51 protein-coding genes, 1 tRNA gene and 1 pseudogene (1 of these 53 only partly in view) are annotated in these 43429 nt (G+C 65.0%); 33 read left to right on the top strand and 20 right to left on the bottom strand.

The genetic code is table 11. The annotated features are described in order from the left end of the window. Positions 1-253 precede the first annotated feature (253 nt). From C0V78_RS14640 to C0V78_RS14600, 9 genes are read right to left on the bottom strand one after another with little or no spacing between them, the layout of a single operon-like run. The gene (locus C0V78_RS14640; protein WP_101798638.1) at positions 254-994 is read right to left on the bottom strand and encodes an SDR family NAD(P)-dependent oxidoreductase; all 741 of its coding nucleotides are present in this window, start codon (positions 992-994) and stop codon (positions 254-256) included. Positions 995-998: 4 nt separating this feature from the next. Then, positions 999-2168 carry a thiolase family protein gene (locus C0V78_RS14635; RefSeq protein ID WP_101798637.1) on the bottom strand — a complete coding sequence of 390 codons (1170 nt, stop codon included), beginning with the start codon at positions 2166-2168 and terminating at the stop codon, positions 999-1001. 1 nt (position 2169) lies between these two features. After that, positions 2170-2598 (bottom strand): Zn-ribbon domain-containing OB-fold protein, encoded by a 429-nt coding sequence (locus C0V78_RS14630; protein ID WP_101798636.1) that lies wholly within the window; start codon positions 2596-2598, stop codon positions 2170-2172. Between the two features lie 16 nt (positions 2599-2614). Next, positions 2615-3472: an SDR family oxidoreductase gene (locus tag C0V78_RS14625; protein WP_101798635.1), complete on the bottom strand. Its 858-nt coding sequence runs from the start codon at positions 3470-3472 to the stop codon at positions 2615-2617. Continuing rightward, positions 3469-3867 (bottom strand): carboxymuconolactone decarboxylase family protein, encoded by a 399-nt coding sequence (locus tag C0V78_RS14620; RefSeq protein WP_101798634.1) that lies wholly within the window; start codon positions 3865-3867, stop codon positions 3469-3471. The genes C0V78_RS14625 and C0V78_RS14620 overlap by 4 nt, the downstream gene beginning before the upstream one ends. A 13-nt stretch (positions 3868-3880) precedes the next feature. Then, complete coding sequence (locus C0V78_RS14615) at positions 3881-4879, bottom strand: alcohol dehydrogenase catalytic domain-containing protein (protein ID WP_101798633.1); 999 nt, start codon at positions 4877-4879, stop codon at positions 3881-3883. Beyond that, a complete protein-coding gene (locus C0V78_RS14610) occupies positions 4876-6069 on the bottom strand; it encodes a sulfotransferase (protein ID WP_101798632.1) in 1194 nt (397 codons plus the stop codon). The genes C0V78_RS14615 and C0V78_RS14610 overlap by 4 nt, the downstream gene beginning before the upstream one ends. Then, positions 6062-6862 carry an SDR family NAD(P)-dependent oxidoreductase gene (locus C0V78_RS14605; protein WP_101798631.1) on the bottom strand — a complete coding sequence of 267 codons (801 nt, stop codon included), beginning with the start codon at positions 6860-6862 and terminating at the stop codon, positions 6062-6064. The genes C0V78_RS14610 and C0V78_RS14605 overlap by 8 nt, the downstream gene beginning before the upstream one ends. Positions 6863-6864: 2 nt before the next feature. Further along, positions 6865-7389 carry a VOC family protein gene (locus C0V78_RS14600; protein ID WP_101798630.1) on the bottom strand — a complete coding sequence of 175 codons (525 nt, stop codon included), beginning with the start codon at positions 7387-7389 and terminating at the stop codon, positions 6865-6867. Between the two features lie 153 nt (positions 7390-7542). Here C0V78_RS14600 and C0V78_RS14595 point away from each other — a divergent pair, with 153 nt between their 5' ends. The 4 genes from C0V78_RS14595 to C0V78_RS14580 all read left to right on the top strand — a co-directional run bounded on the left by C0V78_RS14595 (position 7543) and on the right by C0V78_RS14580 (position 11787). Next, the gene (locus C0V78_RS14595; protein WP_254049968.1) at positions 7543-8352 is read left to right on the top strand and encodes an SDR family NAD(P)-dependent oxidoreductase; all 810 of its coding nucleotides are present in this window, start codon (positions 7543-7545) and stop codon (positions 8350-8352) included. 9 nt (positions 8353-8361) lie between these two features. Next, complete coding sequence (locus C0V78_RS14590) at positions 8362-9507, top strand: sulfotransferase (protein WP_101798629.1); 1146 nt, start codon at positions 8362-8364, stop codon at positions 9505-9507. Next, a complete protein-coding gene (locus C0V78_RS14585; RefSeq protein WP_101798628.1) occupies positions 9507-10292 on the top strand; it encodes an SDR family oxidoreductase in 786 nt (261 codons plus the stop codon). The genes C0V78_RS14590 and C0V78_RS14585 overlap by 1 nt, the downstream gene beginning before the upstream one ends. Before the next feature lie 109 nt (positions 10293-10401). Beyond that, complete coding sequence (locus C0V78_RS14580; protein WP_101798627.1) at positions 10402-11787, top strand: SRPBCC family protein; 1386 nt, start codon at positions 10402-10404, stop codon at positions 11785-11787. 21 nt (positions 11788-11808) lie between these two features. On the opposite strand, the gene C0V78_RS14575 is transcribed toward C0V78_RS14580, so the two are convergent. Both C0V78_RS14575 and C0V78_RS14570 read right to left on the bottom strand, forming a co-directional pair. Continuing rightward, positions 11809-12552, bottom strand: a complete 744-nt coding sequence (locus C0V78_RS14575) for a hypothetical protein (protein WP_101798626.1) — start codon at positions 12550-12552, stop codon at positions 11809-11811. Positions 12553-12556: 4 nt separating this feature from the next. Next, positions 12557-13762 carry a toxic anion resistance protein gene (locus tag C0V78_RS14570; protein WP_101798680.1) on the bottom strand — a complete coding sequence of 402 codons (1206 nt, stop codon included), beginning with the start codon at positions 13760-13762 and terminating at the stop codon, positions 12557-12559. A 389-nt stretch (positions 13763-14151) separates the two neighbouring features. On the opposite strand from C0V78_RS14570, the gene C0V78_RS14565 reads away from it, so the two are divergent. Continuing rightward, positions 14152-15429 carry an MFS transporter gene (locus tag C0V78_RS14565; RefSeq protein WP_101798625.1) on the top strand — a complete coding sequence of 426 codons (1278 nt, stop codon included), beginning with the start codon at positions 14152-14154 and terminating at the stop codon, positions 15427-15429. 9 nt (positions 15430-15438) lie between these two features. On the opposite strand, the gene C0V78_RS14560 is transcribed toward C0V78_RS14565, so the two are convergent. After that, positions 15439-17178, bottom strand: a complete 1740-nt coding sequence (locus C0V78_RS14560; RefSeq protein WP_101798624.1) for a fatty acyl-AMP ligase — start codon at positions 17176-17178, stop codon at positions 15439-15441. 147 nt (positions 17179-17325) lie between these two features. On the opposite strand from C0V78_RS14560, the gene C0V78_RS14555 reads away from it, so the two are divergent. The 4 genes and pseudogenes from C0V78_RS14555 to C0V78_RS14540 form a co-directional block, all read left to right on the top strand. After that, positions 17326-17874: a regulatory protein RecX gene (locus C0V78_RS14555; RefSeq protein ID WP_101798679.1), complete on the top strand. Its 549-nt coding sequence runs from the start codon at positions 17326-17328 to the stop codon at positions 17872-17874. Between the two features lie 2 nt (positions 17875-17876). Next, on the top strand, positions 17877-18371 hold the full coding sequence (locus C0V78_RS14550) for a DUF192 domain-containing protein (RefSeq protein ID WP_173843464.1): 495 nt from the start codon (positions 17877-17879) through the stop codon (positions 18369-18371). Positions 18372-18425: 54 nt separating this feature from the next. Continuing rightward, positions 18426-18845, top strand: coding sequence for an NADH:ubiquinone oxidoreductase subunit NDUFA12 (locus tag C0V78_RS14545; protein WP_101798622.1), 420 nt, complete (start codon positions 18426-18428; stop codon positions 18843-18845). Continuing rightward, positions 18814-19275, top strand: a pseudogene (locus C0V78_RS14540) (DUF2155 domain-containing protein); the annotation flags it as partial. The gene C0V78_RS14545 and the pseudogene C0V78_RS14540, both read left to right, overlap by 32 nt. Positions 19276-19310: 35 nt before the next feature. On the opposite strand, the gene aat reads toward C0V78_RS14540, so the two are convergent. Further along, the gene (gene aat, locus C0V78_RS14535; protein WP_173843456.1) at positions 19311-20072 is read right to left on the bottom strand and encodes a leucyl/phenylalanyl-tRNA--protein transferase; all 762 of its coding nucleotides are present in this window, start codon (positions 20070-20072) and stop codon (positions 19311-19313) included. Between the two features lie 107 nt (positions 20073-20179). On the opposite strand from aat, the gene C0V78_RS14530 reads away from it, so the two are divergent. The 10 genes from C0V78_RS14530 (at position 20180) to C0V78_RS14485 (ending at position 28652) form a co-directional block, all read left to right on the top strand. After that, positions 20180-20255 (top strand) — tRNA-Trp (locus tag C0V78_RS14530). 58 nt (positions 20256-20313) lie between these two features. Next, on the top strand, positions 20314-21807 hold the full coding sequence (locus C0V78_RS14525) for a hypothetical protein (RefSeq protein ID WP_144039929.1): 1494 nt from the start codon (positions 20314-20316) through the stop codon (positions 21805-21807). Next, positions 21804-23240 (top strand): hypothetical protein, encoded by a 1437-nt coding sequence (locus tag C0V78_RS14520; protein WP_101798620.1) that lies wholly within the window; start codon positions 21804-21806, stop codon positions 23238-23240. Before C0V78_RS14525 ends, C0V78_RS14520 begins: the two co-directional genes overlap by 4 nt. A gap of 122 nt (positions 23241-23362) precedes the next feature. Then, positions 23363-23557: a preprotein translocase subunit SecE gene (gene secE, locus C0V78_RS14515; protein WP_101798619.1), complete on the top strand. Its 195-nt coding sequence runs from the start codon at positions 23363-23365 to the stop codon at positions 23555-23557. Between the two features lie 14 nt (positions 23558-23571). Next, positions 23572-24108, top strand: a complete 537-nt coding sequence (gene nusG, locus C0V78_RS14510) for a transcription termination/antitermination protein NusG (RefSeq protein ID WP_101798618.1) — start codon at positions 23572-23574, stop codon at positions 24106-24108. Between the two features lie 72 nt (positions 24109-24180). Next, positions 24181-25263: an acyltransferase gene (locus tag C0V78_RS14505; RefSeq protein ID WP_158241575.1), complete on the top strand. Its 1083-nt coding sequence runs from the start codon at positions 24181-24183 to the stop codon at positions 25261-25263. A 5-nt stretch (positions 25264-25268) separates the two neighbouring features. After that, a complete protein-coding gene (locus C0V78_RS14500) occupies positions 25269-26324 on the top strand; it encodes an acyltransferase (protein WP_101798616.1) in 1056 nt (351 codons plus the stop codon). Between the two features lie 179 nt (positions 26325-26503). After that, the gene (rplK, locus tag C0V78_RS14495; RefSeq protein WP_101798615.1) at positions 26504-26935 is read left to right on the top strand and encodes a 50S ribosomal protein L11; all 432 of its coding nucleotides are present in this window, start codon (positions 26504-26506) and stop codon (positions 26933-26935) included. Between the two features lie 4 nt (positions 26936-26939). Next, positions 26940-27641 carry a 50S ribosomal protein L1 gene (rplA, locus tag C0V78_RS14490; protein WP_101798614.1) on the top strand — a complete coding sequence of 234 codons (702 nt, stop codon included), beginning with the start codon at positions 26940-26942 and terminating at the stop codon, positions 27639-27641. A 159-nt stretch (positions 27642-27800) separates the two neighbouring features. Then, a complete protein-coding gene (locus tag C0V78_RS14485; RefSeq protein ID WP_101798613.1) occupies positions 27801-28652 on the top strand; it encodes a TauD/TfdA family dioxygenase in 852 nt (283 codons plus the stop codon). 49 nt (positions 28653-28701) lie between these two features. Here the strand turns inward: C0V78_RS14485 and C0V78_RS14480 are convergent, their stop codons facing one another. The 4 genes from C0V78_RS14480 to C0V78_RS14465 all read right to left on the bottom strand — a co-directional run bounded on the left by C0V78_RS14480 (position 28702) and on the right by C0V78_RS14465 (position 31870). Beyond that, the gene (locus tag C0V78_RS14480; protein WP_254049967.1) at positions 28702-28980 is read right to left on the bottom strand and encodes a DUF4242 domain-containing protein; all 279 of its coding nucleotides are present in this window, start codon (positions 28978-28980) and stop codon (positions 28702-28704) included. 61 nt (positions 28981-29041) lie between these two features. Continuing rightward, complete coding sequence (locus C0V78_RS14475) at positions 29042-29575, bottom strand: hypothetical protein (RefSeq protein ID WP_101798612.1); 534 nt, start codon at positions 29573-29575, stop codon at positions 29042-29044. Further along, positions 29565-30323: a molybdopterin-binding protein gene (locus tag C0V78_RS14470; protein WP_101798611.1), complete on the bottom strand. Its 759-nt coding sequence runs from the start codon at positions 30321-30323 to the stop codon at positions 29565-29567. The genes C0V78_RS14475 and C0V78_RS14470 overlap by 11 nt, the downstream gene beginning before the upstream one ends. Positions 30324-30391: 68 nt before the next feature. After that, on the bottom strand, positions 30392-31870 hold the full coding sequence (locus tag C0V78_RS14465; RefSeq protein ID WP_101798610.1) for an NAD(P)/FAD-dependent oxidoreductase: 1479 nt from the start codon (positions 31868-31870) through the stop codon (positions 30392-30394). An 82-nt stretch (positions 31871-31952) separates the two neighbouring features. Here C0V78_RS14465 and C0V78_RS14460 point away from each other — a divergent pair, with 82 nt between their 5' ends. Next, on the top strand, positions 31953-32927 hold the full coding sequence (locus tag C0V78_RS14460; protein WP_101798609.1) for a magnesium and cobalt transport protein CorA: 975 nt from the start codon (positions 31953-31955) through the stop codon (positions 32925-32927). Between the two features lies 1 nt (position 32928). On the opposite strand, the gene aroC is transcribed toward C0V78_RS14460, so the two are convergent. Continuing rightward, positions 32929-33996, bottom strand: a complete 1068-nt coding sequence (aroC, locus tag C0V78_RS14455) for a chorismate synthase (RefSeq protein ID WP_101798608.1) — start codon at positions 33994-33996, stop codon at positions 32929-32931. A gap of 60 nt (positions 33997-34056) precedes the next feature. On the opposite strand from aroC, the gene C0V78_RS14450 reads away from it, so the two are divergent. The 6 genes from C0V78_RS14450 to C0V78_RS14425 are packed head-to-tail and all read left to right on the top strand — an operon-like array spanning position 34057 to position 36716. Further along, positions 34057-34365 carry an antibiotic biosynthesis monooxygenase gene (locus C0V78_RS14450; RefSeq protein ID WP_101798607.1) on the top strand — a complete coding sequence of 103 codons (309 nt, stop codon included), beginning with the start codon at positions 34057-34059 and terminating at the stop codon, positions 34363-34365. Then, complete coding sequence (locus C0V78_RS14445; protein WP_101798606.1) at positions 34366-34713, top strand: arsenate reductase; 348 nt, start codon at positions 34366-34368, stop codon at positions 34711-34713. Continuing rightward, positions 34710-35303, top strand: coding sequence for a nicotinamide riboside transporter PnuC (pnuC, locus tag C0V78_RS14440; protein WP_101798605.1), 594 nt, complete (start codon positions 34710-34712; stop codon positions 35301-35303). Before C0V78_RS14445 ends, pnuC begins: the two co-directional genes overlap by 4 nt. Beyond that, entirely contained in the window at positions 35300-35815 is a 516-nt protein-coding gene (locus C0V78_RS14435; protein WP_101798676.1) for an AAA family ATPase, read from the top strand. The genes pnuC and C0V78_RS14435 overlap by 4 nt, the downstream gene beginning before the upstream one ends. 53 nt (positions 35816-35868) lie before the next feature. Next, positions 35869-36069, top strand: coding sequence for a hypothetical protein (locus tag C0V78_RS14430; protein WP_101798604.1), 201 nt, complete (start codon positions 35869-35871; stop codon positions 36067-36069). Further along, a complete protein-coding gene (locus tag C0V78_RS14425) occupies positions 36066-36716 on the top strand; it encodes a hypothetical protein (RefSeq protein WP_101798603.1) in 651 nt (216 codons plus the stop codon). The genes C0V78_RS14430 and C0V78_RS14425 overlap by 4 nt, the downstream gene beginning before the upstream one ends. Here the strand turns inward: C0V78_RS14425 and ubiG are convergent. Continuing rightward, positions 36688-37416, bottom strand: a complete 729-nt coding sequence (gene ubiG, locus C0V78_RS14420; protein ID WP_101798602.1) for a bifunctional 2-polyprenyl-6-hydroxyphenol methylase/3-demethylubiquinol 3-O-methyltransferase UbiG — start codon at positions 37414-37416, stop codon at positions 36688-36690. The genes C0V78_RS14425 and ubiG overlap by 29 nt on opposite strands. A 100-nt stretch (positions 37417-37516) precedes the next feature. Here ubiG and C0V78_RS14415 point away from each other — a divergent pair, with 100 nt between their 5' ends. The 3 genes from C0V78_RS14415 (at position 37517) to C0V78_RS14405 (ending at position 40496) form a co-directional block, all read left to right on the top strand. After that, positions 37517-38770 (top strand): aspartate kinase, encoded by a 1254-nt coding sequence (locus C0V78_RS14415; protein ID WP_173843462.1) that lies wholly within the window; start codon positions 37517-37519, stop codon positions 38768-38770. A gap of 341 nt (positions 38771-39111) precedes the next feature. After that, on the top strand, positions 39112-40092 hold the full coding sequence (locus C0V78_RS14410) for a nitronate monooxygenase family protein (protein ID WP_101798675.1): 981 nt from the start codon (positions 39112-39114) through the stop codon (positions 40090-40092). 5 nt (positions 40093-40097) lie between these two features. After that, positions 40098-40496 carry a VOC family protein gene (locus tag C0V78_RS14405; protein WP_158241574.1) on the top strand — a complete coding sequence of 133 codons (399 nt, stop codon included), beginning with the start codon at positions 40098-40100 and terminating at the stop codon, positions 40494-40496. Here the strand turns inward: C0V78_RS14405 and C0V78_RS14400 are convergent. Continuing rightward, positions 40481-41011, bottom strand: coding sequence for a beta-lactamase hydrolase domain-containing protein (locus C0V78_RS14400; RefSeq protein ID WP_254049966.1), 531 nt, complete (start codon positions 41009-41011; stop codon positions 40481-40483). The two genes, C0V78_RS14405 and C0V78_RS14400, sit on opposite strands and share 16 nt — an antisense overlap. On the opposite strand from C0V78_RS14400, the gene C0V78_RS14395 reads away from it, so the two are divergent. From C0V78_RS14395 to msrB, 4 genes are all read left to right on the top strand, one after another. Then, entirely contained in the window at positions 41010-41870 is an 861-nt protein-coding gene (locus tag C0V78_RS14395; RefSeq protein WP_101798599.1) for a dienelactone hydrolase family protein, read from the top strand. The two genes, C0V78_RS14400 and C0V78_RS14395, sit on opposite strands and share 2 nt — an antisense overlap. A gap of 92 nt (positions 41871-41962) precedes the next feature. Further along, entirely contained in the window at positions 41963-42886 is a 924-nt protein-coding gene (locus tag C0V78_RS14390; protein WP_101798673.1) for an SPFH domain-containing protein, read from the top strand. Continuing rightward, positions 42886-43332 (top strand): NfeD family protein, encoded by a 447-nt coding sequence (locus C0V78_RS14385; RefSeq protein WP_101798598.1) that lies wholly within the window; start codon positions 42886-42888, stop codon positions 43330-43332. The genes C0V78_RS14390 and C0V78_RS14385 overlap by 1 nt, the downstream gene beginning before the upstream one ends. 41 nt (positions 43333-43373) lie before the next feature. Continuing rightward, positions 43374-43429 carry the 5' portion of a peptide-methionine (R)-S-oxide reductase MsrB gene (gene msrB / locus C0V78_RS14380; RefSeq protein WP_101798597.1) on the top strand. 361 nt of this gene lie beyond the right edge of the window, so the window shows 56 of its 417 coding nt (coding positions 1-56); the start codon lies at positions 43374-43376; its stop codon lies off the right edge, out of view.

The raw sequence follows: 43429 nt of genomic DNA, 5'->3' as shown, positions 1-43429 counted from the left end.
TAATCTGCTCTTCTGAAAACCTTGCACGCTTCATCGTCTGTCCTTCCTTCAGGCCAGACTCTAATCGCTCGTGGAGGAAAATCAGGGGGTCACGTCAGCCGAACGAAAATTCTAAATTAGATTCAAATAGATGGGCGTCATATGCGGGTCACGTAAGCGCACCATTTTCCAAACTGAAGGCGCTTGAGTAGCGCTTCGTCCATCCGGCGTGCCGGGCGGAGGGCCTTGTTTTGCCTCGCTCGGGCGCGGGCGCTTACATTGTGTAGTTCAGGCCCAGCCTTCCGCCGTCGCAGTAGATCGTCTGGCCGGTGACATAGCTTGATTGCTCGCTCGCGAGGAACAGGGCGATGTCTGCCACTTCCTCGGGTTCGCCGGCACGGCCGAGAGGGGTGCGGCTCATGATCTTGCGGGTCTGCGCCTCGTCGGCAAGGATGGCCTTGCCCATGTCGGTCAGGATCGTACCCGGGCCGATGGCGTTTACCCGGATGCCGCGCGGCGCGAGGGACAGTGCGGTGACCGTGGTCAACTGTCCGATCCCACCCTTGGATATGGCGTAGGGGATCTGGTTGGGGATGGCCAGAACGGCGTTGACCGAGCTCATGTTGATCACCGATCCGCCGCGATCCATCAGGCGGGCCGCGCGCTGGGTGGCGAAGACCATGGACTTGAGGTTGATGCCGAGGACGCGGTCATAATCCTCCTCGGTCAGATCATCGAGCGTGGCTGCATGGGTGACGCCGGCATTGTTGACCAGCACGTCCAGCCCGCCCCATTCCGCCCGCACCCGGGCGAACAGCCGGTCGAGCTCTGCCACTCGGCCGACATCGATCACCATGCCGGCCTGGCCTATCCCGGCGGCGAACGGCTCAACCGCCGGGTCGATATCGGCCACCAGGACCTGTGCGCCAGCTTCGGCAAAGCGGCGGGCAATGGCGGCGCCGATGCCCTTTGCCGCGCCGGTGACGACCGCGCGCTTGCCGATGAGCTGGTCCAAGGGGTCAGTCCCTTGCCAGCAGCAGCGCAGCGGCCAGCGGTCCGCCGCCCGAGGTGGCGACGGCAACCTTGGGATCGCCGGGGATCTGGCGTGCCCCGGCCTTGCCGCGCAGCTGCGTCACCGCTTCATGCGCGAAGCCGAAGCCGTGGAGCCGCCCGGCGCCCAGCTGGCCGCCCCCGGTGTTGAGCGGCAGTTCGCCGTCAATCGCGATGCGCGTTCCCCCGTCGACGAATTCGTGCCCGGCGCCCACGTCGCAGAAGCCCAGGGCTTCGAGCCACGAGATCGGGAAGAAGGCGAAACCGTCATAGAACTGGACGGTATCGACATCCTTGGGCTTGTAGTCCGTCTTCGACCACAGGTCCGGGCCGGTGGCATAGCTGGCCATGTAGTCTGGCTGGTCCCACGAATAGCGGTGCACCGAACCGGCTGTTGCCGCGACGCGCACCGGATTGGGGCTCACTTCGTCAAGCGCGTCGCTGGCCGAGACGATCACCACCGTAGAGCAATCGGAGAAGCGATCGCAGTCGTAGAGGCAGAACGGCGATGTGATCATCCGCGCCTCCATGTACTCGTCGAGCGTCAGCTCCTTCTTGGTGATGTTCCGCGCGTTGGGGTTGAGCAGCGCATTGCGATTGCCGTTCAGCGCAATCTGCGCGAGCTGTTCGCGCGTCATGCCGTTGCGCTTCATCTGGCGCATCGCGAACTGCCCGACCCAGCACGCCGCCGAAATGGCGAAGTAGGGTGCGGTCCACTGTGACAGGCCATCAACGAATTCGCGGCGCAGCGGCGGGAACTCTTCGGGGCGCGACATGGCCGCCGCCTCGTAAACCGTGCGGAAGCAGATAACGTGGCGGGCATGGCCCAGCCGCACGGCATCGACCGCGGCGGCAATGGCGGAAAGCTGGGCGGGGATTTCGCCACCGCCCATGTGCCAGCGCGCCTTGATGCCGCAGGTCTCGATCACCTCGTCCACGCCGATCGGCGAAAAGCCGAGGAACGTGGCCATGCGTCCCGGATAGGAGGCGACGCCGTCGATCTGGTCCATGGTCAGGCCGGCATCGTCGAGTGCCTGCTTGATGGCATCCATCGTCAGGCCCATTGGCGAACGGGCAAGGCGCACGCCGACCTCTGACTGGCCGACGCCGGAAATGTAGGCTTCCTTCAGCTTGGTCATGTCAGGCCACCTTCTCGAACAGCGGGAAAAACACGCCGTCCTGCTCTTCGAATACGACGCGCACCTTGTCGTCGAAGTCGATCGCATCGACGGGGCAATTGACCACGTTGGTGGTCAGGATCACGTCCGGGGCATCGTCCAGCCGCACCCGCGCGATGATGAAGGGCACTTCGAGGTCCGGCATCCAGGGCTGGTAGTTGATCGTGTAGGTATCGACCGTGCCGGTGCCGGCCATGGCCTTGGGAGCCACGTTTTCCGACTGGCAATGCCGGCAGAATTCCTTGGGCGGATGGGTGTATTGCCCGCAATCCGGGCAATGAACGATCTGGAGCTTGCCCTCGGCGCCGCCGGTCCAGAACGGACGGTTCACGGCATCGAGCCGGGGGCGCGGGCGCTTGGGAGGGGGCGGGGCGGCTTTGGTTTCGGTCATGGTCAGTCCTGTCAGGTCAGAGCTTCGATCCGCCCATGAAGGCGGGGTCGATGGCACCGGTGAACACGCCGGTGGCGAAGCCCTGGTCGGTGTAGAGGAAGGTGCCGGTGATCGCCGCGTTGAGCGGGCTGTTGAGGAGAACCAGTGGCCAGGCCTGGTCTTCCGCCGTGGCCATGCGGCCAAGCGAGGGGTAGGGCCACTTGTCGAGGAAGCCATCGGGCAATGCCGTTTCCTGCACGTCCATGAAGGCGGTGCGGGTGGGACAGGGGCCGATGCAGTTGAGGCGGATGCGGCGATCCAGCCCGAGCTTGACCGCCGCATTGGCGGTCCACACCACCAGCATTTCCTTGGAAGTGGTGTATCCGTCGCGCAGGCGCTTTTCGGGGTCGGCCTCTACCCAGGCGATGGCTTCGTCCGGATCGGAAATCGCCAGCATCTCGAGGCTCTGGGCCAGGTTCTTCATCCAGCCCATCGCCGCGTCGGAGGAAATCAGCGCGATGCCCGCGCCGTCTTCCAGCGCCGGAAGCAGGCTTTCGACGAAGAGCCGCGTGCCGACATAGTTCACCCGCATGCAATAGAGCGGGCCTTTCACCATCGGCGGCAGTCCGGCGCAGGGGAACAGGAAGTGGATGGGGGCGAGCGCCTTCAGCTTTTCCGCCGCCGCGCGCACCGCATCGAAGTCCGACAGGTCGAGAGCGGTGTAGCTTTCGCAGGGCACCTTGGGCTCGGCAATATCGACGATGTGGACCTTCGCGCCCAGCTCGCCAAGGATGCGGGCGACCTGTTCGCCCATGCCCGATGCGCCGCCGGTAACGACGCAGGTCTTGCCGCGATAGCCCAGTCCGGCAAGGTCATTGGCAAGGTTTGCGCTCACTGTTCATTCTCCTGTTTGTCGTAATCCTCGAAGCCCAGCAGCATGGCCCGCTTGGCGGTGGCCGCCTTGGGAAAGCCGGCATAGGGGATCGCGGAGTAGAAGATTTCCTCGATTTCGGTGCGGGTCAGGCCATTCTTCAGGCCCATCCGGGTGTGATAGCGGATTTCTTCCGAGGCGCCTTGGCCGATGAGCATGCCCAGCACGGCGCAAGAGCGCGACCGGCGATCAAGGCCCTCGCGTGTCCAGACCGAGCCGAAGGCCCATTCCATTGTCCAACGGCCCTGCTCGACGCCGAAGCCTTCACCCTTGCGGTACCACTCGCGCGTGCCGTCAGCGGCTTCCTGGCCGTAGATTTCCGCAAACAGGGCAAGGCCCTTGTCTTCCGCGTCGCTCATTCCCCCTGCTCCTTCAGCACAGCACGTGGACCTTGGTCTCGTTATTCGGGCCGCGCAGCATGTCCATGGTTTGCGGCAGGGCGGCCAGCGGAACCGTATCGGTGATGATCGCCTTGGGGTCCACATGGCCCTTGTCGATATCGCGCGCGATGGTGAGGAATTCGTCCATGCCATAGCCGACGAGGAACTGGATCGTTGCGCACTTGTAGGCCGCCAGCGCGGGGATCAGCGGATCGGGCTTGGTGCAGAAGCCCAGGCTCACCACCTTGCCATAGACCGAGGCGTGCTGGATGGCCTTCATCATCATGCCTTCCGCGCCGACGCATTCGAACACCAGGTCGGCCGGTCCGCCCAGCGCCTCGATCGTCTCGCCCACCTCGTTCGCGCCGAAAGGCACGAAGGCATCGGCGCCCATGGCCAGGCACAGGTCGCGGCGGCGCTCGGAGCGGGAGAGGGCAACCACCTTGCCGGCCCCCAGCGCAAGCGCCCAGTAGATCGCGTAAAGCGCCACCGTGCCGCCGCCCAGAACCACCACGCGCGCACCCGGCTTCATGCCCGACCGGCGCACTCCGTAAAGGCTCACCGCGAGCGGCTCGATCAGCGCGCCGTCCGCCAGCGAAAGCGTATCGGGCAGGGGGACGGCCAGGCTGGCGGGCAGGCGGGCATATTCGGCAAAGCCCTGGGCAAAGCTTGGTGCCTCGCGGCACATCACATGGTTGTGGCCGGCGCAGCCAATGCAGTGGCCGCAGGCGCCCGATGGGTTTACCGCCAGCTTCTGGCCCAGACGGAAGCCTTCCACACCCTTGCCCAGCGCGACCACTTCCCCGGCGAATTCGTGACCGAACTGGCCGGCGGGGAAATCGAACATCTCGCCCTTTGTCATCGACAGGTCGGTGCCGCAGATGCCGCAGCGCTGGACCCGGATGACCAGCTCGCCATCGCCGGGGACCGGATCGGGCAGTTCTTCGATGGTGATCGCGCCGCCCTTGCCGGCATAGACCGCGGCCTTCATGCGCGCTTCTCCATCAGGTCGAAACGCGCAACGTAATCGCCGAAGGCTTCGCGCACGAGACCGGCGGAAAGGCCGAAATCCTCAAGCGAGTAGCGGTGCGGACCGTGAGCCAGCTCCGGCTTTTCCTCGATCCGCACGGCCATGTCGGCGCGCACCTGATCGGAGAGTTCGAGGCCGGCAAAGGCGTAGATGCGCTCTACCGTTCCCATCGGGTCGCCGTGGAAATCGGTGTGGACCACGTCGAGCACCTGCCCGGCATGGGCCTGTCGCACCGGTTCCGCCCGGCGGATGGCGCGTGCCCACTTTTCGGTCTCGGCAAGGCCCATCTGCCAGGCGCGCTCTTCCACGCGGCCTTCCTCGAACAGGCTGTGGTTGCCGATCAGCAGGGCACAGAGCGAGGGGATCGCTTTGGCCGGATCGCGGTGCGTGTGGATCACCTTCGCATCGGGGAACTGCGCGAACAGGGCATCGAGGTTCTCGACATGGCCGGGGTTCTTCAGCAGCCAGCGCTTGTCCGGTTCATTGCTGCCAACCAGCCGCAGCACGCGCTCGAAATGAGCATAGCAATGCGCCTCGCTCGCCTCGCGCCGCCACAGGTCATACGACTGGGCCGACCAGCCGCAGGTATACAGGTTGGAGACGAACCCCTGCCGCAGGATCAGGCAGCATTCGTCCACCTCCTCGGCCGCCATGGCGTGGGCGGCCAGCGCGGCGGGCTTTTCGCGATGGCGTGCCTCAAGCTCGGCCACGGATCGCTGGAAACGCGGGTTGGCCTCCCAGCTGTCGCGCGGGGGGCGTGGCTGCGGGGCGCCGGTGATCCACGTCTGCAGCCCCTGGAACTGCGGATCGACCGCCAGCAGCTTGTGCAGCGCGGTGGTGCCGGTGCGCGGTACGCCGGTGATGATGATCGGCGCCTTGATGGCATGGGAATCCCACCCCGGCGTCTGCGCCATGGACCGGATGGCATGGCCGCGCGCGGCGAGCACGTTGGCCATGGTCATCCAGCCGCGCTGGCGCCCCTCGGCGCTCCACCGGGGGTCGTAGTCCATCGAGTGGAGCAGCACGTCGAGCCCGCGCAGGTAATCGCCCGCGCCGAAATCGGACCAGCCATCGATCAGCGCGGCGGCGGCTTCGTGAAGCTGTGCTTCGCTTCCCGCGAAGCGTGCTGGCGGGGAGAGGGGATCAGTCATCGGTATCGATCATGCCCTTGATGGTCGGACCGCCGCCGCAGATCAGCGTTTCGCCGGTGATATAGCTGGCGGCATCGCTGGCCATGAACAGCACGGTGCGTGCCACTTCTTCCGGCTCGCCGGGGCGGCGCAGCGGGAAGGCCGTGGTGGCCGAGGCAGCGTCGAAGCCGGTCTTGGCCCAGTTGGCGCGGGCCAGCGGCGTTGCAATCATCCCGGCGGCAACCGCGTTGACCCGGATGCCCTTGGGCCCCCATTCGGCGGCGGCAACGCGGGTCAGCATCTGCAGCCCGGCCTTGGCCGCGGAATAGCCGCCGCAGCCCATGGTGCCGCCGTTGCCCGCCATCGAGGAGATGTTGACGATCGCTGCCTGCCCGTTCTCTGCCGCTGCCGCCTTGAGGTGCGGATAGGCGGACTGCGAACAGAAGAATGCGCTGTCGAGGTTGAGCGCCATATCCTGCCGCCAGCTCTCGACCGGAGCGGTGCGCAGCGCGGCGTGGCGTGCGCCGCCGGCATTGTTGATCAGCACGTCCAGCCGGCCGAAGTGGGCAACCACCGCCTCGATCAGGGCCTGGCACTGTTCCTGCACGCGCACGTCGGTGGCAAAGCAGAACACCTCGCCTCCCGTCGTCTCGCGCATCGCTGCTGCGGCGGCCTCCAGCCGGTCCGCCTTGCGCCCGGCAATGGCGACCTTGGCCCCGGCCTTGAGCAGTGCGATGGCCGTTGCCTCGCCAATGCCCGATCCGCCGCCGGTGACGATGGCAACCTTGCCGGAAAAATCGAAGCTGACGGGCATTTTCAGTTCCTTGTGACGTTCTGGAAGAATTCGAGGCCCGCAGGTTCGGGCATGATGTATTCAAGGTAGTGCCCCAGTTCGGGCACGTCGATGAAGCAACTGGTCATGAAGCCGGAGTTGATGCTCTTGTGCGGCATCGCCCAGCCGGCACGTGCCGCCTCCGCCTCAAGCGCGTCCCATTCGGCCTGGTCGCTGACAAGATAGCCGAGGTGGTGGTGCTTCATGGCAAAGCCGGAGCCCTGCGGCAGGCGGTTCATGATGATGTCCGATCCCGGGCCGCTGGCCGTGATCAGTTCGTACATGATGGACCCGACCCAGGCGAGCGCGGCCCAGGTTTCGCCGCCTTGCCGCGTGGGCCCGCCGATGACGGTGAATTCGCGGATGCCCAGCCGTTCGGAAAGCAGCGCCTTGGCCCGGTCCATGTCATTGGTAGCCCAGGCCATCTGGAAGTGTTCTGCGCGCAGCAGGCCCTGTGCCGAATCGAACCCGCCGGCAGGGCGTTGCAGCAAGGGGGCGTGTGCGGCCATTTCTTATCCTCTCGGCCACCCATGAAGTCTAACTCGGCAAGCGTGGCAACCGCCCTTGCCAAAATTACGACAGGCCTGTTGTATGGCATCGCCCCGGCGTGGCCCGCCCACTTGCCAGTGCAAAGCGTGCCGGAAATAACAGCGGAAAGGGAGATGACCATGCCGGCAAGGGACATTCTTGACCTCAGTGGCCGCGCCGCGCTTGTCACCGGCGGCGGGCAGGGTGCCGGTCGGGGCATAGCGCTGGCGCTGGCCGATCATGGTGCCGCGGTGGCGGTCAACGATTTCGTGCTCGAACGGGCAGAGGCCGTGGCGCAGGAGATCCGCGAGGCAGGGGGCAAGGCGGTTGCGGTGCAGGCCGATGTTTCCGACTATGCATCGGTCAAGGCGGCTTTCGACAAGGCCAGCGGCGAACTTGGCACGATCACCCTGCTGGTCAACAATGCCGGCATGGCCGGGCCGACAGACCGGATGGGTCGTTCGCCGGAATTCTGGCAGGCCGACCCGGCAGAATGGCCCCGCTTCTTCAACACCAACCTCTATGGCGTGATGAACTGCTGCCACGTTGCCCTGCTGGGCATGGTCGAAGTCGGCCAGGGCGGCCGCATCGTTACCATCGTTTCGGATTCCGGCCGGCTGGGCGAACAGCGCCTGGCCGCCTATGCCGCGGCCAAGGCAGGCGCAGCGGGCTTCGTCCGTTCGATCGCCAAGGAAGCGAGGCGCTATGGCATTACCTGCAACGCCGTCTCGCTCTCCACGCTCACCCCGCCGATGAGCGAGGAACAGCTGGCCGAGTTCATGGAGACTCCCATGTCCAAGGCGCAGCTCTCGCAATATGTCATCCGCCGCTATGGCACGCCGGACGATGTCGCGGCCATGGTGCTGTTCCTCTGTTCCGACAGCGCCAGCTGGATCACCGGCCAGACCTACCCAGTCAACGGCGGCTACTCATTCGCAATCTAGGAAGTGACCATGAACGTCGATACCATCATCGCAAATGCCCGCGCGGCCACGGGCCTTGAAGACCTTGGCGATCCTTCGCAGCTTGAAGGCCTGCCCATCCTCGTCAAGGCATCGAACGAGGAAGCCCGCCTTTCAGAGCGCGGCGCGGCGATGTGGGAGCAGTCGATAACCAACAACCTCATCAACCGGATGAAGGTGGTCGATTACGCCAAGAAGCATCCCGAACTGCTGGAGCGGCCGATCGAGAAGCCCACCTTCGTGTTCGGCCTGCCGCGCACCGGCACGACGCTGACGATCAACCTGCTGTCCGCCGATCCGGCGCGCCGCTGCTATCGCCGGTTTGAATCGCTCAATTCCGTGCCGCCGCCGGGGCCCGACTACAAGTCGGACGAGCGCTACATCAACGAGGTCGCGCGCGGCGAAATGGCGCTGAAGTACATGCCGCATATCGCCGCGATCCACTGGGAAGATGCCGACAGCCCCAGCGAGGACCAATTCTCGATGGCGCAGTCGTTCTGCTCGCAGGTCTATGACAGCCAGGTCCACATCCCCAGCTATCGCGAGTGGTTCTTCCAGGCCGATTACAAGCCGGCCTTCCGCTTCCAGAAGCAGATCCTGCAAGTCCTGCAGGAAAAGGTCGGCGGCAAGTGGACGCTGAAGAACCCCTGGCACCCCCTGTTCCTCAACGACCTGACCACCGTGTTCCCCGATGCCGAACTGGTGATGACGCACCGCGATCCGGTGGAAGTGGTCGGATCGGCCTGTTCGCTGCTCAAGGCGGTGCGGCCGATGTATTCGGACAGCATGGACCCCGGCGAAATCGCCGAATGCCTGCTGCAGACCTTCGACCAGATGATCGCCCGCTCCAACGCCTACCGCGAAAAGCATGGCGAGGACGCGATCTTCGACATCCAGTACGCCGCGCAGCTCAAGGATCCCATCGGCACCCAGCGCGCACTCTACGAGCGGTTCGGCACGCCCTTCACGCCTGAGGCACAGGCGGGGATGGAAGCGATGATGGCCTTCAATCCCAAGGGCAAGCACGGTAAGCACGAATATACGCTGGAAGAATTCGGCCTTTCCGCGAAGTGGGTGCGCAACCACTTCAAGGAATACACCGATCGCTTCTCCATCCCTGTGAAGGACGCCGACTGATGCAGCTGACCCCCGCCGATCATGCATTCATCACCGGCGGGGCCAGCGGCATCGGCCTTGGCATTGCCGATGCCCTGCTGAAGCGGGGCGTGAAGGTTACCATTGCCGACATCAACGACGAGGCACTGGCGCAAGTGCTGGCCTCGCGCGGCAATGGCCTTCGCGGGGTGCTGCTCGACGTGCGCGACCGCGAACAATGGCGCGAGGCCAAGGAAAAGGCCGAAGAGGTCTTTGGTCCTGTCACCGTGCTGGTCAACAATGCCGGCATCGCGCCCGACGGGCTTGAGCTGGCCGATTCCGTGCCGGAAAGCTTCGAGCGCATCTTCGCGATCAACTTCTTCGGCGTGTACAACGGCATCGTCACTTTCGGCAGTGCGATCCGCAGCCTGGGCCGTGGCCATATCCTGAATGTCGCCTCGATGGCGGGGCTTTCGGGCGACCGGCCGACCGCCGGGGCCTATTCCTCGGCCAAGTATGGTGTCGTCGCACTGAGCGAAACGCTGCGCGCGGAAATGAAGCCGCACGGGGTTGAAGTTTCGGTAATGTGCCCCGGCCTCGTGATGACGAACCTTCCGGCCAATACCGCCCGGGTCATCGGCAAGGAAGCGCGCGGCGCCATGCCCGGCGGGCTCGATGCCGGTGTGGCCGGGGAGATGGCGGTGCGCGGTATCGAACGCGGGCAGTTCTACATCCTCACCTCGTTCGGTCGCGACGATCCGATCCGCAAGCGCTTCGAGGAGCAGCTCGCCGCATTCGCTGCGGGGCCCGATCCCGACCTCGCCTGAACACCGCCCAGCCGATTTCCGACGCAAACCGGTCAAGCCGGTTGCGCCTTGCCGCGCGCGCCTTACAACCGCGCGTCAAGGCAAAGCTGCACACACGGGAGAATACCAGATGGCCGAGACGAGGCAGATTCCGTTCAAGGTGACCGACCCGGAACGGATCCCGGCAAAGCGTTATTACGATGAAGAGTTCTACAAGCTGGAATGCGAGCACCTGTGGCCGCATGTCTGGCAGATGGCCTGCCGGCTGGAGCAGATCCCCGAAGTGGGTGACTGGGTGGAATATTCCAACCTTGGCAAGTCGGTCATCATCGTGCGCACCAAGGATGGCGTGAAGGCCTTCCACAACGCCTGCCGCCATCGCGGCGTTCCGCTGACCGAAGGCAGCCACGGCAATTGCAAGACCAAGGGCTTCATCTGCCCGTTCCACGGCTGGCGCTGGAACATCGAGGGCGAATGCACCTTCGTTTACGGCAAGCACCTGTTCACCGAGCACCAGCTCGACAACGAAGACCTGAAGCTGAAGCCCTGCCGCGTCGAGGAATGGGGCGGTTGCGCCTTCATCAACTTCGATGACAATGCACCGTCGCTGCGCGAAACGATGGGGCCGATCCTGGAAAACCTGGACGCCCACGGCAAGAGCAACCTGCGCTCCGAATGGTGGTATGCCACGGTGCTGCCGGCGAACTGGAAGATCGCCATGGAAGCCTTCATGGAAGGCTATCACGTGATGCGCACGCACCCGCAGCTGCAGCAGACCGCACCGGCACTCTACAATTCGATGTACGGCTTCGATACGGGCGGCATCGGCGTTCCGGTGAACCCGGACATGAGCGTCAAGGACAACATCGATTCGCAGATGCGCCATCTTGAGCTGCTGAGCGAAGGCATGGCCGGCATGGTTCATGAAAAGGAGCTCGTGATCGCGCGCCAGCTCGTCGATGCCGAGTTCCCCGAAGATCCGCAGCAGGCGGTGATGATGTTCTTCGGCATGGTCCAGGACCAGATCACCAAGCAGCTGGGCGCCAAGGGCGAACCGATTCCCGACCTGAACGCGGTGGCTGTATCGCACCCCGTCCACGCGGTGGAATTCCTGTTCCCCAACTACTTCCTGCTGCCGTTCTTCAGCTGCATGTCGAGCTATCGTATTCGTCCGCTAGGGCCGGAATCGTGCCTGTTCGAACTGTGGTCGCTGGCCCCCTTCGCTCCCGGCGAGGAACCGCCCGTGCCCATGGAGCCGATCATGCTGCCCTATGACAGCCCGGATTTCCCGCCCATCCCGCGGCAGGACTATTCGAACATTCCGCTCCAGCAGAAGGGCCTGCACGCCGAAGGGTTCGAATTCATGCGGCTCTCGAACGTGAAGGAAGGCCTGATCAGCAATTACCAGCGGATCATCGACGGCCACCTGGAAGGCAAGGATCAGGCAAAGCTTGCCGCAGCCACGCACAAGCTGGGCGGCAACTTCGACGGGTCGCCGTTCGAATTCGACTTTTGAGGAACCTGAACGGGGAAGGGGCTATTGCGCCCCTTCCTCCTTCTCCATCGCGCTGCCGTACTTGTAATCGAGGTAGCGCGTCTTGATCGCCAGATCGTCGATCGCGCCCGTGGCAAGCTGGCGGGTCACCGAATCGATCTCGTTGCTGATCAGCCCCAGCGATTCCATGAACTGCTTGTTGGGATTGGTTCCCGCGCGGTCTTCATAGCGCAGGTGTTCCGGAATACGGCGATAGCCCTCGACCACCTGCGGCAGGTGTTCGCCCACCAGCTTGCGAACCTCGCCCACGGCGGGGTGCAGCGGGTCGATATCCTTCAACTGCGCGCCCAGCCCATCGAGCTGCAAGCCGATGTGGTTGACCAGCTTCACCGCCGGCGGGGGCAGGGCAGGGCGCTGGCGTTCCAGCCACATCTCCGTGCGGCCGACCATGGTCTTGACGTCGCCCTTGGCCAGGGTGTCGATCGTCGGCGGCTGCATTTTCGGGAAAGTGGCCAGCACGCCAACGGCGATGAACGAGAGCAGCACTGTCCCCACCAGGCCGAGCAGGCCGATGGGGGTAATGAACAGGCTCAGCAGCGAGCTGGCGAGCCAGATGCCACCCACGGCCAGCAGGATGCGGCCGATCTTTTTTGCCAGGTGGCCGCGTTTCAGCCGGGCCGATTGCCGTCCGATCGAGCCGACCCGGCGGCCGCCGGCCCGCTGGTGCGCCAGGCTTTGTCCGGCCGCCCGCATGATGGCATCGCTGTTCTGTGCAGGCGAAGGCAAGGGTTCAGCCCTCCAGGCTCAGGATGCTGGGGCCTTCGACAGACTTGGCCGCCTGCGCCGCGCCCTCTGCCCGGGCGATGTAGCCCTTGGACTTTTCGACCTCGGCGGTCAGCGTCGTCACCGTCTGCTTCATCGCATCGAGCGCCTTCACCTTGAAGGTGTCGATATTGTCCATCGTGTCATAGATGTTCTGGAATGCCCGTTGCAGGGTCTCCATCGGGATGGTCGAGCTGGCCGCCTGCTCGTGAATCTTCGCGGTCTGCTCTTTCAGCAGGGTGCCGGTCGAATCGATGATATTCGCCGTCGTCTCGTTAAGCGCGGTGATCTGTTGCAGAACAAGCCGCTGGTTGGTCATGGCCTGGGCCACCGTCACCGCCGTGCGCAGCGCGCCGACGGTGGTGGTGCTGGCGCGATCGACGCCCTTCACCAGTTCGACATTGTTCTTCTTCACCAGGTCGAGCGCAAGGTAGCCCTGCACGGTCACCGCCATCTGCGTCAGCAGGTCCTGCGTGCGCTGGCGGGTGTAGAACAGCGCCGTTTCGCGCACGGCCTTGGCCTTCGCCGGATCGGTGGCATCAAGGTCGGCAGCGGCTTCCTCAAGCTTGGCATCGAGCGTCCGGCTGATGTGGATCATCTGCTCAAGGTTGCCCATCGCTTCCCACAGCTTCTGCCGTTCCACGTCGATCGCGGCATTGTCCATCAGCAGCTCGTCCTTGCCCGAGGCAAGGTGGCCGAGGATCGACTGGATGTGCGTCTGCGCCGACTGGTAGGAATTGAAATAGCGCTTCAGGCTGTTGCCGAAGGGGATGATGCCCAGGAACTTGCGGCCCGTGGAGAGCTTGCCGTTCCGGCCCGGATCGAGTTCCTCCACGGTGCGACGCAGCTCGGCAAGGTTGGCGCCGACGCCCGAATCCTTGTCCATCGCACGCACCGGCCGGTCGAGGAAACGGTTGGCCATTCCGGCAGCCGCCGCGATCTCCTTGCGGCCCATGTTAGTCAGCTGGTCGATCCGCTTGCCGAATTCGGGGCTGTTGGCATCCTGTGCGATCAGGTCCGCCACAAAGGCATCGGCCTTGGCCTCGAGCGCGGACTTTTTCTCGTCGGCCACGGGAACCAGGCCCGCAGCCCGTTCCGGGGCGACCACGGGAACCGGATCGGGCGGCGTCAGGGTGATCGCCGGTTCAGCAGCGGCAGTGGGGGTCGTGGCCATGGTTTCCTCGTTTCCCTTGCAGGTTACGAGCGACAACATGGGTCCAACCGCGTGTCAGTTCAAGCTGTATTATTAGCGTAAGACAGAGCTGGCCTCCAAACCAGTGGCCGATGCGGCCCCGGCGGGCTGGGGGCGGCGTGGCATGTGCCACTTCAAGCAGGTAATTGGCAAGCACGGTCGCCTGCTGGCGGGGCATCACGACATGGCTGGTGCCGATGCTGAGGGCTGGCGCTGACGCGGATTCCGGTCATTTTATTTCTTCCCCGACACAAATGCGACACCGCTGAAGCATCGCCGCCAAGATGCTGCGACGGGAGGACGATGGGGGCGCTTTGCATTCCTCCGTTCCTGGCCTAGCCTATCGCCTATAGGACGGGAGAGAAGCGAAGATGGCAGCTGGCGCACGCACTGCACGCGAGGAATGGTCACAAGGGTGGCTTGTCGTCCTTTCGGCCTCCCTGGGTTTCTCGCTGTTCTCGGTCATGCTGTCTGGCGCCGGCATCTTCATGCAGCCGCTGGGCGAGGAATTCGGCTGGAATCGCACGACCTTGTCTGCCGGACCGGCCATCGCCACGACCATGACGGCATTCCTTTCGCCCTTCTTCGGCATCCTGATCGACAAGTACGGTTCGCGCAGGCTGGCCTTGCCGGGCGTCGTGCTGACCACGGTGGCCATGGCCAGCTTCGGCCTGATGAACGGTTCTGCAACGCTGTGGATCGCCATGTGGGTGATCTTCGGCATGATCCTGGTGACCATCAAGTCCACGATCTGGTCCGCCGCCGTTGCCCGCAAGTTCGAGAAATCGCGCGGGCTGGCTCTGGGCCTGGTCGTGGCGGGCACGGCCGTCGCCCAAGGCATCGTGCCGATGCTCGGCAACTGGCTGATCGAAGGGTTCGGCTGGCGGCAGGCCTATATCTGGATGGCGCTGGGCTGGGGCTCGTTGACCTTCATCGTCTGCCTGCTGTTCTTCCACGATGGTTTTTCCAAGCGGGAAAAGGCGCTGGCAGAGGCGGCAAGGCAGGCAGGGGACGTTCCGGCAGACGTGCCGGGGCTGTCGATCCCGGAAGCCGTGCGCAGCCCCGCTCTGTGGATGATCCTGGCGTCATCCTTCATTGTCATGGCGGTAACGCAGGGCTTCTCGATCCACCTGTTCCCGATCCTGACAGAATCCGGCATTGGCCGCGCCCAGGCGGCGCAACTGCTGTTCCTTTCCGGCCTTGCCGCCGTGGCAGGCAAGCTCGCCACCGGCTGGCTGCTCGATCGCTATCGCCCGAACTGGGTGGGCGGGCTGACGCTGGCGGCCTGTGCACTGGCCATGGTGCCGTTGATGGAGGGCGCGCGCTCGATGCCGCTGGTGGTCTTTGCCATGTTGATGAACGGCTATGCCATCGGCACCAAGACCAACATCACCCTGTTCTTCGCTGCCGAATACGGCGGCATGAAGAACTTCGGCAAGATCTATGGCACGATCTCCGCCGTCATTTCGCTGGCAACCGGGCTCGGGCCGCTGCTTGCCGGGCGGATGTACGACACCTCGGGCAATTACGACAGCTTCCTGATGGTCGGTGCTGCGGGCTGCGTGATTGGCGGGCTGCTGCTAGTGGTCCTGCCCCGGGCCCCGCGCTGGCGGAAGCCCGAGCCCGAACAGGCAGAAGCAGTCGCCTGACGGGGAAGGTCAGGCGGCTTCGAGCAGCTTGAAGGGTTCGATCTCGCCCGAAAGGTAAAGCTTCTTGGCCTTGGCGCGGCTCAGCTTGCCTGAGCTGGTGCGCGGCAGGGTGCGCGGCGGCACCAGTTCCACCACGCAGTTCATGCCGGTGATCGAGCGAACCTTGTCGCGGATCGTCGTGTGCAGCTTCACGCGCTCTTCGGGATCGGAGACGCGGCAATGGACGAGCACGGCGGGCACTTCCTCGCCATTCTCGCTCTCCACCGCAAAGGCGGCGATGTCGCCGTGGTTGAAGCCGGGCAACTGTTCCACTGCCCATTCGATATCCTGGGGCCAGTGGTTCTTGCCGTTGATGATGATCATGTCCTTGGCGCGGCCGACGATGAACAGGTAGCCATCGGCCATGTAGCCCATGTCGCCGGTATCCAGCCAGCCATCGACGAGGCAGGCCGCGGTCGATTCCGGATCGCGGAAATAGGAGTGCATGACCGAGGGGCCCTTGCACCAGACCTTGCCGATGTGGTGATCAGGCAGCACCTCGTCGTGTTCGCCACGGATCGCCACTTCCATGTCCTTTACCGGCTTGCCGCAATTGACGATGGCGCGGTAGCGCGCCGGGCGCGACAGGTCGCGCGTGCAGCCTGAAAGGCGTTCTTCTTCGACCAGTTCGACGCGGATGCCCTCGCCCGGGGGCATCAGGGTAACCGCCAGCGTCGCTTCGGCCAGGCCATAGCTGGGCAGGAAGGCGCTGGCCTTGAATCCGGCCGGGGCAAAGGCATTGACGAAGTTCTGCATCACGTCAGGGCGGATCATGTCTGCGCCGTTGCCCGCGATGCGCCAGCGCGAAAGGTCGAAACGCTCGGCCACGTTGGTCTGGCTGGAGATGCGGCGGGCGCAGATGTCGTAGCCGAAGGTGGGCGAGTAGGAGCACGAAGTGCCCGGATTGCGGCTGATCATGTCCAGCCAGGCAAGGGGACGGCGGGCAAAATCCTCGGTCTTGAGATAATCGACCGAGATCTGGTTGGCGATCAGCGACAGGAAGCAGCCGACCAGGCCCATGTCATGATACCACGGCAGCCACGATATGCAGCGGTCGCCCTGGCTCAGCTTCATGCCGTGGCTGTGGCCGGACAGGTTGTTGAGCAGCGCTTCGTGCGTCACCGCCACGCCGTGCGGGAAACGGGTCGAGCCGGAAGAATACTGCAGGTAGCAGATATCGTCCGGGCTGGCCTGGGGCAGCGCGCAATCGGGCGCCGGTTCATTGGCGAAATCTTCCCAGGCCTTGCCCTCGCAGCCCTGGCGGGTGGCGGCAGCGCCGGCCATTTCGGCGATTTCGGCGGGGAAGAACAGCACCTTGGGGTCCGAGCTTTGCAGCTGGACGACAAGCTGTTCGATGTAGTTTTCCTTGCCGCCGAAGCTGGTGGGCAGCGGCAGCGGCACCGGCCAGGCACCGGCATAGACCGCACCGCAGAACAGGGCGGCGAATTCAGGACCGGTTTCGGCGATCAGGGCCACGCGATCGCCCTTGCCGATGCCGCTGGCAATCAGGCGACGGGCCGTCGTCAGCGCGTCTTCGCGCAGCTGCGCGTAGGGATAGACCTTGGCAAGATTGCCGCGGGCATCGTGGAAATTCATGCCCTTGCGGCCGGTCGCGGCATAGTCCAGCGCTTCGCCGAAGGTGCGGAAATCGGCCCGACGCTGCGGAAGGTCGTCGCTGTTCGGCGTCGGCACCAGGGTGGTGTCGTTCATGTCTTACGTACCCGTTTTTTCTTGTGAACCAGGGCAATAGCTCAGACCGCCAATAGGCGTGCCACATGAACCGCGCATTGCCTTCGTCCCCCTAAGCTGAATGCGGGCTTCCCCAATCGTTGAGGTTTGTGGCACGAATATGGCGAAATGAGGCACTCTCCCCGCCCCAAGCGCCCGCCGCGCCCCATCGATGCCGCCCGGCTGGACGAGATGGCGCTGGCCTATGTCGCCCGTTTCGCCACCTCTGCGGCCAAGCTTGAGGCCTATTTGCGCCGCAAGCTGAAGGAGCGCGGATGGGAGGGTGAGGGGGACGCGCCGGTCGAGGTGCTGGTAAGCCGGATGGTGCAGGCAGGCTATGTCGACGACCGCGTCTATGCCCGTGCCAAAAGCGGCAGCCTGATGCGCCGGGGCTATGGCAGCCGCCGGGTGGACCAGGCGCTTGATGCGGCCGGCATCGCCGCGCCCCTGCGCGAGGAAGTGCGCGCCAGCCAGGCGGATCAGCGCCGCGCCGCGCTTGCCTTTGCCCGCCGCCGCCGCTTTGGCCCTTTCGGCGCCGCCAGTGCCGATCGCGCGGTGCGGGAAAAGCAGCTTGCCGCCATGCTGCGCGCCGGCCACCCCCTCGACATGGCGCGCGAAGTGGTCGATGCAAGCGGCGTGGAGGCGGCCGAAGAATGGGCCGGCGAAGGAGACGAATGACCATGCGCAAGACGCACCTTGCCCTCGCGATTGCCGTGGCACTGGCCGCCTGCTCCTCGGACAAGAGCCAGGGCGCGCAGAGCGCTGCCGCTTCCAGCCTTGCCTCCGCCCCGCGCCATGCCACCTCGGGCCTGCCGGTGATCCCGCTGCGAGTCACGACGGCAAAGGGCAAGCACGCCTTCAAGGTCGAAGTGGCCGCCACTTCGCAGGAGCAGGCCCAGGGCCTGATGTTCCGCACCGAGATGGGTGCGGACGAAGGCATGATCTTTCCGATGGACCCGCCGCGCATGGCCTCGTTCTGGATGAAGAACACGGTCATCCCGCTCGACATCATCTACATCGGCACCGATCGCCGCATCCTCAACATATTCGCCCGCACCGAACCCTATTCGGAAAAGCCGCTGTTTTCGAAGGGTGCGGTCTCGGCCGTGCTTGAACTCAACGGCGGCCGTGCGGCGGAACTGGGCATCGTCCCCGGCGACAAGGTGGAGTGGTGATGGCCTTGCCGCAGGCCCTTGCCGCCATCCCGGCTTGGCGCTAACGCGCTGGCCATGGGAATCCTCGGCAAGATCTTCACCTGGTGGGATGGCGCGACCATCGGCACCCTGCTCAATTCCGCGGCGACCGGCGTTCACGTCGGCACTGACGCGCAGGGCAACAAGTACTATCGCGCGAAGAAGCGCAATCCGGCGGGCCATCCTTTCGCGGGCATGGAGCGCCGCTGGGTGATCTACAATGGCGCCAACGATGCCAGCCGCGTTCCGGCTGAATGGCACGGATGGCTGCACAATTCCTATGACGGCGTGCCAGAAAGCCACCTGCCGCCGGCCCGCATCTGGGAGGCGGACTATACGCCCAACGCCACCGGCACCGCAGCGGCCTACAAGCCCGCCGGCGCGCTCGAACGCGGCGGAAAGCGGGCAGCGGCTACCGGCGACTATGAAGCCTGGTCGCCGGATGGCGCGCACTGATTCCCCTGTCTCGCGCGTGATCCGCCGCCCGGGCATTGCCTGCCTTGCCTTGCTGGCGCTTGCCGGATGCAAGGGTGAGCCTGATGAGGCGGCAGAAGCCCAGTCGACCGAGGTTCCCAAGTCGCTCGCCGGACCGGCGCCGCTGGCCTCGGGCGCGGTGGAAAGCGAATTCGGCACTCCGGTGAAAGATCGCGTGGCCACGCTCGGCCTGCTCAACAAGCGGAACAACCTGACGCAGGACGTGGTGCTGAAAAGCGGCGAATCGAAGCGCATCGGCAATGTTTTCATCAAGCTGGCCACCTGCGAGCGGACCGCGCCGTGGGAGCGCCCGCGCGAAACCGGCGCCTTCGTGCAGGTTCACGTCGAAGAGCGCGAGAGCGCCGACAAGCCGCTGGCCTGGCGCAAGGTCTTCTCGGGCTGGCTGTTCAAGAATTCGCCCTCGCTCAACGTGGTCGAGCACCCGGTCTATGACGTCTGGGTCAAGGACTGCGCGATGAAGTTCCCCGGCGAGGAGGAAGAGGCAGCCGCATCGGCCAGCAGCGCTCCAAAGCCTTCAGGCAGTGAAAGCGCTGCGCCATCGCCCTCTCCATCGCCGGTCGCCGCGCCCAAGGCCGCGCCGAAGGCATCCCCGTCGCCTGCCACGCGCTGAGCGGCGTTCAGCAGCTTGATATAGCGACCCTGCGTGATCTCCACCGCGCCCATCGAGGCGAGGTGCGGGGTGATGAACTGGCAGTCGAGCAGTTCCACCCCTGCCCGGCGCAGCGCCGCGACCAGCCATGCGAGCGCCACTTTCGAGGCATCGGTGCGGCGGCTGAACATCGATTCGCCGCAGAACACCCGGTCGAACCCCACGCCGTAAAGCCCGCCGACCAGTTCGCCGCCTTGCCAGCATTCGATCGAATGGGCCGCCCCCAGTTCGTGCAGGCGCCGGTAGCTTGCCTCGATCCGGCCGCTGATCCAGGTATCGCCGCCATCGCTACGCGGACCGGCACAGGCCTGCATCACCTCTGCGAAGGCGCGGTTGCACGTGACCTCGAAGGTTTCGCGCCGCACCACCTTGGCCAGGCTGCGCGACAAATGAAAGCCATCAAGCGGCAGGATCGCCCGCCGCCGTGGCTCCACCCAGAACACCTCCTCATCATCGCGGCTGTCGGCCATCGGGAAGATCCCGCTGCGATAGGCGAGCATCAGGAGTTCGGGTTCGATCAGGCCGGCAGGGGCATGCATGGCGGTGCGATAGCATGGGCAAGGCGATGGTGACACGCGATTCGGTCATTCGCGCCATTCCTGCCTTGCCAACCCCGCGTTGCCGCTCTAAGGGCCACTCCGCCTGCAGGAGTGTAGCTCAGTTGGTAGAGCATCGGTCTCCAAAACCGAGGGCCGCGGGTTCGAATCCTGCCACTCCTGCCACTTTCCCAGTCCGCTTGCGCTTGAACACCAGCGAGGAACGATGGCGCAAGCCGCTCCCATGATCGCAGGCCAGAGGACCGCACCGCGCGATGCGTGGTACTGGGCGGCCGTGCTGCTGGCATTCCTTGCCACGCTGCCGCCGCTGCTGACTCACTATCCGATGATGACGGACTATCCGGCGCATCTGGCGCGGTGGCACGTCATGCTGCAGCACGGGGAGAACCCGGTGCTCGATGGCTATTACGGCTTCCGCTGGGCCTGGTCGGGCAACCTGGGCGCGGATATCCTGATTTTTCCGCTTGCGGCGCTGTTCGGGCTGGAAACCGGGGGCAAGATCATCCTCGTCATGATCCCGCTGCTGACAGGCCTCGGCCTGATCTCGGTCGAGCGGGCGCTGCGCGGTCGCGTGGGCATCGGCACCATGCTGGCCATGGCGACGATCTGGTCGCCATCGCTGCTGATGGGCTTCATGAACTTCACGCTCAGCCTGGCGCTGGTGCTGTTCGCCTTTGCCTTCTGGGTGCGTAGCGAGGGGTGGAAATGGCGCGAGGCGGCCTTCGTGCCGATCGGCCTGATCATCTGGCTGTGCCACCAGTCCGGCTGGGGCGTGCTGGGGGTGATGGTCTTTGCCTATGAATGCCACCGCCTGCACGGCACCGGCGCAACGCGCTTCGAATCGATCTGGCGGGCCGCCCTGGCAACGGTGCCCCTGTGGCTGCCGATCCTGCCAACCGTACTCGCCAGCCAGCAGGCACCGGGATCGTTCAGCTATGGCCGCCGGCCGCTGATGGCCAAGTGGATCTTCTGGAAAACCGCGCTGCGCGACCAGCAGGGCTATCTTGATGTTGCCACGGTGATCCTGTTCGTCGCCCTGCCGGTGCTGGCGCTGTTTACCCGCAAGCTCGACGGGCGGCTGGGCTGGGCGGCGCTGCTGATGGCGCTGCTGTCGCTGGTCGTGCCCCGGCATCTGGGCGGCGGGGACTATGCCGACTATCGCCTGGTTGCCGTTTCGCTGATGCTTGGCCTGCTGGCGATCGACATCCGGCCGAAGGACTGGGCCCTGCCCATGGCGGCCGGTCCGTTCCTGATCCGCATTGCCGCCACGATGATGGCGTGGAAGAGCCACTCGCTCGCCACGACCGAAATGATCAAGGCGCTCGATCACGTGCCGCGCGGGGCCAAGGTGGCCTTTGCCTTCGAGGAAGTGACCGGGCTCTGGCCGACGCCGCCCAATGGCCACCTGGGCGCCTATGCCACGGTGCGCCGGGATGCGCTGGTCAACTGCCTGTTCGCCATTCCCGGCGTCCACATGCTGCAGGTGAAGGCGCCGGGCTGGAACTTTGCCGATCCTTCGCAGCGCTACCTGCTGAGGCGCTGGCAGCGGGTGGACCTGCGCAATTTCGCGCCGGCTGCCAAGGCCGATTTCCTGTGGTATTATGGCGCCCGTCCACCGATCGCCATGCCGGAGGGAGCCGAGGTGATCTTCCGCACCAAGCATTCGTTCCTCGCCCGCATGAACCGGCCCGCGCCTCCCAAGCCGGGGGCTGAATGACAAGCCGGCGCGGCGCGGCGCTGGGCGGTCTGGCGCTTGCGCTGCTTGCCGCCCTGCCGGTGCTGCTGGTGGCCTACCCGCAAATGGCGGACTACCCCGCCCATCTTGCCCGCTGGCACGTCATGCTCAACCTTGATGCGAGCGCAGACCTGCAGCGGCATTACCGCTTTGCCTGGCAGTGGACGCCCAACCTGGGTTGCGACCTGCTGGTCTGGCCGCTCGCGAAGCTGCTGGGGCTGGAACTGGCCGGTCGGATCGTTGCGGCGCTGGTGCCTGCGCTGCTCGCCGGATCGCTTCTGACAGTGGACCGCGCGCTGCACGGCCGGATCGGCGTGGGCGGCCTGCTCGCGCTGGTCACGGTCTGGTCGCCCTCGCTGCTGATGGGGTTCCTGAACTGGAGCCTGTCGCTGGCGCTGGCATTCTTCGCCTTTGCCCTGTGGCTGCGGATGGAGGGCAACCCGGCACGGCGCTGGCTGGTCCTGGCGATCGCGCCGCTGGTCTGGCTCTGCCATCTTTCGGGTTGGGGCGTGCTTGGGGTGCTGGTGTTCGGTTATGAATGGCAGCGCCGCGGCTTCGCCAAGGCAATTCCGGCCACCTGGCCCCTGTGGCCTCCGGCGGTGCTCTCGCTGCTCTCCGGCGCGGGCGCATCGGGCGCGACCAGCTGGGGCGAGGGCGTGCTGCTCGACAAGCTGTCCAACTGGGTGATGGCCCTGCGCGATCAGTCCGCACAGCTTGATCTGCTGACCCTTGCCGTGCTTGCCGGGGTGATTGTGGTGGCCTGGCGCCAGGGGCGGATGGACGGACGCGTAGGGCGCGCGTCGCTGGCGTTCCTTGCGTTGACCTTCGTCATGCCGCGCCACTTGGGCGGCGGGGACTTTGCCGATTACCGGCTGGTGCCGGTGGCGCTGGCCTGCGGCGTGCTGGCCGTGCAATGGCGCGCACGGCGCTGGGTGGTGGCGCTGGCCGCCGTGCCTTTCGTGCTGCGGCTGCTGCTGACCTCGGTTTCTTGGATCGCCGGATCGGCGCTGACGGCACAGATGCTCGCCGGCATAGAGCGCGTGCCACGGGGCAGCATCATCGCCGGGGCCAATGCAGAAGATCCCTTCGCCTGGCATCAACCCGCCACCTCGCATGTGTTCGGATGGGCCACGGTGCGACGCGATGCGCTGACCAATGCAGACTTCGCGATTCCAGGCCTGCACATGCTTTCGCACGCCGATGGTGATGCGCGCTTCCTCGATCCTTCGCAGCGGGTACTGGTCAAGGCGGGTGAGGCACCCGACCTTTCGCGCTACGCACCTGCCGCCCGAGCCGATTACCTCTGGTACGTCGGGCCGAAGGAGCCGATGCGCCTGCCTGCCGGCGCGCAGGTGGCCGCGCGCGGCAACGGCTGGCTGATCGCCCGTCTTGCAAAAGCGCCTGCCAGTCGCTAACTGGCTTTCACTTTCCGACATCGGAAGACAATCAGCCCCTCCCGGCACCTAGGCCGGGGCGGCGATGTCCCCTTGGCGGAAGGCAGGTTTTTTCGCGTTTGCAGCAAGAAGGCACCCGAGCAATGGCCAAGACCAGTCCCGGCGAATTCATCCGCCAGGTCCGTACCGAAGCCAGCAAGGTCACCTGGCCGACCCGGCAGGAAACCGTCACCACCGCGATCTTCGTCGCGATCATGATGACGCTTCTGGCGCTGTTTTTCCTCGGCGTTGACACGATCTTCGGAAAGATCGTCAACTGGCTGCTGACGCTGGTCTGAGAGAGTTGAGAGCAATGGCCCGCTGGTACATCATTCACGCCTATTCCGGCTTCGAAAACAAGGTTCGCGATTCGATCCTCTCCGAGGCTGAGCGCAAGGGCCTCGAAGCCCTGGTCGAATCGGTTGAGGTTCCCACCGAGACGATCACCGAGGTGAAGCGCGGCAAGAAGGTTCAGGTCGAACGCAAGGTCATGCCCGGCTACGTCCTCGCCAAGCTGGCGATGAACGATGACGTGTATCACCTGATCAAGAACACCGCGAAGGTCACCGGCTTCCTCGGCCCCAACGGCAAGCCGCAGCCGATCTCCGATCGCGAAGCCGCGCGCTATTTCGGCGCCCGCGAAGCCGCCGCTGCCGAACCGCGCCGCGAAGTCAGCGTCGATTACGAGATCGGCGATTCGGTCAAGGTGCTCGACGGCCCCTTCGCCTCGTTCAACGGCGTGGTGGAAGAGCTGGATTTCGACAAGAACCGCGTCAAGGTTTCGGTCTCGATCTTCGGCCGCGCCACCCCGGTGGAACTGGATTTCGAACAGGTCGAACTCGTCAAGTAAGACGGGCCGGTTCCGGCAATTTGTTAACCACGCCTGCGTTATCTCCCGCATACCAGCGGGGGACCGGCAGGCGTGGATACCAGCACAGGACGCGATCGACAGGCGGCAGGCGGGCGACTGGCCGCGCTTGACGGCCTGCGCGGGCTCGCCGCGCTGGGCGTGGCGGTGCACCATGTCTTCTACCATTATGCACCGTTCGGCTTTGATGCCGGGCCGCTGAAGGCGGCGGCAGACTGGCTGTGGCATTCGGGCTGGACAATGGTGGACCTGTTCTTCGTCCTTTCCGGCTTCGTCTTCGCCCACGTCTACCTGCCGGGCGGAACCCTGCAAAGCTGGCGCGGCCAGCAGGATTTCTGGGTGGCGCGACTGGCGCGGCTGTGGCCGCTGCACCTGTTCATGCTGGGCATCTGCGCGCTGGTTCTCGCCGACAATCCGGCAAACACGCCCTGGGCCTTTGTCGCGCACCTGGCGATGATGCAGGGCTTCGTCGATCCGGTGGCCCACACGTTCAACTATGCCAGCTGGTCACTGACGATCGAGGTCGTCTGCTACATGATCTTCGCCGCCTGTGCCGCAGCGGGGCCGGAATGGACCCGGCGCGCGGCCATGCTGCTGGTCGCGCTGGCGACTGCCTATTTCATCATCCTTGGCAGTCCCGGCGGCCCCTGGGTGGAAGACGTGCTGTGGCGCGGCCTTCTGGGCTTTTTCCTTGGGCAGATTCTGTGGAGCGCGCGCGAGAAGCTGGCGCAGGTTCCGGCAGTGCTTCTGATTGCGCTCATCATTGCGGGGTTCTGGCTCCAGGCGGGCGATCATAGCCCGCTTGTGCCGTTGACCCTGCTGGCCTGGCCGGCAGCCCTGCTGCTCGCGCTGCGCAGCAAGGCCATGGCATCGCGTCCCATGGTCTGGCTGGGGGACCGGTCCTACGCCATCTATCTCGTCAACCTGCCGATCATCCTGGTCATGCACCGCATGGTCGATCCGGCGCATATGTCCGCCGCCGGGCTGCTTGCCATGCAGGCGGGGCTGGTCCTGCTGGTGCTCGCCGCCAGCGAGGCTTCGTTCCGCTGGCTGGAGGTGCCGGCACGCAATGCCCTGCGCCGGGCCTGGGCAGGCAGGGCGCGCACCGGCCCGCACCCGGCCTTCATCGGGAAGTGAGCGACATGGCGGGACAGGGCGCAAGGCTTGAGCGGCTGGACGGGATGCGCGGGCTTGCCGCCTGCGTTGTCGCCTTTGGTTATCATTCGGCGCAGCTGTTCGATCCGGTCGCCATCGCGCAGGCCAATCCCGGGCCGCTGGCGGGATGGTTCATGGACATGGGCTGGGCCTTCGTCGACCTGTTCTTCCTGCTTTCCGGCTTCATTTTCGCACACGTCTATCTTGGCCAGAAGCCGATCGCCACGCGGGCAGACCTGGGTGCTTTTGCCCTTGCCCGGGTGGCGCGGCTCTATCCGCTGCACCTGCTGACGCTGGTGCTGGTTGCGCTGTTCGCAGCCAATCCGGCGAACACCGGCGCGGCGCTGCTCGCCCATCTTGGCATGGCACAGGCCTTCGTCGAGCCCTTTGCCGAGACCTACAACGGCCCGGCCTGGTCGCTGACCATCGAATTCATCTGCTACATCGCCTTTGCCGGCCTTGCCTTTGCCGGAACCCGGGCGCTGAAGGTGGGGACATGGCTGCTGGCAGGCTGGGGGGCGGTCATGCTCGCGGTGCACGGGCAGGTGGGCGGCCCCTGGGTGGCCGATGTCCTGCCGCGCGGCCTGCTGGGCTTCTTCCTCGGGCAATTGCTGTGGACCCATCGTGAGCGCCTGTCGCGCCTGCCGACCTGGGCACTTGCCACGGCGGTCATTGCCGGGCTGGTGATGCCGACGGGTGAGCTCAGCCCGCTGCTGCCGCTGCTGCTTCTCGCCTGGCCTGCCGCGCTGCTGCTGGCGCTGCGCCTGCCGCTGGCCGGAAGCAAGGCGATGTGCTGGCTGGGGGATCGCTCCTATGGCATCTACCTGATCCACATGCCGCTGATCTATGCCCTGAAGAGTGCGACCATGCAGGTTACCGACGGGCTGGAGATGGTCGCTGTCCTGGCGGGGTTTGCCGCGCTGACCTGCCTGCTGGCGCACCTCTCGCTGCGCTGGGTGGAGCTGCCCGCCGGGCGGCTGGTGCGATCGCTGCCCGGGCGCTTGCGTGCAGCGGTCGCCCAACCTGCGCCGGGCCGGGCCTGAACCTGCCGAAATCCGGGCTTTCCTTTTTTGCGCGAGTCGTCTAGGGGCCGCGCTTCTCTCGGGGTCCGCCCCGGGTGATTCCGCGCGGGAGGATGCCTTCGGGCATCTGCTTGACCGCTCACTCTGAGGTTCCCGGCTGGAATAATGCCGGGGCCAAAAGGAAGAAAGGAGGCCATGTCGTGGCCAAGAAAATTGAAGGCTATATCAAACTGCAGGTGCCTGCGGGCTCTGCCACTCCCTCGCCGCCGATCGGCCCTGCGCTGGGTCAGCGCGGCGTGAACATCATGGAATTCTGCAAGGCGTTCAATGCCGCCACGCAGGAGCTTGAAAAGTCCATGCCGATCCCGACGATCATCACCGTCTATGCCGACCGTTCGTTCACTTTCGTGACGAAGACGCCGCCGGCATCGTTCCTGATCAAGAAGGCCGCCAACCTCAAGTCGGGCTCGAAGGAGCCGGGCAAGGTCTCGGCCGGAACGATCAAGCGTTCGCAGCTCGCCGAAATCGCGCAGACCAAGATGAAGGATCTGAACGCGAACGATATCGAACAGGCCACCAAGATCATCGAAGGCTCCGCGCGTTCGATGGGCCTGCAGGTTGTGGAGGGCTAAGGACATGGCAAAGCTGACCAAGAAGGCAAAGGGCCTCACCGAAAAGCTGGGCGACAACCAGAAGCTCTATGGCGTCGATGAAGCCATCCAGCTGCTGAAGGACCTGAAGACCACCAAGTTCGACGAAACGCTGGAAGTCGCGCTGAACCTCGGCGTCGATCCGCGTCACGCCGACCAGATGGTGCGTGGCATGGTCACGCTGCCCTCGGGCACCGGCAAGACCGTCAAGGTCGCCGTCTTCGCCCGTGGCGACAAGGCCGAGGCCGCTCTCGCCGCCGGTGCTGACAAGGTGGGCGCCGAAGACCTGCTGGAAGACATGCAGAACGGCAACCTCGACTATGGCCGCGTGATCGCGACGCCCGACATGATGGGCATCGTCGGCCGTCTCGGCAAGGTGCTCGGCCCCAAGGGCCTGATGCCCAACCCTAAGCTCGGCACTGTCACCCCGAACGTGGAAGAAGCGGTCAAGGCAGCCAAGGGCGGCCAGATCGAATTCCGCGTCGAAAAGGCCGGCATCATCCACGGCGGCCTGGGCAAGCTTTCGTTCTCGAACGACCAGCTCAAGGCGAACTTCGACGCTTTCGTCGATGCCATCGTCAAGGCCAAGCCCTCGGGCGCCAAGGGCAAGTACCTGCAGAAGGTCGCCCTTTCCTCGTCGATGGGCCCCGGCCTGAAGATCGACGTTGCCCAGGTGCACGCCGGCTGATCTTCGGCTGACGCTACCGGAAACAGAAAAGGCCGGGAGGGGAAACCTTCCCGGCCTTTTCGTTTGCCCGGATGGCCAGTTGACAACCGTTCGCAGCTATGCTGAACACATGTTCAAACGCGCGCATGCAGCGCGCCTGCGCCTGTCGGGAGAAAGCACGTGGCCATCCGTTTCGAAGACATCAAGCCGAAGATCGGCAGCCGTATCCTTTGGGACAACCGCGAGGACCTGTTCACCGAGGAAGCCGCCGCGGCGATCCGCGCCAAGGTGGAAGAACGCACCGTCGTGGTGTTCCCCAAGGTCAACCTCTCCGATGAAGAGCAGCTGCGCATCACCGACCTGATGGGCGGGCGCATCCGCATTACCGGTCGCAACAACGTGCAGGATGTCGATAACGACGACGTCTACCAGGTCACGCTGGATGCCAGGATCAACCCTCAGCCCGAATATGTGCTGGGCACCTTCTTCTGGCACATGGACGGTATCACCATCGATACGCCGCCGCCCTTTGCCACGCTGCTTTCCTGCCGTCGCAAGGCACCGCAGGGCGGGCAGACCGAATTTGCCAGCACCTATGCTGCTTATGAAGGCCTGCCCGAGGCGGAAAAGCAGCAGCTTGAAGGCCTGCGCGCGGTGCATTCGGTCAAGGCCAGCCTGCGCCACATCGAAGATGCCATCCCCGAACGGGTACGCGATGCAGTGATCGGCATCGGCCTGATCAAGGAACACCCGATCGTCTGGACCCATGAAAGCGGCCGCAAGTCGATGATCATCGGCACCACGGCGGACCACGTTTCCGACATGCCGATCCCGCAGGGCCGCGCGCTGCTGGTGCGCCTGCAGGAATGGGCCGCACAGCCCGACTATTCCTATCGCCACGAATGGGAAGAAGGCGATTTCGCCGTGTGGGACAACACCGGCGCCATGCACCGCGTGATCCCCTACGACGAGCGTTCGGGGCGCATGATGCACCGCACGACGATCGCGGGCACCGAAACGATCTCGGCCTGAGGCCTTCCATCCCTCCTTCGGCAGCCTGCCTGTCGCAGGAGGGGTGGCCTCAACCGGCGGTGGTCGGGTCGATCGTCGCGCGCACTTCGGAAATGCGGTTGGCCGGGAAGCCGGCGGTTTCGGCGTGCTGGCGGATCAGGTCCTCGCTCGGCGCGAGGTATATGCAGTAGATCTTGTCATCCGTCACATAGCTGTGCACCCACTGGATATCCGGACCCAGATCGCGCAGCACCGCGCATGATTGCTGCGATGCGCCCTTCAGATCATCGGGCCCGAGACCGCCGACGCCCGGCATATCCCGTTCGATCACATATTGCGGCATCGCCATCTCCTTCAGGTCTGGAAGGGGAAAGGGTGCATCCTGGCGGGACAGGAGTCGAGTCCCGGTATCACAGACCCAGGTTTGCCGCCGTGTAGCATTCGACAAGGTAGGCAATCGGCGTGCCGTCGGGCAGTCGCAACCGGGCGCGGTGAGTCGAAATGGTGCCATCGGGGCAATTGTCGGATCGCCCGCGCACGATCTCTATCGTTTCGCGCCTGAAGCCCAGCGAAGCGATTATGATGCCGAAAGGGGTATCGCTGGTTGCCAGCGCGTCGTTCATCTGCGGCGTGAGGCGCGAAGGCACAAACCAGTTCCAGGCGACCGAGAGTGTCTGTTCCCCGCACATGAGGTGCACCTGCCGCATGGCCACCGGCTCGCCGGGCTTGATGCCGAGCTGGCGGCGCAGCCGGGCGGGCGGGTCGTTCAAAACGTCCCGCACAAGGCGTTCGGCGCGGATCGTGGGGGGAGAAGCAATCCGCCGGGCCGCGCACCATTCACCCAGCGCGACCGTGGCGCTGGCGTGACGGGCCAGATGTTCCTCGAATTCGGCCAGGCCTGCCGGTGCTGAAGACAGCAGCAGGGCCGCCGCGCTAAATGCCACCGGGGATCGCCGGTCGCTCGATCGCGCCCAGCGCCTCGGACAGAGCGCGACTGCAGGTGGCCAGGTCTTCCGGATCGACCGAGCGGATGACGAAATTGGCCCCCGTCTTGCCTTCGCGCCAGAACGGGTAGGAGCCGATCTGGCAGCTTTCATGGTCCTTTTCGATCTGCCGCAGCAGTTCAGCCACTTCGCTTTCCTGCACCCAGCAGCCCACGGTTTCCGACAGCAGCACCGCGCCGCCTTCCAGCGTGCCTGACAGGGCATCGAGCATGCCGCTGGTGATCTGCGGCACGCCGGCCATGATGAAGATGTTCTGATAGCGGATTCCCGGTGCGCCGGTATAGCGGTTGGGGATCAGGTCCGAGCCTTCGGGCACTCGCGCCATCCGCAGGCGTGCCTCGGTCAGTCCGCCGCGGCCGGCGTAGTAGCCATCAAGGATCGCCCGCGCCTCGGGGTGGACGATCACCGGCACGCCCAGCGCAGCGGCAATGGCATCCACGGTGATGTCGTCGTGCGTCGGGCCGATGCCGCCGGTGGTGAAAAGGTAATCGTGCCGCACGCGCAGCGCGTTCACCGCTTCGCCGATGGCCGCCATGTCATCGGAAACGACCCGCACTTCCTTCAGGCGGATGCCCTGCACCTGCAGCCACGAGGCGATCTGGGCGATGTTCTTGTCATGGGTGCGGCCCGAGAGAATCTCGTCGCCGATCACGACAAGCGCGGCGGTATAGATGCGGGAATCAGGCATGGCGGTGGGTTAGGCGAAACGCCGGCTGTGCGAAAGTGCAATGTCCGGCTTGCCCGTCCGCATCGTGGCTATGCTGCCGCCTTGCCGGCCACCCGGTCAAACCGCATCAGGCCATCGTTGATCTCCGCCTCTTCCAGTTCCTTCTTGTCCTCGCGGTAGAACATGTGGATGCGCCAGGGCGCGGTGGTCGCGCTCTTGGGGATCAGGTGCTTGCCACGCTGGAGATAGCCGGAAGAAAACAGGTCGAACGGCTGGTATTCCTCAAGCCCGTGGTCATCGGCCAGCGCGGGGGTGGCAACATCGACCTTCCACTTGTCCATGTGGGCCAGCAGCTTCACCAGCCAGTCGGTGACGATATCGACGCGCAGGGTCCAGCCGGAATTGAGATAGCCGAACAGCACATAGAGGTTCGGCACGTTCGACAGCATGCAATTGCGATACCAGAAGTGCTGCGCCACATCGACCGGCGCGCCATCGACGCTGACCTTCACCTTGCCGAGCGTCGATAGCCTGAGGCCCGTAGCGGTGACGATAACGTCTGCCTCGACCTTGCGGCCGTCTTCCAGCTCGATCCCGTCCTTGACCACCCGGGCGATCCTGCCCGTGACCACCGAGGCATCGCCGCGCCGGATCGCCTGGAACATGTCGCCGCCCGGCACCAGGCACATGCGCTGCTCCCACGGCTTGTAAGGCGGGGTATAGTCGGGCGCGTTCCAGGCCGGGCCCAATTCCTTCTTCAGCACGCCGTGGAGGAAGCTCGCCACCCCTTCAGGCTCGCTGCGGCATTTGTGGAACAGGTATTCGTGAAGGTACTGCGCCTTTTCGCGGTTGATTTTCCACGCCAGCTTTTCCGGCAGCCAGCGCTTCAGCAGGTTGGCCCACTTGTCCTTCCACGGGCGCACGCCATACCAGGTGGGGGTGCGTTGCAGCATGGTGACATGCGCCGCCTTGCCTGCCATCGAAGGGACGATGGTGACTGCCGTCGCGCCGGATCCGACGACCACTACCTTCTTGCCGGAATAGTCGTAGTCCTCCGGCCAAAACTGCGGATGGATCACCTTGCCCTTGAAGGCGGAAAGGCCGGGAATGTCAGCCTCGTGGGGGCTGTCGTAATCGTAATAGCCGGTGCCCATGAACAGGTGACGCGCCGCATAGTCCTTCACCGATCCGTCGGCCTGCCGCGCCCTGACGGTCCAGAGGCCCGAGCCGCTGTCCCAGTCCGCGCTTTCTACGTGCTGGCCGAAGCGCATCCTTTCGGCGATGCCGTTTTCAGCCACCACGCGGCCAAGGTAATCCTTGATCTCCGCCGCCGTGGCAAAGGCGTTTTCCTCTCGCCAGGGGGCGAACGCGTAAGCGAAGGTGTGCATGTCGGAATCCGAACGGATGCCGGGATAACGGAACAGGTCCCAGGTGCCGCCAAGATCCTCGCGCCGGTCAAGCATGACATAGGTCTTGTGGGGCAGGTGCATGGCCAGCTTGGCTGCCATGCCGATCCCGGAAATCCCGGCCCCGACGATGATCATGTCAAAGGTTTCGCTCGCCGCCATGCACTCTCTCCACTGTTGACAGGAATGTAAGCAGATTTTCTGGCGATTGCCAGCGCCTCATTCTCTTGCGACAACGCCCGTCATGGCCATCATTGCATCGCGTCGCTACGTCAAAGGCAAGCCCAGTGTCACCGCGCTGCCGATCGACGGCGTTCCCCGCAAGGATCTGGGGCGCGGGCAGTTTGACTGGATCGGGCTGGCCGAACCCGATGCGGCGGAACTGCAGGCTGTCGCCACCCAGTTCGAACTGCATCCGCTGGCGGTGGAAGATGCGCTGAACCCGCAGCAACTGCCCAAGGTGGAAGTCTATCCCCGCCACCTGTTCATCGTTGCCCGCACTGCGTCGATGGATGAAGGCGAGACGATATCCTATGGCCAGACGGCGCTTTTCCTCAGCCGCGATTTCCTCATCACCGTGCGCTTTGGTTCGAACCGCGCGCACAATGCCCTGCGCGACCGGCTGGAGAGCGATGCCCAGCGGCTGGCCGAGGGGCCGGACTTCGTTGCCCACGCCATACTCGACTTCATTGTCGATGGCTTCCAGCCGCTGATCGACAAGCTGGAAGATGCCGTACAGACCATGGAAGAGCGGGCGATCCACACTTTCCCGGAACAGTCCACCATCCGCCGCATATTCCGCCTGCGCCGCCAGCTGCGCCGGTTCGAGCGCGTGGTGGGTCCGATGGAGGAAGTCTGCGACCGGCTGGCCCGCACCGTCCTGCCGTTCATCGACAATTCCGCGCAGGTCTGGTTCCGCGACGTGCAGGACCATATGCATCGCACCTTGGCGCGGATGCGCGGGCTGAAGGAAACGCTGGCCAGCATTGTTGAAACCGCCAGCCTGCTGGAAGCGCACCGGCAGGGAGAGATGACGCGCAAGCTGGCGGCCTGGGCGGCGATCCTCGCCGTGCCGACGGCGATTGCCGGGATCTACGGCATGAACTTCGATGTCATGCCCGAACTGCGCTGGCGTTATGGCTATCCGCTGGTGCTTGGCGTGATCGGCCTGATCTGCGGCGGCCTGTGGCTGCGCTTCCGGCGGATCGACTGGCTCTAGGTCAGCCGCACTGGCCGCGGTGCAGCAGCTTGTGATCGGCCAGCACCAGCGCCATCATCGCCTCTACCACCGGCACGCCGCGAATGCCCACGCAAGGGTCATGGCGGCCCTTGGTGAACATCTCGGTCGCCTCGCCATCGCGGGTGATGGTCTGCTGCGGGGTGAGGATCGAGCTGGTCGGCTTGAAGGCCACCCGCACGCGGACGGGCTGGCCGGTGGAAATGCCGCCCGCGATGCCGCCTGCATGGTTGGCCAGGAAGTCAGGCCCGTTCTCGCCGGGGCGCATCGGATCGGCATTGCCTTCCCCGGTCAGGCGCGCGGCGGCAAAGCCGTCGCCGATTTCCACGCCCTTGACGGCATTGATGCCCATCATCGCGGCGGCAAGGTCTGCATCCAGCTTGCCATAAAGCGGCGCGCCCCAGCCTGCGGGAACGCCCACCGCCTCGCACTCCACCACCGCGCCCAGCGATGAGCCGGCCTTGCGCGCCTCGTCCACCAGCTTTTCCCAGCGCTGGGCTGCCTCGGCATCGGGGCAGAAGAAGGGGTTGTTGCCGATTTCGGAAAGGCTGAAGTTGTCCATGTCGATGGCATCGCCACCGATCTCTGCAACCCAGGCGTGAATCGTCACTTCCGGAATGACCAGCCGCGCCACGGCGCCAGCCGCCACCCGCGCCGCCGTTTCGCGGGCCGAGGAGCGACCACCGCCGCGATAGTCGCGGAAGCCGTACTTCGCGTCATAGGCATAGTCGGCATGGCCCGGGCGATAGGCCTTGGCGACGTCCGAATAGTCCTTCGAGCGCTGGTCCACGTTCTCGATCACCAGCGATACCGGAGTGCCCGTGGTCTTGCCTTCGAACACGCCGGACAGGATCTTTACCGCATCGGGTTCCTGCCGCTGCGTGGTGAAGCGCGACTGGCCGGGGCGGCGGGCATCGAGGAAGGGCTGGATGAAGCCTTCGTCGAGCGGCAGACCCGGGGGGCAGCCATCGACCACGGCGCCCAGCGCCGGCCCGTGGCTTTCGCCCCAGGTGGTGAAACGGAACAGGCGGCCAAAGGTGTTCACGGACATGGGCTAGGCCTTTTGCCGAGAAAGATTGATTTGTCCACTTTGGCGGGTAGGACAGCGCGGATGTACCTCACCGTATTCCGAAACCGGAAGCGCCCCGGCATGGACGCTGCCGCCTATGCCGCCGATGCGCAGCGGATGGTGGAACTTGCCAGCCAGGAACCCGGCTTCCGTTCGGTAAAGACCTTCCACGCCGATGATGGCGAGGTTGTGACGATCTCCGAATGGGAAAGCGAGGCCGCCGCCAAGGCCTGGGGCCGCCACCCGGAGCACGCCGCTGTCCAGGCGCGCGGCAGGGGGCAATACTACGCCTGGTACGAAAGCATTTCCCTTAACGATCCGCAGATACGGACATTCGAAAGGCACGATTGAGTGACGGTCACGCTTTACGGCATTCCCAATTGCGACACGGTGAAAAAGGCGCGCGCCTGGCTGGACGGGCAGGGCATCGCCCATGCCTTTCATGACTACAAGAAGGCCGGGGCCGATGCGGATCAGCTTGCTAGCTGGTGCAAGGTGGCCGGGTGGGAAAAGGTGCTCAACCGCGCCGGAACCACATTCCGCAAGTTGCCCGAGGCTGACCGCGAGGGGCTGGACGAGGGGCGGGCCGTGGCGCTGATGGTGGCCAATCCCAGCTGCATCAAGCGCCCGATCGTGGAGCACAAGGGCGGGCTGCTGGTGGGTTTCAAGCCCGATGACTGGGCCGCCGCCCTGGCATGAGCTTCGATCCGCAGCTCCTTTCGCAGATCGAATGGGTCGCCGCCGGCTTCGGCGTGCTCAACATCGCTTTCCTGATCTTCCGCAGCCACTGGAACTATCTGTTCGGGCTGGTGATGGTCTCGCTCTACTTCTTCATCTTCTGGGAACAGCGGCTCTACGCGGAATCGGTGCTGCAGGTGTTCTTCTTCGTCGCGCAGGGCTGGGGCTGGTGGCTCTGGCTGCGGGTGGGCGGAGAGGGCAGCCGGGTGGACGTCGGCTGGCTGGACTGGCGCAGCCGCTGGGTCTGGCTCTTTGCCATGGCGGCGATCAGCCTGAACCTCAGCTGGGCAATGGCAAAGTGGACCACGGCTTCGATGCCCTGGATCGATACGCCGATCGCCGTGTTCAGCGTGGGCGCGCAGCTTCTGCTCGCCTTCCGGCGTATCGAGAACTGGGTGCTGTGGATCGTGATCGATCTCGCCTCCATCGGCCTCTACATCTACCGCGACCTTGAACCCACGGCAGGACTGTACGGGGGCTTCCTGGTGATGAGCCTGATTGGCCTGAGGGAATGGATCGCCGCGGAGAGGGCAAGGGCGGTGCCGGCATGATCCGCGTCTGCTTCCATGGCGCGGAAAGCACCGGCAAGTCGGTCCTGGCCGAGCGCCTTTCGCGCGAGAAAGGTTGGCCCTGGGTGCCGGAATATGGCCGCACCTATTGCGAGGAGCACGGCACGGACCTGTCCATGGCGGACTTGCTGGCCATTGCCGAGGGACAGGCAGAAGCAGTGCGGCAGGCGGAGATGGCGCAGCCGGAACTGCTGATCCTCGATACCGACCAGCTGATGACCGCCGCCTGGGCGCAGATGCTGTTCGGGCAGGTGCCGCCTTCGCTATTGCACTGGCCCAAGGCCGATCTCTACCTGCTGTTTTCGCCTGAAGTGCCCTGGGTGGACGATGGCACCCGCTTTTTCGACGAAGATCAGGCGCGCCAACGCTTTGCCGGTCTGGCCGAAAAGGTGCTTCTCGATACCGGGGTGCCCTTCGTCCGCATCGGCGGCAACTGGCAGGAACGCGAAGCGGCAGCGCGTGCAGCGATCAGCGCCCTGCTGGTAAATTCTTGACCTTTTCGCCCTAACGCGATTGCATATCCCAAGCCCAAGCGGAGCACTCGATCATGGACTTGTTCAAAGGGGCGACTGTCGGCGGCATCCTGACGCTGGTGGTCTGCGCGATTTTCGGCTCGGCCCGTTCCAAGGGCGGCTATCTCTACATCACGCATGAGACGATCCAGGGCGTCGGTTTCTACTGGTCGTGGACGATGTTCATCGCCGCCACCGTGCTGAGCACGGCGCTGATCGCGATGACGCCGAAGTGAGCCGCCTGCGCCTCGCCCTTGGTGCCGCCCTGCTGGCGCTTGGCGCCGTGCCGGCCGCTGCCGCCGCGCCGGATGGCAGCGACGAGGCGCGCGCACGCGAGGTGATCGGGCGCTCCAAGACGACCCGCGCCACCTATGCCGCCTATTTCTGGAACGTGATCCGGCTGAAAGGTGCGGACCCGATGGAGGAATGGTCTGCCGAGTTCAATTCCGGCTACCGCCACCGGGTGGAAACCCCGCATGACCGTCTGGTTGCCAACTGCGCCACCAAATCGGGTGCGCACTTTTCGCTGATCGAGCGAACCACCCGGACCGGTGAGCGCGTGGCCAGCACCGCCTGCGGGATCGCCTATGACGAAAGCATCCGCAAGGTCGCCTGGCTGGGCAAGCATCCGTCCGCCTTTGGCGAGGTTGACCGGGTGCGGTTGTGGGGTGCCGGACTGGTGCGCAGCTACGATGTGAACCAGCAGGGCGTAATCGTCGCCAGCGTCATCGCGCCCGAGGACAAGCCCGACAAGCCGGTGCTGGAAATGCGTATCGTGGCGCTGGAAAAGACCTTGCCCAAGGGCCGGCTGTTCGATCGCGCCACGCTTCAGCGCAGCTTCGTGCCGCCGCGCTTCATGCTTTCGCCCGAGCCGTCACGATAAAGTTGAGCGCCATGTCGCCCGAAAGGTGAAGGCCCTTCGCCGGCGACCAGGCGATGCCGCGCGGCTGGCCCATGGCAAGACCGGCCTGGCCGAGAAGTTCGCGCAGTTCGTCGGGGGTGACGAAATCATCCCAGTGGTGCGTGCCGCGCGGCACCATGCCCAGCCGTTCTGCGCCCTCGACCAGCAGCAGCCGGGATTGCGGCGTGCGGTTCGGGCAGGAAAGCACCATCAGCCCGCCGGGGCTGAGCGCCTTTGCCAGCGCGGCGATGAAGGCGGGCTTGTCTGCCACGTGCTCGATCACTTCCATGGCAGTGACAAGATCATGGCCTGACAGGCCCAAGGCGCCGATCTCGCCGCAGCGATAGTCGATCGCCAGCCCGGCGCCAGCTGCGTGCGCCTTTGCCACGGCAATGTTTTCTTCTGCCGCGTCAACCCCGGTTACTGTCCCGCCCAGCCGGGCCAGCGGCTCGCACAGCAGGCCCGCGCCGCAGCCCACGTCAAGCACGCGCATGCCCGCCAGCGGACGAATCGCGCGGGAATCGGTGCCCCAGTGAGCATCGATCGCCTCGCGCAGGAAGCCGAGGCGCACCGGGTTAAGCCGGTGAAGCATGGCGGAGGAGCCCTTCGGGTCCCACCAGTCCGCCGCAAGCCTGCCGAAATGCGCCGCTTCCTCGGGTTTGATCGTGGTTGCATTAGCCATGCTTGCTTCCTAAAGCGCCCCCGCCGCGCGGGGCAAGGTACCGCGCAAGATTCTTTGCGACAGTGGTTTTCGAAGGAGCCGTATCTTGGCCCGCATCGTGATGAAATTCGGCGGCACGTCCATGGCCGGTACGGAGCGCATCCGCCGCGTGGCGCGGATTGTCCAGCGCCAGCAGGCGGCGGGGCATGAAGTGGCCGTGGTCGTTTCGGCCATGTCGGGCGAGACTGACCGGCTGGTGAACTTTTGCCGCGAGGCTAACCCGCTTTACGATCCCGCCGAGTATGACGTTGTCGTCGCCAGCGGCGAACAGGTCACAGCGGGCCTTCTCGCCATGCACCTGCAGGCGCTGGGCGCGAAATCGCGCTCGTGGCTTGGCTGGCAGCTGCCGGTGCGTACCGACGATGCCCATTCGAAGGCTCGCATCGAAAGCATCGACAGCGATGAACTGCTCGCCTCGATGGCGTCTGGCGAAATCGCGGTGATCCCCGGCTTCCAGGGGCTGACGGCAGGCAACCGCGTGACCACGCTGGGCCGCGGCGGTTCCGATACCTCGGCCGTGGCGGTTGCGGCCGCGATCGGTGCTGATCGCTGCGACATCTACACCGATGTCGACGGTGTCTACACCACCGACCCGCGCATCGTCGCCAAGGCGCGCAAGCTGAAGTACGTGACCTACGAGGAAATGCTCGAGCTGGCCTCGGTCGGCTCGAAGGTGCTGCAGACCCGCTCGGTCAGCCTCGCCATGAAGGAAAAGGTGCGCGTGCAGGTGCTGTCGAGCTTCATCGACGATGATGCCCCCGCCGCCGATACCATCCCGGGAACCATGATCGTCTCGGACGACGAACTGGAAGGACTTGAAATGGAACGCCAGCTGATCACCGGCATCGCTGCCGACAAGAACGAAGCCAAGATCACGCTTACCCGCATTGCCGACCGTCCCGGCGCGGTCGCTGCCATTTTCAGCCCGCTTGCGGCGGCGAACATCAATGTCGACATGATCATCCAGAACGTCGCCAAGGACAAGGGCGAGACCGACGTGACCTTCACCGTGCCGGGCGCAGACCTTGCCCGCACGCAGGCCCTGCTGGAAGCGCAGAAGGAAGCCATCGGCTATTACCGCCTGATCGCCGACAGCAAGGTGGCGAAGATCTCGGTCGTCGGCGTCGGCATGAAGAGCCACGCGGGCGTTGCTTCCACCATGTTCCGCAGCCTTGCGGATCGCGGCATCAACATCCAGGCGATCTCAACCAGCGAGATCAAGGTTTCGGTGCTGATCGACGAGGACGAAACCGAACTGGCCGTCCGCGTGCTGCACACCGCCTATGGCCTCGATTCGGCTGACGAAGCGGCCTGATCCTGCCGGAAAAGAAATAACCCCGCCCATGGGGGGCCATGGGCGGGGGCGACCCGACGGGCCCGGGCTTTTCGCCCGTGGCTTCGGAACAACCCCGCTGAACCACGGATCGGTGCCGGCCGCACCGCCTTTGCGTTGACCCGTGCGGTCAGGGGGACGGATTCCCTTTTTCTTCCGCCCGCACCTCCGCTCCGGATTGACGCTAGGGAAAGCAGGGGTTTCAGCGCAAAGGCACTGCGCCGGCAGACGCTCGGGGCTAGGCGCGGGGCGATTGCTTGCCTATAGGCGCGCGACGACCGATTTCGGGGGGACTTCACGTGTACGACAAGACCCATGCGCTGATGCAGCGCGGCATCGAATTCCTGGGCAGCGAGCACGCGATCCTTTGCGGGGCCATGTCGTGGGTTTCGGAACGCAATCTCGTTTCCGCAATCAGCAATGCCGGCGGTTTCGGCGTGATCGCCTGCGGCGCGATGACGCCCGAACTGCTCGATGCCGAGATTGCCGCGACCAAGGCGCTGACCGGCAAGCCCTTCGGCGTGAACCTCATCACCATGCATCCCGGCCTGTTCGACCTGATCGGCGTCTGCGCGAAGCACAAGGTCGGCCATGTCGTGCTTGCCGGCGGCATTCCGCCCAAGGGCTCGGTCGAGGCGATCAAGGCTTTCGGAGCCAAGGTGCTGGTGTTCGCGCCTACGCTGGCGCTGGCCAAGAAGCTGCTGCGTTCGGGTGCTGACGCGCTGGTGATCGAAGGCAGCGAGGCGGGCGGCCATATCGGCCCGGTAGCCACCTCGGTCCTCGCGCAGGAATTCCTGCCGGCATTGGCGGAAGACCATGTCGTCTTCGTCGCCGGGGGCATCGGCCGGGGCGACATGATGGCAAGCTACCTGGAGATGGGCGCCAGCGGCGTGCAGCTTGGCACCCGCTTTGCCTGCGCGACGGAATCGATCGCCCATCCCGATTTCAAGAAGGCCTTCTTCCGCGCCAATGCCCGCGATGCGGTCGCCTCGGTGCAGGTGGACCCGCGCCTGCCGGTGATCCCGGTCCGCGCGCTCAAGAATAAGGGCACCGAGGAATTCACCGCCAAGCAGGTCGAGGTCGCCAAGCTGCTCGATGAAGGCAAGATCGAGATGGGCGAAGCGCAGTTGCAGATCGAGCACTTCTGGGCCGGTGCCCTGCGCCGCGCAGTGATCGATGGCGATGTCGAAAACGGCTCCTTGATGGCGGGCCAGTCGGTCGGCATGGTGACCGCGGAAGAACCCGTTGCCGAGATCATCGCCACGCTGATGGGCGAATGCGAGGCAGCGCTCAGCCGGAGGTAAGCGCCATGGCGGTCAAAGGGCTCGATCACGTCAACATCCTGACCGAGGACCTGGCCGCCACCATTGCCTTCTACGATGGGGCCCTGGGCATGAAGGCGGGCCGCTCCCCGGCGGAGCAGCATGGCTATCAGGGCACCTGGCTTTACGACGAAACCGGGCATCCCGGCGTCCACGTCGTCGTAAAGGGCACGCTGGCGAACTATGGCACTGACCATCGCGTGGGAGAGCCCACTGGCGCCGTCCACCATGTCGCCTTCCGGTGCGAAGGCTTTCGCGAGGCGCAGGACCGGATCGCCGCGCTGGGCATGACCATGCGGGTCAACGACGGGATCGCCGGGCTGCGGCAGATCATGTTGACCGACCCTAACGGGATCACGATCGAGCTGAACTACCCCGCCGGCTGATCGGCATTCCCGGCAATGAACCGCGCCCAGGCCTCCGCGCCGGGATAGTCGGTGATTTCGGGCTGCCACTGCTGCGCCATCAGCACCCGCGCCGCGCCTTCATCCATGCCCCTTATCTCGCGGTGCCAGCGATAGAAGCAGGCGGAAACGCGCCAGTTGAGGATGCAATGGACGTGCAGCGGACGCGGGGTGGTGGCCAGCGCATCGCAGAAGGCGGCGAAATGCTCGTTCCGCGGCGCATCAAACGGAATCGGGATGTGGGTATGGCCGATGCCGTGCGCGGCAAGGCGCTCTGCCGCATCGGGCATGACCTGCGGATGATCCGGCATGGCAAGGTTGATCACGTGTCGCACGCCCAGCGCGGCAAGCGCCGCGACGCCTGCCGGCTCGATATGGCCCGAGGTGGTTATCGTGTCCGACAGGCGCTGCCAGCAGGCAATGTGATCGGGATCGGCTTGCATGTCTGCCCGGTTATCATAAGTTACGCGCGAAACCATCGGGAGACTTGCTGCCATGTGCGATGACTTCACCCTCGAAGCGGAACAGGCCGCCCTTTCGCGGCGGGCCTTCGGACTGGCGAGCGGCGCTGCGGTGGTCGCCGCAGGCAGCGGTGGTGCCGCCGCGTTCGCCAAGGGCAAGGCGCTGGCCGAGGCGAAGGTCATGGTGCCCACGGCCGACGGTTCTTGCGATTGCCTGTTCGTCCACCCGGCGAAGGGCAGGCATCCCGGGGTGATCTTCTGGCCGGACATCGGCGGCGCGCGCGAGGCGAAATATGCCATGGCGCGGCAGCTCGCGGCGCACGGATATGCGGTGCTGGTGGTCAACCAGTACTACCGCGCAGGCAAGGCCCCGGTGTTGAACAGCTTTTCCGAATGGCGCACGCCCGAAGGGCAGGCAAAGCTCAAGCCGATGATCGCCACGGTAACTCCCGAAGGCGTTGCCCGCGATGCCAAGGCATTCGTCGCCTGGCTTGACCGGCAAAAAGCGGTGAACCCCAGGCGCGGCATCGGCAGCCAGGGCTATTGCATGGGTGGCCCGTTCACCGTCCGCACCGCCGCCGCCGCCCCCGATCGCGTGCGCGCAGCCGCTTCGTTCCATGGCGGCGGGCTGGTGGGCGACAAGCCGGACAGTCCCAGCCAGCTGCTCAAGAGCACCAAGGCAGGCTACCTCTTCGCCATCGCCCGCAATGACGATGCCCGCGCGCCGGGGGAAAAGGACGCGCTGAAGGCTGCAGCCGCCGCAGCCCGAGTCGAGGCGGAGATCGAAGTCTATGGCGGCGACCACGGCTGGACCGTGCCGGACTCCCCCGTCTACAACAAGGCAGAGGCCGATCGCGCCTTTGCCCGGCTGCTGGCGCTTTACGCCCGGCTCTGACCGGCACCACTGCGCCTAGGGGTTTTTCCGATTCCGCTTGCGAGTGGCGCCTGCTGCGATAGCATGGCGTTTCAAGGCAATAGGAGGGTATGATGGGCGAAACGCTGCTGGCGCTGGTGGTACTGGTGGTGCTGTTCCTGCTGATGGGCGTTCGCGTCGTGCGGCAGGGCTATGTCTATACCATCGAGCGACTTGGCCGATACACCCTCGCCGCCCAGCCGGGTCTGCATGTGATCGTGCCCTTCGTCGATCGCGTTGGCCACAAGGTCAACATGATGGAGCAGGTGCTGGACATTCCGGGGCAGGAGATCATCACCAAGGACAACGCCATGGTCGGCGTCGATGCCGTGGTGTTCTTCCAGGTGCTCGATGCCGGCAAGGCAGCCTACGAGGTGGCGAACCTCTACGTCGCGATCATGCAGCTGACGACCACCAACCTGCGCACCGTGATGGGCTCGATGGACCTCGATGAAACGCTGTCCAAGCGCGACGAGATCAATGCCAAGCTGCTTGCGGTGGTCGATCATGCGACCTCGCCCTGGGGGGTGAAGATCACCCGCGTGGAGATCAAGGACATCCGCCCGCCGGCTGATATCTCCAATGCCATGGCCCGCCAGATGAAGGCCGAGCGCGAAAAGCGCGCCCAGATCCTTGAGGCCGAGGGCCTGCGCGCTGCCGAAATCCTGCGCGCCGAGGGCGAAAAGCAGAGCCAGATCCTCTCCGCCGAGGGCCGCAAGGAAGCCGCATTCCGCGATGCCGAAGCGCGCGAGCGCGAGGCAGAGGCCGAGGCGAAGGCCACCCTCATGGTCTCGGAAGCCGTCGCCAAGTCCGGCACCCAGGCGCTCAACTACTTCATCGCGCAGAAATATACCGACGCGGTCAGCCAGTTCGCCACTTCGCCCAACGCCAAGACCATCCTGTTCCCTGTGGAGGCGACGCAACTGATCGGCTCGGTCGGCGGCATCGGCGAACTGGTCAAGGATGCGCTGGGCAAGGGCGATGGAGGCCGCGCCTGATGGACTGGCTCAACAGCCTTGACCCGCGCTGGACCTGGCTCGCGCTGGGCCTGCTGCTTGCCGCCGCCGAAATTGCCGCGCCCGGCTTCTTCCTGATCTGGCTGGCGGCAGCTGCCGTCGGCACCGGACTGCTGGCATGGCTCGTGCCGATCCCGGTTGGCATGCAGGTGCTGCTCTTTGCCGTGCTGGCATTCGTGCTGGTGATGGCCGCCCGGCGCTGGTTGCGGACCAACCAGGTCGAAGGCGCGGACCCGGCGATGAACGATCGCGGCGCACGCCTGCTCGGCGATACGGTGCTGGTCACCCATGCCATTGACGGCGGCACCGGCCGGGTCAGGCATGGCGACACCGAATGGCTCGCCAAGGGCCCCGATGCCCCCCCGGGCACACGGATGCGCGTGGCCGGGCATGATGGCACCGTGCTGGTTGTCGAACACTTGCACTGATCCCATATTGCGCGCTCGGGCAGCAGGACATGGAGTGCGCAATGACGGAAAAGCTCAACCTCAGCGAAGCCGAATGGCGCGAAAAGCTGACCCCGGA

The organism is Novosphingobium sp. TH158, from assembly GCF_002855555.1.
GTDB lineage: Bacteria > Pseudomonadota > Alphaproteobacteria > Sphingomonadales > Sphingomonadaceae > Novosphingobium.
This window is presented reverse-complemented; position numbering and strand designations above follow the sequence as displayed.

Bases quoted from the DNA above. Each gene is read 5' to 3' on its own strand.
- C0V78_RS14635 (WP_101798637.1), bottom strand. From the start codon at position 2,168: ATGACCAAGCTGAAGGAAGCCTACATTTCCGGCGTCGGCCAGTCAGAG.
- C0V78_RS14630 (WP_101798636.1), bottom strand. From the start codon at position 2,598: ATGACCGAAACCAAAGCCGCCCCGCCCCCTCCCAAGCGCCCGCGCCCC.
- C0V78_RS14620 (WP_101798634.1), bottom strand. From the start codon at position 3,867: ATGAGCGACGCGGAAGACAAGGGCCTTGCCCTGTTTGCGGAAATCTAC.
- C0V78_RS14615 (WP_101798633.1), bottom strand. From the start codon at position 4,879: ATGAAGGCCGCGGTCTATGCCGGCAAGGGCGGCGCGATCACCATCGAA.
- C0V78_RS14610 (WP_101798632.1), bottom strand. From the start codon at position 6,069: ATGACTGATCCCCTCTCCCCGCCAGCACGCTTCGCGGGAAGCGAAGCA.
- C0V78_RS14605 (WP_101798631.1), bottom strand. From the start codon at position 6,862: ATGCCCGTCAGCTTCGATTTTTCCGGCAAGGTTGCCATCGTCACCGGC.
- C0V78_RS14600 (WP_101798630.1), bottom strand. From the start codon at position 7,389: ATGGCCGCACACGCCCCCTTGCTGCAACGCCCTGCCGGCGGGTTCGAT.
- C0V78_RS14595 (WP_254049968.1), top strand. From the start codon at position 7,543: ATGACCATGCCGGCAAGGGACATTCTTGACCTCAGTGGCCGCGCCGCG.
- C0V78_RS14590 (WP_101798629.1), top strand. From the start codon at position 8,362: ATGAACGTCGATACCATCATCGCAAATGCCCGCGCGGCCACGGGCCTT.
- C0V78_RS14585 (WP_101798628.1), top strand. From the start codon at position 9,507: ATGCAGCTGACCCCCGCCGATCATGCATTCATCACCGGCGGGGCCAGC.
- C0V78_RS14580 (WP_101798627.1), top strand. From the start codon at position 10,402: ATGGCCGAGACGAGGCAGATTCCGTTCAAGGTGACCGACCCGGAACGG.
- C0V78_RS14570 (WP_101798680.1), bottom strand. From the start codon at position 13,762: ATGGCCACGACCCCCACTGCCGCTGCTGAACCGGCGATCACCCTGACG.
- C0V78_RS14565 (WP_101798625.1), top strand. From the start codon at position 14,152: ATGGCAGCTGGCGCACGCACTGCACGCGAGGAATGGTCACAAGGGTGG.
- C0V78_RS14560 (WP_101798624.1), bottom strand. From the start codon at position 17,178: ATGAACGACACCACCCTGGTGCCGACGCCGAACAGCGACGACCTTCCG.
- C0V78_RS14555 (WP_101798679.1), top strand. From the start codon at position 17,326: ATGAGGCACTCTCCCCGCCCCAAGCGCCCGCCGCGCCCCATCGATGCC.
- C0V78_RS14550 (WP_173843464.1), top strand. From the start codon at position 17,877: ATGCGCAAGACGCACCTTGCCCTCGCGATTGCCGTGGCACTGGCCGCC.
- C0V78_RS14545 (WP_101798622.1), top strand. From the start codon at position 18,426: ATGGGAATCCTCGGCAAGATCTTCACCTGGTGGGATGGCGCGACCATC.
- aat (WP_173843456.1), bottom strand. From the start codon at position 20,072: ATGCATGCCCCTGCCGGCCTGATCGAACCCGAACTCCTGATGCTCGCC.
- C0V78_RS14525 (WP_144039929.1), top strand. From the start codon at position 20,314: ATGATCGCAGGCCAGAGGACCGCACCGCGCGATGCGTGGTACTGGGCG.
- C0V78_RS14520 (WP_101798620.1), top strand. From the start codon at position 21,804: ATGACAAGCCGGCGCGGCGCGGCGCTGGGCGGTCTGGCGCTTGCGCTG.
- secE (WP_101798619.1), top strand. From the start codon at position 23,363: ATGGCCAAGACCAGTCCCGGCGAATTCATCCGCCAGGTCCGTACCGAA.
- nusG (WP_101798618.1), top strand. From the start codon at position 23,572: ATGGCCCGCTGGTACATCATTCACGCCTATTCCGGCTTCGAAAACAAG.
- C0V78_RS14500 (WP_101798616.1), top strand. From the start codon at position 25,269: ATGGCGGGACAGGGCGCAAGGCTTGAGCGGCTGGACGGGATGCGCGGG.
- rplA (WP_101798614.1), top strand. From the start codon at position 26,940: ATGGCAAAGCTGACCAAGAAGGCAAAGGGCCTCACCGAAAAGCTGGGC.
- C0V78_RS14480 (WP_254049967.1), bottom strand. From the start codon at position 28,980: ATGGCGATGCCGCAATATGTGATCGAACGGGATATGCCGGGCGTCGGC.
- C0V78_RS14470 (WP_101798611.1), bottom strand. From the start codon at position 30,323: ATGCCTGATTCCCGCATCTATACCGCCGCGCTTGTCGTGATCGGCGAC.
- C0V78_RS14465 (WP_101798610.1), bottom strand. From the start codon at position 31,870: ATGGCGGCGAGCGAAACCTTTGACATGATCATCGTCGGGGCCGGGATT.
- C0V78_RS14460 (WP_101798609.1), top strand. From the start codon at position 31,953: ATGGCCATCATTGCATCGCGTCGCTACGTCAAAGGCAAGCCCAGTGTC.
- aroC (WP_101798608.1), bottom strand. From the start codon at position 33,996: ATGTCCGTGAACACCTTTGGCCGCCTGTTCCGTTTCACCACCTGGGGC.
- C0V78_RS14450 (WP_101798607.1), top strand. From the start codon at position 34,057: ATGTACCTCACCGTATTCCGAAACCGGAAGCGCCCCGGCATGGACGCT.
- pnuC (WP_101798605.1), top strand. From the start codon at position 34,710: ATGAGCTTCGATCCGCAGCTCCTTTCGCAGATCGAATGGGTCGCCGCC.
- C0V78_RS14435 (WP_101798676.1), top strand. From the start codon at position 35,300: ATGATCCGCGTCTGCTTCCATGGCGCGGAAAGCACCGGCAAGTCGGTC.
- C0V78_RS14430 (WP_101798604.1), top strand. From the start codon at position 35,869: ATGGACTTGTTCAAAGGGGCGACTGTCGGCGGCATCCTGACGCTGGTG.
- ubiG (WP_101798602.1), bottom strand. From the start codon at position 37,416: ATGGCTAATGCAACCACGATCAAACCCGAGGAAGCGGCGCATTTCGGC.
- C0V78_RS14415 (WP_173843462.1), top strand. From the start codon at position 37,517: ATGAAATTCGGCGGCACGTCCATGGCCGGTACGGAGCGCATCCGCCGC.
- C0V78_RS14410 (WP_101798675.1), top strand. From the start codon at position 39,112: ATGCAGCGCGGCATCGAATTCCTGGGCAGCGAGCACGCGATCCTTTGC.
- C0V78_RS14405 (WP_158241574.1), top strand. From the start codon at position 40,098: ATGGCGGTCAAAGGGCTCGATCACGTCAACATCCTGACCGAGGACCTG.
- C0V78_RS14395 (WP_101798599.1), top strand. From the start codon at position 41,010: ATGTGCGATGACTTCACCCTCGAAGCGGAACAGGCCGCCCTTTCGCGG.
- C0V78_RS14400 (WP_254049966.1), bottom strand. From the start codon at position 41,011: ATGGCAGCAAGTCTCCCGATGGTTTCGCGCGTAACTTATGATAACCGG.
- C0V78_RS14390 (WP_101798673.1), top strand. From the start codon at position 41,963: ATGGGCGAAACGCTGCTGGCGCTGGTGGTACTGGTGGTGCTGTTCCTG.
- C0V78_RS14385 (WP_101798598.1), top strand. From the start codon at position 42,886: ATGGACTGGCTCAACAGCCTTGACCCGCGCTGGACCTGGCTCGCGCTG.